Here is a 52,879-nt window from a genome sequence, read left to right as displayed (position 1 = left end):
CGGAAACCTGCCTCAAGATCCAGGGTTACATCCGCTTCCAGGTTGACTGGTCTGCTGGCGATATTGCTGACCAGACTTACGGTGGTGAAGACTGGTCCGCTCGTACCCGCGGTCAGGTAGCCTTTACGGCCAAGAGCGACACCGAATATGGTCCGCTCACCGGCGTTATCGTCTATCAGGCGAACTTCCGTCCGAACGGCCCTGCTAATCTTAGCGATAGCGTCCAGAATTCCACGGTCATCGATCAAGCTTACATTGACATCGCGGGCTTCCGCGTCGGTAAGTTCGTCAACTGGTGGGATGCCGACTTCTCCGGTGAAACTGAATCCATCAACAACAACACCAACTTCAACTCCATCCGTTACCAGTACGACTCCGGCGACTTCTATGCTGGTCTCGCTGTCGAAGAACTGACGAGCTTCATCGAACACGGTGGCAACAACATCGGTATCGACGGTGCTATCGGTGGCAAGTTCGGCGCCATCAAGGCAGAGCTTCTCGCTGCGTACGATGTCGATGCGGAAGCAGTCGCTCTCCGCGCCGTCGTGTACGCTGATATCGGTCCGGGCACTTTCGGCCTCGCAGGTCTTTATGCCGACAAGCCAAACAACTACTACAAGAACGGCGAGTGGGCCATCGCTGCTCAGTATGCTGTCAAGGCGACCGACAAGTTCACCATCACACCTGCTGTCCAGTACACGGACAGCATTGATGTCAACGCAGATGGCGACTTCGATGGTGGTAACGAATGGCGTGCTGGCGTCACGCTCGACTACAAGATCGTCGAGAACCTGTCGACGAAGCTGACCGTCAACTACATCAGCCAGGACCACGATAACGGCGATGAAGATGAAGACGGCGTAAAGGGCTTCTTCCGCCTGCAGCGTTCGTTCTAATCGCTTCTGACCTAATCGGATCGAGGCCCGTCCGGTCATGCCGGGCGGGCTTTTTGTCGCGCAGGCGCGGCCTCATGATCGCTGCCGATTGCATTTGCCGCTCGCCGGATTTAGATCGGTTCCAAACTGCGCGCCGCCCAATTCTCAAGAAAGGTCACTTCGATGGCTGACGATCTCTTCCCGCTCGGCAAGGACACCACCCCCTACCGCAAGATCAGCAGCGACCATGTCTCTGTCGACAGCTTCAAGGGTCAGGAGATATTGACCGTCGAGCCCGAAGGCATGCGCTTGCTCGCCGAAACCGCCTTTGCCGATATCAACCACCTGCTGCGGCCCGGTCATCTGAAGCAGCTCGCCGCGATCCTCGATGATCCGGAAGCAACCGACAACGACCGTTTTGTCGCCTACGACCTCCTGAAAAACGCCAATATCGCTGCCGGCGGCATCCTTCCCATGTGCCAGGACACCGGCACGGCGATCATCATGGGCAAGAAAGGCCGCCGGGTGTGGACCGAAGGCGGCGATTACGCAGCACTCGCAAAGGGCGTGATGGACGCTTACGAGAAGAAGAACCTGCGCTATTCACAGCTCGCGCCTCTCAACATGTTTGAGGAGAAGAACACCAAAAACAACCTGCCCGCCCAGATCGACATCTACGAGGAAGGCACCGATTCCTATGACTTCCTCTTCGTCGCGAAGGGCGGTGGCTCCGCCAACAAGACCTTCCTCTATCAGGGAACGCCCTCGCTTCTGACGCATGACCGGATGATCGACTTCCTCAAGGAGAAGATCCTGACGCTGGGGACGGCAGCCTGTCCCCCCTATCATCTGGCGATTGTCATCGGCGGCACCTCGGCCGAGATGAACCTCAAGACCGTCAAGCTCGCCTCGACGCGCTACCTTGACGGCCTGCCGGCCGAAGGCTCCGAAAGCGGCCACGCCTTCCGCGATATCGAGATGGAAAAAGAAATCCACAAGCTGACGCAGCAGATGGGCGTCGGCGCCCAGTTCGGCGGCAAGTATTTCTGTCATGACGTGCGCGTCATCCGCCTGCCCCGCCATGGCGCATCGCTGCCGATCGGCCTCGGCGTCTCCTGTTCCGCCGACCGTCAGGCCAGGGGCAGGATCACCCGCGACGGCATTTTCGTCGAACAGCTGGAAACCGATCCGTCCAGGTACATGCCGGAGATCGATGAGACGAAGCTGTCGGAATCGATGGTCCGCATCGACCTCAACCAGCCGATGGCAAATATCCTCGCCGAACTCGGCAAGCATCCGGTGAAGACCCGCCTGTCGCTGACGGGAACGATCGTCGTCGCCCGCGACCTCGCCCATGCCAAAATCCGCGAACGCCTGGAAAAAGGCGAAGGCATGCCGGACTACATGAAAAATCACCCGGTCTACTATGCCGGCCCGGCAAAGACGCCCGCCGGCTACGCGTCGGGCTCCTTCGGCCCGACAACCGCCGGGCGCATGGACAGTTATGTCGACCAGTTCCAGTCCTTCGGCGGCTCGATGGTGATGCTTGCCAAGGGCAATCGTTCCCGCGTCGTGCGCGAAGCCTGCAAGGCGCATGGCGGCTTCTATCTCGGCTCGATCGGCGGTCCGGCCGCCCGCTTGGCGCAGGATTGCATCAGACAAGTCGACGTCCTGGAATATCCGGAACTCGGCATGGAAGCCGTCTGGAAGATCGAGGTCGTGGATTTCCCGGCTTTCATCGTCATCGACGACAAGGGCAACGACTTCTTCCAGGAACTCAATCTCGGCTGAGCGGCTTGGCGGACTCGTGCTGGAATGCCCCTCACCCTAACCCTTTCCCAGTAAACGGGGCGAGGGATCTTGCCCTGCGGCGCTTCAGAAAGAACCTGAAACGGCGCATCGTTTACAAAAGAGACGCTTTCGACGCCGAGTGTCAACAAATCGAAGACACGAAGAGTGAACATTCGTCATAACTTCCCGCAAAATTTGTGGGTGTCTTCAGCGGCAAAATGCGTAAATTGTGAAGGAGATTCAGATTCGTGTTGATTTTCAACTCTCTAGTATTTCCTTGCCATACAATCACAATATTCACATCTAATCTTTAGTATATATCGCTTTAATCCTTTCCCAACGAATTTAAGCTAATCAATAGATGAGTGCTTCGAAATCTCATTGAGGAGTGATCCGAATGACTGCGGCTGCAGCGCCAAAGGCGCAGATTCCCGACGTGGCAGGTCAGATCACCTATGCCATGCGCTCGATGGGGGTCGCGCCAATCCCGCGCAACTACGAGCTCTTCTATGAGGCTTATATCGGCTCCAACCCCGCCCTGACGCGCGATCTCGCCGCGCTTGGCAACCAGGCGACCCAGGAAGAACTCGACGCGCTCGGCGCGCAGCACTTCACCCATTCGCCCGCCCGCGTTTTTGACGATGCCCACACGCGCCTCGCCGCCGAGCTCGAAGGGCTCCTGCGCGTGCTGCGCCAGGAGCAGACCTCGCTCGAAAGCTACAACAAGCTGCTTGGCGAAACCTGCAAGCGCATCAATTCCAAGAGCGCGGCCAGCGTCGAACTCATCGAAAACGCCATCACACTTCTGACCGAGGCGACTGGCGATACGATGGCGCATGGCGAAAGGACCGTCGAGAACGTCGCCCAGCGCTCGCAGGAGATGGACCGGGTCCGTAAGGAGCTCGATGAATACAAGCGCATCGCCAATACCGACTCGCTGACGCGCCTTTCCAACCGCCGCGCCTTCGACGATCGCCTTGCCGCCGTCTTCGACAATCCGGCACTGAAGCCCATCACCGCACTGGTGCTTGCCGACATCGACAATTTCAAGAAGATCAACGACACCTACGGTCATCCGGTCGGTGACAAGATCCTCGCGACCGTCGCCTCCGTTATCCGCGCCAATGTCCGCCGCGATATCTTCGTCGCCCGAACCGGCGGTGAGGAATTCGCGCTGATCGTCGACGGCAATACGCCGGAGGAAGTCATGAGCATGGCGGAGCGAATCCGCCGCACGCTCGAGGCGACCCCATTCAAGAATTCGCGCACCCGCGTGAACTACGGCCCCGTGACTGTCTCCATGGGTGTCTGCATGGCATCGAACGCCGACGATCCGGGCGAGCTTTACTACAAGAGCGACGTCGCCCTTTACGGCGCGAAGAATGCCGGGCGCAACTGCTGCATCCTCTATCAGGATGGTATGCAGAAAGACTTCACCAAGAGCTGGCTGATCTACAAGTCGTAAGCGTCGCCATTCGGTGACGCAGCCTCACCACATCGTCTTTGCCGCACGTCCAGCCCATTCCCGGTCGTAGGTCTCGTGATCGAAATCCTCGGTCGCCGCCTTGAGCATGAGCCCGGGCGTCGGCAGCGCCGCCGGACCGACGAAATTCTCCGGTTTCCAAAGCTGCGCGCGCATCAGGGCCCGGGCGCACTGGAAATAAACCTCGTCGATGGTGATCACCACCACGGTGCGTGGATGCTTGCCGTCCATCTCGAAGCTTTCGAGCAGCGCCTCATCGTTCGACACAACGCCGCGGCCGTTGATGCGCATCGTCGTGTTCGAACCCGGCACCAGAAACATCAGGGCAAGACGCGGATCGCGCACGATGTTCATAAGCGAATCGACGCGATTGTTGCCGCGCCAGTCGGGCAGATGCAGCGTCTTTTCGTCGATCACCCGCACCACGCCGCCAATGTCGCCGCGCGGCGAGCAGTCGAGCCCTTCCGGCCCGACAGTCGCCAGCGCCATGAAGGGCGAGGCTTCGATCATCTGGCGGTAGATAGGCGTCAGCACCTTGGTCACCTTGGCAATGGACGCCTGCGTCAGGCCTCCCGCATAGATCTCGTCGAGTTCCTCAACCGTCCCGATGATTTTCATGATCGTCCTGCCGCCTTGTCAACGACCGGCCACTAGCCGCCCAAGATGACGCTACAATGACGCCCGCTTCCCCGGAAGCTCAAAAAGCGGAATGATCTCAGCATCTTTTTTGATGGAATCGTCCGCAAGGAAACGCTGGACCTCCGAAAGCACCGGTTCAGCGCTGACAATCCGCCGGTGGCCAAAGCCATTGGCCCAGAAGAGCCGCACGCTCCCGCCCGAGGCGGCGTAGCGCCGCGCGTGGTTGGCGCTGACTTCCTTGTCGTCTTCGGCGTGGATCACCAGCATCGGCCGCGCCATTGTTGCAGCCGCCTTCCCGGCGTCGAAATCCTCCAGTTTCCGGCCTGTCAGCCGATACACCTTATCCTCGAGCGCCGCCTGTGCTGTCCTCCCGAGCCCGACCATTCTGCCGAAGCCGGTAAACAGCCATTTCATCTCGCTCGGCGAGCCGATCGTGACGATCTTTCCGGCCGAAAATGCGTCGACCTCAGGGAGCATGCCGGCTGCCGCGACCATCAGCGCCGCGCCGCCGAAGGAATGGCCGACAGCCGCGTCGAAGGCCCCAAACCGCGCCTCGGCTGCGGCAATCGTCTTGACGGCAAGCCCCATATGCAGGAAGCGTCCGCCTGCCCGTCCGTGGCCCGGAAAATCGACGCCGATCACCTCGGCGCCGCTTGCGGCGAGCGCGGCGATCAGATCAATCATGTATTCCATGCTCGATCCCCAGCCATGCGTCACAAGGTAACGCTGGCGCCTTCCGACGGCGCCGCCGTTGATCCGGTAGGCATGCGCCCGCCGCCCTCCCGCGAGGCGAAGCTCGATCCGTTCCGCCGATTGCAGGAAAGCCCGGCCAGCCGAATGTGCCGCCCTTGCCTTTGCACCTTTTGGCTTCGCGGACGGCGTCAGGCAGAACAGCCGGAATGCCGCCTTGCCCGCAAGACGCGGCGAAACCGACTGCAGCAGCGAAAATCCGAGGCGGGTGACCTTCAGTGCAAAGTTTGGCATAGTGGGAATCCAATAATGTTCAACACTGAACAATAAAGTACAACGATGAACAAAAATCAATCCCTTCCCTGGGATCATCCGCGTTTTCGAAGCTGGGTCGCCGTCGCCCGTGCCTGCCAGCTGATGCAGCAGTCCCTCGGCCGCTCGCTGGCAGAACTCGACATCAAGACCCCGCATCTCGACATCATGATCAATCTCTACCGTTTCGAAGGAATCTCGCAGCAGGAACTCGCCCGCAAGCTCCTCGTCGGTCGATCGAACATGAGCATGCTGCTGCCGCAGATGGAAAAACGCGGCCTGATCGAGCGCCGCGGCGACGACAAGGACAAGCGCGTGCTGCGTCTCTACCTGACACCCGAAGGCCGTAGCGTCACAGAACGCGCTATGGTCATCCAGACCGACCTGATCGAGCGGGTGCTTTCCCCCGAACCGATCGAACAGTGCATGGCCATGGCAAACGCGATGGAACGCATCATCGGTGTGCTGCAGCAGGATCTGCACGACGAGGATTGATCTCAGTGCAGCGTGCGCCCGGCCGTCTTCCCGGCAAGCGACCTGTATTCCCAGGTGGCAACGACGATCAGCGCCAGTGTCGCCAGGATGCCCATCACATAGACCTCGACAAGAGGCGCTAGGAACGCAAGCAGGACCAGAATCACGAGGCCGGCGATATGCGAAAGCGGCGGCGTTCCGGTCGTCGCGCCCTTGAACCACAGATTGCCCGCAAGGAAGAGTCCCGAGCCACCGAGGATCGCGGCCATAACGCCGAGATCGCCGGTCTGATGCGGATGCGAGAACATGAATTCGACAGCCACCGCATGCACGATGATGCCGGCGAGAATCGGAATATGCGCATAGGTGAAGGCCTGCCGCGCAAGGCTGCCCGGCGTATCGTCATGTTCGATCCGGTGCGCGGCCCGCTGATGCCCGAACCGGAAATAGAGCCACCACATCGCGACGGTTCCAACAAAGCCCGTGACGAAAACGACGGTCGTCAGACCGGAAAACGGCAGCTCCGAAAAGGTGCGGCCGGAAACGAGGATCGCTTCGCCGAGGCAGATGATGATGAACAGCGCGCAGCGCTCCGCCATATGGGCGCCCGAGACATCCCAGTCGGCCGCCATCGACTTGCCGAGCCCCGGCACGAAGAAGCCGGAAGCCGGGCCCGCATATTCGATGAGGAGGGCGATCGCCCATGCGACGAGCCGCGCCTCATGCTCCAGAAAGCCGCCGATCATCCAGAACACGCCGGACACCGCAAGCCATGTTGTGATGCGCATGAAATTCAGATGGTTCGAGCGGCCGGCATCCTTCATCGCGTAAAGCGTAAAGAGCGACCGCCCGACCTGCATCAGCACGTAGGCAGCGGCAAAAAGCAGTCCCTTGTCGCCGAAAGCCTCGGGAATCGAAGCCGAGAGCACCAACCCGAGCAGCATGAGAACCACGAGCATGCCGCGCACCGGCATCTTCTCCGGGTCGAGCCAGTTCGTCACCCAAGCGGTAAATATCCAGACCCACCAGACGGCAAAGGTCATCAGCGCGGCTTCGGCCGCTCCAAGCAGCGTGTAATGCGCCGCGAGCGCATGCGAGAGCTGGGAAATGGAGAAGACGAAAACCAGATCGAAGAACAGTTCGAGAAAGCTGACCTTGCTACTGCCCGCGCTCCCCTTCGCACGAAGCCAGTTTCTGCCCGTCGTCCCCGCCATCTATACCCCCTTGGCTGTTGATCGCTCAGCGCGGCTTTTCCGCGACGTCGCGGCTCATGCCCTTGTCGCCGAGTTCTTTCTCGTATTCCGCAAAAAGCTCCTCCCCCCGCTCGCCGAGTTCGCGCAGGTAGGTCCAGGTGTAGATGCCCGTATCGTGCATGTCGTCGAAGCCGATGCGCACCGCATAATTGCCAGTTGGCATCATCGAGATGATTGCGACATTACGCTTGCCGGGAACCGTCAACTTCTGCCCCGGCCCATGGCCCTGCACTTCTGCCGAAGGCGAAAGCACGCGCAGCATTTCTGCGGAAAGATCGAAGCTCCGGCCGTCGTTGAAGGTCACGGTCAGACGCTGCCGGTCCTTCGACACGCGCAGTTCAGTCGGCCAGATATCACTCATCGCTTCCTCCGTTTGTCAAAGAGCAGTAGGCAATCGGGCATTTCCAGGCAAGCTCAATTTACCGTGCGTTCCCGCCCTTTCCCTTGACGGTGCAGCCACATCTGTCCACATTACCATGACGACGGAGGTATTGGTGAACAGCAACGTTGGAACGATAGCAAGCGCATCGCCGCTGGTGGCGGACGCAGCCCCGATGATCGACCCCTTTGGGCGGGCGGTTACCTATTTGCGCGTCTCCGTCACCGACCGCTGCGATTTCCGCTGCACCTATTGCATGGCGGAAAACATGACCTTTCTGCCGAAAAAGGATCTTCTGACGTTGGAAGAGCTGAACCGGCTCTGTTCCGCCTTCATCGCCAAGGGAGTGCGCAAGATCAGGCTGACCGGCGGCGAGCCGCTGGTGCGCAAGAACATCATGTTTCTCGTCCGCGAGCTCGGGAAACGGATCGGCTCCGGCCTTGAGGAGCTGACGCTGACGACCAACGGCTCACAGCTCGCCCGCCATGCCGAGGAGTTGTACGATTGCGGCGTGCGCCGCATCAACGTCTCGCTCGATACGCTCGATCCCGACAAGTTCCGCAAGATCACCCGCTGGGGCGATTTCGCCAAGGTCATGGAAGGCATCGACGCGGCGCAGAAGGCCGGCCTGAAGATCAAGCTCAACGCCGTCGCGCTCAAGGATTTCAACGCCGCCGAGATACCGGACATGCTGCGGTTCGCGCATGGCCGTGGCATGGACCTCACCGTCATCGAAACCATGCCGATGGGCGAGATCGACGAGGATCGCACAGACCAGTATCTGCCGCTCTCCGAGCTACGTGCCGATCTCGAACGTCAGTTCACGCTGACCGATATCGACTATAAGACCGGCGGTCCGGCACGCTATGTCGCAGTCACCGAGACCGGCGGCCGCCTCGGCTTCATCACGCCGATGACGCATAATTTCTGCGAAAGCTGCAACCGCGTCCGCCTGACCTGCACCGGCACGCTCTACATGTGCCTCGGCCAGAACGATGCCGCCGACCTCCGCTCCGCACTGCGCGCCACGGAAGACGACGGCCTGGTCTACGCCGCGATCGACGAAGCCATCACCCGCAAGCCGAAGGGCCACGACTTCATCATCGACCGCACCCACAACCGCCCCGCCGTCGCAAGGCATATGAGCGTCACCGGCGGGTGACGCCCCGCGTTTATCATGTCCGATTGATCGAAACGCCGCCGTCGGCGAGCATTGTCGAACCGGTGACGAAGCTCGCCATGTCCGAACCCAGGAACAGCGCCACCTTGGCGATCTCTTCCGGCTGCGCCACGCGTTTCAGCGCGTGCAGCCCGTTGATGAAGGCAACCGTTTCGGGCGCAGCACCCGGGAAGTTGATCGGATTGGCCTGCGTATCGACGCCACCGGGAAGCAGCGCGTTCACGCGAATGTTCTTCGGTCCGAGTTCCGCTGCCAGCACCTGCACGAGCCCCATTAGCCCTGCCTTGCTCGCCGCGTAAGCGCCCAAGCCGGGCATGCCCGCCGTATGGCCGACGAACGTCGAGGTGAAGATGATCGACCCGCCCCCGCGTGCGATCATCGCCGGCGCCTGGTGCTTGGCGGCAAGGAAGCCGCTCGTCAGGTTGAGGTCGACGGTATCGCGCCAATCGCCGAGCGAGATATCCGGCAGGCAACCATATGCGCCCGTGCCGCCTGCATTATTGAAGGCGATATCGAGCCCGCCGAAGCGCCGGGTCGCCGTCTCCACCAGGGATCGATGCAGTTCCTCGTCGCGAATGTCTCCCGCAACGGCAACAACCTCTCCGCCGTCAGCTTCGATCTCCTCGACGAGCAATCTCAATTCCACCTCGCGGCGCGCTGTGACGACGAGTTTCGCGTCCTCAGCGGCAAAGAGTTTGGCCGCGGCGCGACCAATTCCGGCGCTGGCGCCGGTGACGATTGCGATCTTTCCATTCAGATTATTCATGCCGGACTCCATTCATTGCTGAAGATCAAGTTCGACATCCAGATCGCAAAACCGCGCCGCTGCAGCCACCCGTTTCCTGCGCTGCCTGAAGTAAACAAAAACGCGCGGCCGGATAGGTGCGGGTTCCAATTCTGCCGCTGGCGATCTTATCAGGCCGCCCGGTCTTGCCTCCAACGAGAGACCACTTCGCCCTCCGGCCAGCGCGTGCGGAACCGCTCGATCTTTTCGGAAAGCATGTCGACGTGCTGACGCAGGCCGTGGATTTCGGCATTGTTCTCCTCGACCATCGCGCGTTCTGCTGCGTGATGAGTTCGACGTCGTTCACCGCGCGGGTTACCTCCTCGATGCCGGTCGATTGTTCGCTGGTCGCCGCCGAAATCTCGGTGACCAGCGGGACGACGAACAGAAGGACTTTCGTGACATACGGCGGCCTTGCAAGACGGTCGATGAAATGCATTGGAATATGCCTCAACGAACGAAGACTAAAAAACCACCGCATTCATTCCGCGTGGCAAAGCCTATGTTCCGCCTGAACGGACAAAGTTTGCGGAAATGACATTGATGAAGGCTTAATGCGCCGCCGCAACAAAGAGGATTTGCCTTGGAAAACCGGGACTTGATCAACGCGCGGCCACCCAAACCCGGGATCGATTCCGCTTATTGTGCACTGCGCAATCGATTTATTTCGGGTGTGACTTTCATTCGATTCCCTTGATGAGCGATCCCCTCTAAAAGGACGGCATAAAAACCAGGAATCTCTTTTCATGCCGCGGTCTCGCAATACCCAGGGCGCAATCTTCATGAGCATGGCCATGGCCGGCTTCTCCTCAAGCGACGCCCTCTCCAAGTCGGTCATCGGCCATATGAACGCCGGCGAAATCATCTTTATCCGCGGCGTCTTCACCAGCATTCTCGTCTATCTAATCGCCCGCCATCTGGGCGCGCTCCGCTCCTGGCGCATCGTGCTGAAACCGGTCATCATCCTGCGCATCGTTTGCGAAGTGATCGCTGCAATCACCTATATCACGGCGCTCGGATTGATGCCGATCGCCAATGCCTCGGCCATCCTACAGTCCCTGCCGCTTGTCGTGACCTTCGGGGCAGCGCTCTTCTTCCGCGAGCCCGTCGGCTGGCGGCGCTGGTCGGCGATCCTTGTCGGCCTCGTCGGCGTCCTCATCATAATCCGTCCCGGTCCCGAAGGCTTCACTCCAGCCGCCCTTCTCTGCGTCGCCAGCGTTCTGGTGACGGCGGGGCGCGATCTCGCAACCCGCTCCATCGATCCCGAAATCCCCTCGCTAATGGTGACCGTCATTACTGCCATGTCGGTCGCCTTCTTCGGCGCGCTCCTGATGCCGGCGCTCGGCGGCTGGCAGCCCGTCAGCCTCACCTCGCTTCTGCACCTGCTGCTTGCTTCGGTCCTGGTGCTGATCGGCTATCAATCCGTCATCCTCGCAATGCGCACCGGCGAGATCTCCTTCGTCGCGCCCTTCCGCTATACGAGCCTGATCTTCTCAGCGCTTCTTGGCGTCTTCTTCTTCGCCGAAGTGCCGGATTTCTGGACGCTCTGTGGCGCCGCGGTTGTCATCGCGTCCGGCCTCTATACCTTCTATCGCGAGGCCAAACGCCGCGTGCCGCCAATGGCGCAGGAATCCGAACCCAGAAGCCCAGTCTGAGAACCGCCATGGCCGATTTTTCCTTGCAGAACACCAAAATCCCCGGCGTCATCCTTGCCGGCGGCCGTTCGTCGCGCATGGGCCAGGACAAGGCCTCCGTCATGCTCGGCGGCCGCTCGCTGCTCGATCATGCCATCGCGCGGTTATCTCCGCAGGTCTCTATAATTGCGGTGAATGCCGACAGCGAGCCGCAATGCGGATTGACGTTCATACCGGATATCGTCCCCGGCAAAGCGGGACCGATGGCCGGCATCCATGCAGCCATGGCGCATGCCGCCGCGCTTCCCGGCGTCAGCCACGTCGTGACAGTCTCGATCGACAGCCCGTTCTTCCCTGCAGAGCTCGTCGCGGATTTCGCAGCCGCAATCGATTCCCCGGCAAAGATCGCAATCGCCGCCTCTGAAGGCCGCCCCCATCCCGTCTTCGGCCTCTGGCCGATTTCGCTCGCGGAGGAACTCGCCGGCTGGATCGCGACGGACGAAAAGCGCCGCGTGCGCGACTTCCTCTTGCGGCATGACGTAGCGGAAGTTTCCTTCCCGCTGCATCCGACGCGCGCCAGCCTTCTCGATCCTTTCTTCAACATCAACACGCCGGACGACCTGGTGGAAGCCGAACGCTGGCTGCAGGTGCTGTCATGACCGGACCACGCATTTTCGGAATCGCCGGCTGGAAGAATTCGGGCAAGACCGGCCTTGCCGTCCGCCTCGTCGAGGAATTCACCCGCCGCGGCTATTGCATCTCGACGATAAAGCACGCCCACCACGATTTCGACATCGACAAGGTCGGCGCCGACAGCTACCGCCACCGCCAGGCGGGTGCGCATGAGGTAACGATCGTGTCCGGCACCCGCTACGCCATCATGCACGAGCTGCGCGGAGCACCTGAACCAAGCTTCGAGGAAATCCTCGCCCGCCTCGCGCCCTGCGACCTGGTGCTGATCGAAGGCTACAAGCGCGAACCGATCCCGAAGATCGAAGCGCGCCGCCAGGAAGCCGCCAGGCGCGATCCGCTGGCACCGGCCGACCCGCATATCTGCGCCATCGCCGCCGACCATCCCATCACGGACACCGACCTGCCGGTCTTCAATCTCGATGATACGACAGAGATCGCCGATTTCATCGCCGCCAGGATCGGTCTAGGAGAAGCCTCCCCTTCTCCCCAGCGGGGAGAAGATGTCCCTTAGCACTGATGAGGGCGTGAGCGACGACAGGAGAGAACGGCCGGAGCGATAAGCGACGGGCGAGTTTGCCGCACCGTCCCCGTCATATCCGGCCCTGCGGGCCACCTTCTCCCCGCTGGGGAGAAGGTGAAACGCACGCCTTACTGGTTCGACGCGACGGGGCGCACCAGCGCCGTGACACGGCGGATGGTCACGCGGCGGTTTTCCTGTTCCGGACCGTCCGTATTGACCTTCAGATAGCGCTCGCCATAACCCTGCGTGGCGAGGTTTTCCGGTGGAATGCCATAGACATCCGTCAGCACGTTGGCGACTGATTCGGCACGCTGGTCCGAAAGGACGAGATTGCTCTGGTCGGAGCCGACGGCATCCGTATGGCCTTCGATCAGGAAGGTCTCGCTCTGATCCTTTTGAAGCACCTCGTTCATCGCATCCGCAACCTTGCGCAGGCTCCGGGCCTGGCTCATCGGGATCTCGGCGCTACCCGTCGCGAAAGTGATCGTATCGAGGTCGATGCGGCGCACCTTGTCGCGGATACGGGCCGAATACTTCACCTCGTTCAGCGAATAGACGCGCTCGACGGGTTCCACAGGCGGCTCGCTCAGGAACTCGTAATAATCGCGGTCCGGATCGCTGCTGGTATCGATGATGTAGTCGCGCACCGGGATAGCCAGCCGCATCGGCGGCAGATCGGCGCCCGGATCCTCGAAGTAGCCGCGGTCCGGATCATCGTAGAGTTCCGGCGAATAGTAGAGAACATATTCGCGGCCGCCGCTATCGATGCGCGAGCGCTGAATGATGTCGCCATAGCGGTTGCGGATGGTCACGATGCGATAGCCTTCCGGGCGCTCGATCGTCTCGCGGTAGCGGTCTCGCGAAAGTTGTTCGTAGATCGGCTGTTCGCCGTCCCTGAGGAAGCGACGGTCGTCATCGCTGCGCACCACGATGCGGTTGTTGAACTGCATGATGATGCGGTTGTCGTCACCCTCGTAGCGCTCGACGCGCGCTCCTTCGGGGCTCATGAACTCCGGCCTGCGGTCGAGCCTGCGGCCCTCTTCGCTCGTCACCGCTTCAAACTTGACTGGAGGACGGCGCTGGCCTTCCGGCGCGAGTTGCGCATCGGCGTCGGATTTCGGCGCGGCGATGACCTGCTGCTCTGCCGCACGCTGACGGTCGCGTTGACGCCGTCCGCCCTGGCCGGCAGTGCGGTCCGCATCCTTGTCGCTGTCGAGCACGGCGGCACCGTTCTCGACTGGCAGGACCACCGTCTCGTTGCTCTTGCTCGGATCCTCGGCGATCTGCTTGCGGCGTTCGAGTTCTTCCGGGGTCACCTTCTCAGGCGCAGGAATGGCTTGCTCCGTCGGCTGCGCACCACCGGCCGGCTGTTCGCCAGTCGGCGCTCCTGGCTGGACAGGCACCTGTTCGCCCTGCTGTTGCAGCGGCTGTTCGCCGCCTTCAGCGGGCTTCTGCGCCTCGCCCGGCTCTGCGGGTACCGGCGGCTTTTCCGGTGATTTGGCAGGCACGGGAGGCTTCTCAGGAGCAGCCTGGTCCTCGGCCGGCTTCTGTTCCGGCTGGGCAGTCGTGGCGGGTTTCCGGCCCGGCTTCACTGCAGGCTGCTCGCCTTCAGTCGCCTGCTGCTTGTCGCGCTTACGCGGACGCTGCTGCTCAGGTTGTGCCTCTTCCGTCTGCGGTTTCGGCTCTTCAGCCTGCGGCTGCGCTTCGCCCTGCTGCGGCGCTACCGGCTCCTGCTGCTGTTCGGGAGCGGCCTGCTCCGGTGCGGCTTGACGCTTCTTGCGCCGCGGCTGTTCTTCGCTCGGTTGAGCCTGCTCTGCTTCCGGCGCCTGCTGGGTTTCCGGCGCTGCCTGCCGCTGCTTGCGGCGCGGCGCCTCCGGGGCTACCTGCTCCTGCTGCTGTTCGGGAGCGGCCTGCTCCGGTGCGGCTTGACGCTTCTTGCGCCGCGGCTGCTCTTCGCTCGGCTGAGCCTGCTGTGCTTCCGGAGCCTGCTGCGGCTCGGGTGCTGCCTCGCGCCGCTTGCGGCGCGGCGCTTCCTGTTCGGCCTGCGGTGCCTCCCGCTGCGGTGCTGCCTCCGGCTGCTGCTCCTGCGCAGGCTGCTCTGCTGGCCGCTTGCGTCTCTTCTTCAGAAGCTCTTCTTCCGAAGGCGCAGCATCCTGCGCCACCTCGTAACTGCCGCTGATCACCTGCGGTGCGGGCCGAACGGCGCTTCCACCGGCCGCAGTCGCTGCATCGGCTGGCGACATGGCCAGCGACAGCGAAAGCAGCGGGAAAGCCGCACTGGCAAACAATCTTGATTTCATACCCATTGGGTTTCCTCGTCTTCTTGTTAGAACCTTTTGGAACGCCTGCTGAGGCGTTCCGGCGATTCTTGGGCGGATTCGAAAGCGAAATCGCCCAAATCCGGATTTGTTCCTGTTGTTTTAGGAAGCCCGTCATTAACCCGGTATGAATGCTGCGGTTCGCTACCGTTCATCTTTGCCACAGTTTGCGCCGCACCATTCCGCTGCGATTCCAGTTGCAATTTGCGGAAAAAAGGTTTGATTATCGGGCCAAGGCGGTGTCTATGCCCGCCGAATTCAGGCCGCTGGCGGATAAGAAGAAGACGCAGCGGCCAACCAACAGAGAGGATCATCATGCGTATCTCCACCCGTTTTCTCGCCGCAGCCTCGCTCGCCGCGATGTCCCTCTTCGCAGGTTCGGCAATGGCCGATGGCGAGAAGTACGTGATCGGCACCGACTCGACCTACCCGCCCTTCGAATTCGTTGACGCCAGTGGCGAGATCAAGGGCTTCGACATCGACATCGCCAAGGCGCTCTGCGCGGAAATGAAGGCTGAATGCTCCTTCGTCAGCAGCGACTGGGACGGCATCATCCCTGCGCTGCAGGCCAAGAAGTTCGATATGATCGTTTCGTCCATGTCGATCACGCCGGAGCGTCTGAAGCTCGTCGACTTCAGCAACAAATACTACAACACGCCGCCGGCCGTCGCCGTGCCGAAGGACTCGACGATCGCCGACGTCGCCGGCCTGAAAGGCAAGACGATCGGCGCGCAGACCTCGACGACGCACGCCAACTACTCCGAAAAGCACCTTGCCGACACGGAGCTCAAGCTTTATCCGACCGCCGACGAGTATAAGCTCGACCTTTCGAACGGCCGTATCGACGCCGCCATCGACGACGTCGTCGTTCTTTCTGAATGGGTCAAGTCGGAAGCCGGCGCCTGCTGCAAGATCCTGACGACGCTTCCCGTCGACAAGGAAATCAACGGCGAGGGTGCCGGTATCGCCGTGCGTCAGGGCGACCCGCTCAAGGACAAACTGAACACCGCAATCGCAGCGATCCGCGCCAGCGGCAAGTACAAGGAAATCCAGGACAAGTACTTCGACTTCAACGTTTACGGCGAATAGGAAAACTTGTAACTGACCGGCAAAGACGGTGGCGGAAGGCTTGCTCTTCCGCCATTTTTGTTTGACAACCATGGAAAGATCAAAACGGCATAAGCCGTGAGGGGAAAGTTGGCATGGGCGGATTGTCTTCCGCGCTGGGCTCGTTCTGGGCCTGGATAGGATATATCTTCGATCCGCTGTGCGGACCTGCCGGCGTTTTCACCTGGTTCGGCCCATCGACCATCCTCGCCTGCGGCAATGCAGGCTGGGGCGACGAAATCGCGCTCGGCCTGAAGACCACCGTCAGCGTGGCGCTTTTGACGCTTCCCGTCGGTCTCGTCATCGGCTTCTTCGTTGCGCTCGGCCAGCAATCGGAAGAAAAGTCCGTGCGGCTCGCATCCGGCATCTACACCACGATCTTCCGCGGCCTGCCCGAGTTGCTGACGCTCTTCATCATCTATTACGGCATGCAGATCCTGATCCAGTCAGTGCTCTTCTCGTTCGGCTCTGAGCAGCGGGTCGAGATCAATGCCTTCATAGCCGGCATGATCGCGCTCTCGGTGGTCTTTTCCGCCTATTGCGCGGAAGTGCTGCTGTCGGCCTTCCGCGCTATTCCGAGGGGCCAGTACGAAGCCGGGTATGCGCTCGGCCTTCATCACGGCCGCACGCTCGGCCTGATCGTCCTGCCGCAATTGATCCGAATTGCGCTTCCCGGTCTCACGAACCTGTGGATGATCCTGCTCAAGGACACGTCCTACGTCTCGATCATCGGCCTTGCCGACATCCTGCGCCAGACAGGCGTCGCCGTCCGCGTCACCAAGCAGGCCTTCTTCTTCTACATCATCGCCTGCGCCCTCTACCTTGCGCTGGCGGTCATCTCGTCGATCGGCCTCAGCTATATCGAACGCTGGGCGAAGCGATCGGAGGTCCGCCGGTGAGCTATGCGGAAACCCTCATCCCGCCACAGCCGGCGCCGAAGGAAATCGTGAAGCCGTTAACCGGCACGCGCGTTGTCGGCTCGCTCCTCGTCCTCCTGTGGGCGCTGCTTGCCGCGGGCCTGATCTACATGGTGATCGCCGGCTGGGACGTGGACAAGTTCACGCGCTACGGGCCGCGCTACCTGCATGGGCTCGGCACCACCATTCTGCTCGTCACGATCTCGGTTATCTTCGGTGCAGCGCTTTCGCTGCCGCTCGCCTTCGCGCGCATGTCGAGGAACAGGATCATCAGCACGCTTGCCTATTGCTACGTCTACGTGTTCCGCGGCACGCCGCTCCTGGCGCAGCTCTTCCTGATCTACTACGGCCTCGGTGGCTTCCGCGTGCAGCTCGAATCCGCCGGCCTCTGGTGGTTCTTCCGTGACGCCTGGTATTGCGGCCTCTTTTCGATGACTATCAATACCGCCGCCTATCAGGCCGAAATCCTGCGCGGCGCCATCGAAAGCGTGCCGCATGGCCAGCACGAGGCGGCGTCGGCACTCGGCATTCACAAGGCGGTTGCCTTCCGCAAGATCGTCCTGCCGCAGGCGCTCATCGTGGCGCTGCGCCCTTACGGCAATGAAATCATCCTGCTGATCAAGGGTTCAGCCGTCGTCGCCATCATCACCGTGCTCGATCTGATGGGCGAGACCCGCTATGCCTTCTCGCGCACCTTCGACTACCAGACCTATCTCTGGGCTGCGATCTTCTATCTATCGATGGTCGAGGCGCTCCGGCATTTCTGGAACTGGATTGAGCGTCGCCTGACACGGCACTTGAAGCGCTGATCGCTGGCAGCACTCATGCGAGAGTGCTGCCAAGTATTTGAAACTAAAACTAAATATCCTTTTCTTCCGCATCCGTCAAGCTTGCGTTAACCGAGCGATGTTTCCATAATGTTCAAGCGTTGAATGGAAACGAAAGCGAGGCTGAAATGAACAAGGACTTCGAAAAGCAGCTTCAGGGATACGGGCTGACCACCGCCCACATCCTCTACCGTCTGCCAGATCACCCGACGATCCTGCAGACCTACATCTGGCAAGAATACGATCTTGCTCCGGATTTTCCCGAAATGCGCGGCTTCCTGAAATTCTGGCAGGAAAAACTGGACGGCCCGCTGCATTCGGTGCGTTACGTCCACCGCAAGCTGATCTCGGCAACGGAATGGCGCGCCTTGAAGGGCGGTTTCATCCTGCATTAAGGCCGCCCGCTAGACATGTGCCTCGCCGCGGATGAACTCGCCTTGGTCGGGTTCCCGGCGCAACACGCCGTAAAGGATGGCGAGATAAAAGGCCGCCACAAGGGCAATCACCAAGAGCCCGGGAAGCGGCCCGAGCACGGCATTGTCGATCACATAGGTCCAGGACTGCGCATGCGTCAGCGTGCTGCCCTCGGCCTGCAGCTTCGGAGTCGTGATTTTCAGCGCCCATGCAAGCAGCATGATAAGATACATCCAGCTATAGTTCCGCTGTAACCGCCGCTGCACGGCCGCATGATAGGTGAGCAGGAATTTCGGCTTGCGCAGGCTGCTTGCGACCACTGGACCCCAATCACGCACGGAATTCGCGTCTGGTGACAGGATCTGCGCGAAATAGTTTTTTTCGACCTGCCGGACGCGGGCCCGGTAGATGTCGAAGAAACGGTAGCGCCTCGCCTCGATCAGCAAGAGCAGCGAGATCAGCATTATTCCGAAGAGAAGCACACCATGGTGCGCGGTCGGCGTCGACAGCGAGACAGAGAGCAAGGCCGCGACCACCGTGATCGCCCAGTTCGATGTCCGGTCGATGCGATCCCGCCAGCTCGTCATGCGCCCGAGTTCGCCGCGGTAGTAGTGACTGAGCGTATTGGTGATCTCCGGCTGACTCGCGGGAAGCGAAGGCCGCATGATCTCGGGGGGCGTATCGCCGTCCACCGTCTTTCCGAGCTCCGTATCCATGGTAATTCCTCCTTCTCTTATCGACGGACTGCTTGGCCCATATTCTGCTCCCGCACGGTCGCCATTGCAAAAGGCGGCAAGCCGCCTTAGAGGCTTGCCTGAACTCAAAAAGATGGTGACCGGCGATGGCAAAGAAGATCGACGAAGAAGCGCTTGCGGAAGCCTATAACCGTGCCCTTGCCCTCGAAAAGGCCGGCGACATCGACGCTGCCGTGACAGCCTACGAGGAAGTGCTGGCAATCGACCCTGAAGACCACGGCGGCGCGGCCGTCCGCATCGCCTCGATGGGCCGCGGCGACACGCCGGCCAAAGCGCCGGATGCCTATGTCGAGACCCTCTTCGACCAGCATGCCGAAGTCTTCGAAGATGTGCTTGTCGAGCAGCTCAGCTACCACGTCCCCCTGCTGGTGCGCCAGCGCCTGCAGGAGCTGAAGCTCGGCCCCTTCAAGCGCATGCTCGACCTCGGCTGCGGCACGGGGCTCACGGGCGGCACGCTGCGCGATCTCTGCGACGACATGACCGGTATCGACATTTCCGAAAACATGGTCGAGATCGCCCATGAGAAGGACCTCTACGAAACCCTCTTCGTCGCCGAGGTCGAGGATTTCCTCGACGACAACGACGAGGACGCCTTCGACCTCATTACCGCGACCGACGTCCTGCCCTATCTCGGTGCCCTGGAACCGCTCTTCTTCGGCGCCGCCGAAAACCTGACGCCCGGCGGCCTTTTCGTCTTCTCCTCCGAAACGTTGCCCGAAACCGCCGCTAAAAGCCATCCCTATATGGTCGGCCCACACCAGCGCTTCCTGCACGCCGAATCCTACATCCGCGACCGCCTGACCGCCACCGGCTTCAGCCTGGTAGAAATGACGGAAATCAATGTCCGCATGCAGGAAGGCCAGCCTAGCCCAGGGCATCTCGTGATCGCGCGGCTCGCCTAGCAGACCATTTTAGGCGGAAACCGCTCAGTGATTGCACAACCAATGGCTTCATCCGATTCATAGACGAACGAAGCAGTTCGTCGAATTCAAAGCTTGCCGCCGCTCATGTTCGATCCTGCTGCTTTCGGGTGGACAACCGTCGGATCACCGAGCCCGGTCAGCGCCAGGAACCGCCACGCTCGCCGCCTCACCTTCTCAATAGTTAGCCAACCGGCAAACCATTCCTTGCGCTCCGCCCCATCACCTGATACTTAGCCATTCAGTAAACTTTCCGATCACTGAAGGCTCGTTCCATGTCGCTCGTTCTTTACGGACACCCCCTCGCCTCCTTCTGCCACAAGGTGTTGATCGCGCTTTACGAGAACGGCACGCCTTTCGAAAATCGCATCGTCGATCTGATGGATGAAGCGTCGAGCGCCGATCTTTTCCGCTTCTGGCCTGTCGGCAAGATGCCGGTCCTGCGCGATGAGGCGCTGGACAGCACGATCCCCGAGACGAGCATCATCATCGAATATCTCGACCGGCATTACCCCGGCCCCGTCCGCCTGCTGCCGGACGATATCGACCGGGCGCTTCGCGTCCGCCTCTGGGATCGCTTCTTCGATCTCTACGTGCAGGCGCCGCTGCAGAAGATCGTCACCGATACTCTTCGCCCGGAGGGCCGCAAGGATCCGCATGGAGTAGAAGAGGCGCGCGGCACGCTCGCGACGGCCTACGGTATGATCGAGCAGCAGCTCGGCGGCAACCAGTGGATCACGGGCGACAGCTTCACGATGGCCGATTGCGCCGCCGCACCCGCCCTCTTTTATGCCGAAACGCTCGTCCCCTTCGGCGACGACCAGCCGAAGCTTCGCGCCTATTACGAACGCCTGCTCGGTCAGCCGTCCTTTGCGCGGGTTCTGAAGGAGGCATTGCCCTACTTCAAGTTCTACCCCTATAGTCGCCAGCTCCCCGAGCGCATCCGCAACGAGATGCCTTCCGCATGATCATGGAACCTGCCGCCCTCGACCGGATGTTTCACGCTTTGTCGGACCGCAGCCGCCGCGGCATGGTCGATCGCCTCGGCCGCGGCCCTGCTTCCGTCATGGAATTGGCAAGGCCTTTCTCCATGACGCTGCCGACGGTGATGAAGCATCTGACCGTACTGGAAGCGAGCGGCCTCGTGCATTCGGAGAAGAATGGCCGCGTCCGCACCTATCGCCTGCAGCAGGAGGCGCTTGGCCATCTCGATCGCTGGATTTCCGAGCGGAAGGCAAGCTGGAACATGAGCTTCGACCGCCTCGACCACTTTCTCGCAGAGGAGGAACAGACGCCATGAGCAGCCACTCCGCCGTCCACTCGACGATTGTCATCGAGCGCCATCTGCGCGCCTCGCCCGCCCGTGCCTTCCGCGCCTGGGCCGATCCGGCGTCCAAGCAGAAATGGTTTGCCTGCCATGACGATTGGGTTTCGTTGGCATACAGCCTTGATTTCCGCCCCGGCGGCAAGGAACGAAACCACGTCGCAGATAGCGAAGGTCTGCTTCACGCCTATGACGCGCATTATCTCGACGTCATTGAAAACGCCCGCATCATCTATGCCTACGAGATGAAGCTCGGCGAAAAACGCATCTCCGCCTCACTGGCGACCGTCACGTTCGAAGAAGGACCCGCCGGCACGAAGATGGTCTTCACCGAGCAGGTCGTCTTCCTCGACGGCTACGCCGATGAAGGCCTGCGCCTGCAGGGCACCGAGATAGCGCTCGATCATTTCCAGGCCTTTGTCGAACGTGAGACAAGCCAGGTCCACTAACGCGCCGATTCCTTGCCGAGGATCGCCGCGAGCAGCTTGCCCTCTAGCTCGGCGAGTGTGGAATTGCCGTGCCGGCGCGGATGCGGATAAGGGATCGCCAGGTCGAGCGCGGTCCGCCCCTCATCGAGCACGATTACCCGGTCGGCCAGATGCACCGCCTCGCTGACGTCATGCGTCACCAGGACGGCGGTAAAGCCGAGTTCGCGCCAAACGCGGTTGATAAGTTCCTGCATGCTGATGCGCGTCAGCGCATCCAGTGCCCCGAGCGGTTCGTCAAGCGCCAGTACGCCGGGCTTGCTCACCAGCGCCCGGGCAAGCGCCACACGCTGCCGCTGGCCGCCGGAAAGCCGTGACGGCCATTCGGATGCCTTTTCCGCAAGCTGGACTTCGGAGAGCACCGCCGCCGCTTCCGCCAGTCCCAACCGCCTCTCCACCTTGTCGCCGAGCCCGACGGCAACATTCTCCGCGACGCTGAGCCATGGCAGCAGCCGCGGCTCCTGGAAGACGATGCGCGCGTTCGGCTCGCCTGCACCGCCATCTGCGCTGTCGAAACGAATATCGCCCGCTGTCGGCTGATCGAGCCCCATCAGGATGCGCAGCAGCGTGCTCTTGCCGCAGCCGCTCTTGCCGATTACCGCGACGAACTGCCCCGCCGGGATATGTAGGTTGATGCCGCGCAGAACCCGGTTGCCGCCGAAGCTTTTCTCAAGGCCCGTCAGCGTGATCGAAGCGGCACCGGCTTGCGCGTCGGCTGCTTCCGTCTCGTATTCCGGCTCCCGGGCTCCCTGGAAGCGCTCATGCGTGATGACGGTCATCGCGTCTCTCCTATTTCTGATAGACCGGGTTCCAGGTCAGCGCCTGCCGCTCCAGCGCCCGCGCCACGACGTCAGCGAGCTTGCCGAGCACGGCATAGATCACAAGCGCCAGCACGACGACATCCGTCATCATGAACTCGCGGGCATTGTTCGCCATATGGCCGATCCCAGAAGACGCGGCGATTGATTCCGAAACGATCAGCGTCAGCCACATAATGCCGAGCGCATAGCGCAGCCCAACGAAGATCGAGGGCAGCGCGCCGGGAAAGATCACCTTGCGGAACAGCGTCCAGCCGCCCATGCCGTAGACCCTGCCCATCTCGATCAGGTCGCGGTCGACATTGCGCACGCCGTGATAGGTGTTGAGATAAACCGGGAAAAGCACGCCCAGCGAAGTGAGGAACAGCTTCGATTCCTCGCCGATCCCGAACCAGAGAATGACGAGCGGGATCATCGCCAGATGCGGGATGGTGCGCAGCATCTGAAGCGTCGTGTCCGTCAGTTGCTCGGAAATCTTCGAGACGCCGTTGGCGATCCCGAGCAGGAAGCCGATCGAACCGCCGACGATGAGGCCCGCGAAGGCCCGGCCGGCACTGACGAGAACGTCATGCGGCAGCTGCCCGGATAGCGTAGTCGACCAGAAGGCGACGGCCACATCCGCCGGCGACGGCATGACGCGCGAGGAGATCAGGCCCGCCGAAGACGCCGCCTGCCAGGCGAGAATGATCGCGAGCGGCACCAGGTAGGGCAGCAGCGCTGCACGGCCTGGAAGCGGAAGGCCGAGTCGGGCCTTACGGCGCTCCCGCCCCGCGATCGTCTCCGTGAACGGCGTTTCGAAAACCGACATGCTTATCTCCTCGCTCGGTTTGACATCAGGAACCGGAAACGATCTTCAGGTTGCCGCCATGGCTGCCGCCGCCGAAGACCCGGTGGCGGCCAAAATCGCTCTTGAAACCGTGGCGCTGCTCCTCGAGCCCGAGCCCGAGTTCGGGAAACAGAAGTTCGGCGACGCGATAGGCTTCTTCCAGATGCGGGTAGCCGGAGCCGATCACCGTCTCGATGCCGAGGTCCTGATATTCGCGAAGCCGCGCGGCCACCGTCTTCGGTGAACCCACTAGCGCCGTGCCTGCGCCGGCGCGCACCAGGCCGACACCCGCCCAGAGGTTGGGCGAGACTTCCAGCTTGTCCCGGTGACCGCCGTGAAGGGCGGCCATGCGCGCCTGGCCGACGGAATCGGACTCCTTGGCGAAGCGCTGCTGCGCTTCCGCGATCGTCGCATCATCGAGCTTGGAGATCAGCCGGTCGGCCGCCGCCCATGCTTCCTCGTCGGTTTCGCGGACGATGAAATGCAGGCGGATCCCGAAGCTCACTTCGCGGCCCTTCTTGGCCGCAGCCGCGCGCACCTTCTCGATCTTTTCAGCCACCTGCGCCGGAGGCTCGCCCCAGGTCAGATACTTGTCGACGCGGCCGACCGAAAAATCGATCCCGGCATCCGACGACCCGCCGAAATAGAGCGGCGGTCGCGGGTTCTGGACGGACGGAAAGCCGAGCCTAGCCTCGGTCGCCTTGACGTACCTGCCATCGAAGCTCGCAACACCTTTCTCCAACAGCTCTTCCCAGATCGTGAAGAACTCGTCGGCATGCGCATAGCGCTCGTCATGGTCCAGATGGATGCCGTCGCCGGCAAGCTCGCCCGGGCTGCCGCCGACGACGATGTTGAGCAGCACGCGGCCGTTCGAGATGCGGTCGAGCGTCGTCGTCAACCGGGCATAATAGGCCGGCGACGCCGTGCCGGGGCGGATCGCGACGAGGAACTTCAGCCTCTCGGTCTTGGCCGAAAGGGCTGCCGCCGTCACGAAGGATTCCTCGCAGGCAACGCCCGTTGGCAGCAGCACGCCGGAATAGCCGAGCCGGTCGGCGGCCTGCGCGATCTGGGTCATGTAGCCAATGTCCGGCGCGCGGGTCAGTTCGCTGGAGCCGAGATAGGCCCCGTCGCCGGAAGTCGGAATGAACCACAGGAAATCGATGGGCTTGGATGAGGCGCTCATTGTGAAATCTCCATTGAGAATGAGAAACTGAATCAGCTCGCCTTCGGCCGCCAGACGATATCGCCCGTCGTCAGCTGCTTCGGCACGATACCGAGCTTGTAGAATTCGTCCGCAAGCGCCTGCTGGTAGGCCGCCGCATCATCTGTGATGGTCGTCACCGCGCCGAGATCGGCACCAGGCCGCGAAAGAGTCACCCGCGTCACCTCGGCCGGCACGCCGGTGATTTCGGAGAGCTCCTTGACCGTATCGTCGAGCTTGCCCTGCGCCGACTTGCCGACCTTGCCGAGTTCGTCGATCACGTCGACGATCACCTGGCCGTTGGCATCGGTAAATTCCTGGTTGGCGAGGAAATAGCTATAGGAAGTAACGATGCCCTCGGCTGTCGTCAGGATGCGGGTGTCCGGATCGACCTCGGCGATCGCAAGATAGGGATCCCAGATCGACCAGGCATCGATACTGCCGTTCTTGAAGGCAGGGGCCGCGTCCGGCGGCGCAAGATCCAGCGGCTGGACATCATCGATCGTCAGCCCTGCCTTGCGTAAGGCCTTTACCGTTACGTTATGTGCGCTTGATCCGCGCTTGAAGGCAACCTTCTTGCCCTTCAGGTCTTCGAGCGTCTTGATCGGAGAGTCCTTGTGTACAAGGATCGCCGAGCCCGCCGGGCTTCCGCGATAGGTTCCGACGTAATAGAGCTGGCCACCTGCCGCCTGCGCAAAGAGTGGCGGCACGTCCCCCGTCGCACCGAAGTCGAGCGCACCGGCACCGAGCGCCTCGAGCAACGGCGGACCGGAGGTGAATTCCGACCAGCTGACCGTCATGCCGCGATCGGCAAGCCGGCTCTCCAGCGCCCCGCGCCGCTTGGCAAGTGCGAGCACGCCGTTCTTCTGCCAGCCGATCCGGAACTCGGTGGTGGCGGCGCGTGCTGGTTTGATGGCAGGCAGAACGGCTGCCGCTGCAGCAGCACCGAAAAGTCCGAGCGTCTGGCGTCGAGAAATCATGGCAATCCCCTTCCTTCGCGGCAGCTTCCCTGAATCTGCCGGTCGTTGCGATGACTTGATAATGATAATGTCTATAAATTTTCTCGACAATTATATTTGTGAGTTTTTGCCGCTACCGAAATTTTCCTGACCGGAATATTCCCCTTCGGCGAAATTTTATTCCAAAGCGCGCTGCGGAGGATTTTCGCAGCCGAACCGGGCCGGCTTCAGTTCGGCTTTCCTGCCGCGGCACTTTCGGCTAATCATGCCGAAATTCAGGAGAAGGATCTGGCATATGGCAAAAGTCGCGTTCATCGGTCTCGGCGTCATGGGCTTCCCCATGGCAGGTCACTTGAAGACGAAGGGCGGCCACGACGTCACGGTCTATAACCGCACGGCATCCAAGGCTGCGGCCTGGGTGTCGAAATTTGGCGGCAAATCCGCACCGACGCCCGCGGAAGCGGCGGCGAATGCCGATTTCGTCTTCACCTGCGTCGGCAATGACGACGACCTGCGTTCGGTCACCATCGGCAAAGGCGGCGTTCTGGAAGGCATGAAGAAAGGCGCCGTGCTGATCGACAACACCACGGCGAGTGCCGAAGTCGCCCGCGAGCTTAATGAAGCCGCCAAGGCAAAGGGCTGCGACTTCATCGACGCCCCGGTTTCCGGCGGCCAGGCGGGTGCGGAAAACGGCGTGCTTACCGTCATGTGCGGCGGCGACGAAGCCGTCTTCCAAAAGACAAGGGCCGTCATCGACGCCTATGCCCGCATGGTCGGCCTCATGGGTCCGGCAGGTTCGGGGCAGCTCACCAAGATGATCAACCAGATCTGCATCGCCGGCATCGTCCAGGGCCTCGCGGAAGGCATCCATTTCGGCAAACGCGCCGGCCTCGACATCGAAAAGGTCATCGACGTCATCTCGAAGGGGGCCGCCGGTTCCTGGCAGATGGAAAACCGCCACAAGACAATGAACCAGGGCAAATACGACTTCGGTTTCGCCGTCGACTGGATGCGCAAGGATCTCGACATCGTGCTCACCGAAGCGCGCGCCAACGGCGCAAAACTGCCGCTGACCGCCCTTGTCGACCAGTTCTACGGCGACGTCCAAGCGATCGGCGGGAGCCGCTGGGATACGTCCTCGCTTCTGGCGCGATTGGAAAAATGATCGGTCCCTCCGCAAGCGCAGCCGAACTCATCGCGCACCTTGAGACGCTGCGCTCGGAGGAGAACGTCGCCGGCATGGCCCGTTTCGGCATCGTCACCGAAACGGCGCTCGGCATCTCCAATCCCGATCTCCAGAAAATCGCCCGCAGCGTAAAGAAGAACCACGCACGGGCACTCGAACTCTGGGCCGGCGATATCCGCGAGGCGCGCATGCTGGCCCTCTACACCGCCGAGCCGACGAAGCTCACGCCTGCGGAAGCCCGCCGCTGGGCGGAGGATTTCAACTCCTGGGAAATCGTCGATTGCGCCGCAGACCTCTTCGTCGAGGCGAGGCTCGATGACCTGATTCCGCAATTTGCCGCCGACAACCGCGAGTTCGTCCGCCGCACCGCCTTCGCCATGATCGCCGGCGCCGCCGTACACCGCAAGCAGGACTCGGACGAAATCCTCCTCGCCTGGCTCCCCCTGATCGAGGCGCATTCCGCCGACCCGCGCAACTTCGTCCGCAAGGCCGTGAACTGGGCACTCCGCAACATCGGCAAGCGCAGCCGCGCCTGCCACACCCCGGCACTGGCGCTGGCCGAACGCCTTGCCGCAAGCCCCGGCAAGACCGCCCGCTGGATCGGCAAGGACGCCATCAGGGAATTGACGAACGGGAAAGTCATTGGGCGGCTGAAGTAGGAGTTCGGGCCTCGTCCGGGCATGAGCAGCAGGCAGGGTTCCTGTCTCGCGTTACCGATCCTCCAACGTTGCTGTTTTGAGCCGTCATCGCCCCCATCTCCTCATTCCTGTGACGGGGGCAGGAATAAGGGCGATGGGGATTCGGCAGCGCAAACAGCGAACGTCGCTTGTGCTGCTACCTCGACTCAATCATCGCTGGACTTCGCATTGTCGAGCATCATGTAGTCGAGCGGCAGTTGCGTCGAATACTTGATCTGCTCCATCGCGAAAGCAGAGGAGACGTCGCGGATTTCGATCTTGGCGATCAGCCGCTTGTAGAAGGCGTCATAGGCGGCGATATCCGGCACGACCACGCGCAGCAGGTAATCGACGTCGCCGCTCATGCGGTAGAATTCGACCACTTCCGGAAAGTCGGAGACGACTTCTGAAAAGCGCCTCAACCACTCGATCGAATGCGTCGCCGTGCGGATCGAGACGAAAACCGTGACCTTGGTGTTGACCTTCTCGGGGTCGAGAATGGCGACGCGGCGCTTGATCACGCCGTCCTCTTCCATCTTCTGGATACGGCGCCAGCAGGGCGTTGTCGAAAGCCCCACCTTCTTGGCGAGATCGGCCACAGCCAAAGTCGAATCTTCTTGCAAAAGGCGCAGTATCTTGCGGTCGAGACGGTCCATATGCGAAAGCCCTGTTCGAATTATTTTCTCTATATAACGCGATTCCGGCGCGCGAAAAGAATTTTGTTTCAGGATATGAGCAATTTTACCCTATTGCGCAGTACAGGAAGCAGTTCCTCTTCGAACCAGGGATTGCGCTTCAGCCAGCCGCTGTTGCGCCAGCTCGGATGTGGCAGCGGCAACACCGCCGGGCTTAGGTTTGAAAACAGCGTCTCGCGCCACGCCTTCACCGTTTCGGTCATGTTCGGCTGGCGCAAGCCGCCCATGTGCCATGCCTGCGCATATTGCCCGACGGTCAGCACCAGCTCGATCTGCGGCATCCGGTCGATCACCTTCTGGCGCCACAGCGGCGCGCATTCCCGCCGCGGCGGCAAATCGCTGCCCTTGGCGCCGTAGCCCGGAAAGCAGAAGCCCATCGGTACGATCGCGAACCGGTCCGGGTCGTAGAATGTCTCGCGGTCCACTTGCAGCCAACCGCGCAAACGGTCGCCGGAGGCATCGTTGAAGGGAATGCCGCTTTCATGCACCCTGAGCCCCGGCGCCTGGCCCGCAATCAATATGCGCGCAACAGACGACATCACGACGATCGGGCGCGGCTCGTGCGGCAGCGGATCGTCGGCCCGCAGCGGCGTGTCACGGCAGACGCGACAGCGCGCGATTTCGCCATGCAGATCCGCAAGGATCATGTTGCCCGTCACTCCCATCCCGTCACCTGCCCGATGAGGCGCCTCACATCCTCGAAGCCAGAGCGCTCGCGCTCATGGTCGCGCACGTCGCGCGGCCGCTCGAATGTCCCCGCCCAGAGACCTGCCTTTTCCACGCGCGCCCGCTCCTCTTCCCGCTCGTAGTTCCCATAGGAGACTGCCATGCCTCTGGCGACCATCTCTGCATTGAGATCGATGCCGCCGCTCCGGCAGACGACAAGCAGCCGGTCATACTGGTCCCGTTCGCCGCCGCCGCATCGAGTATCGCTTCCGGCCACCAGCCGCTGCAACGTCTCTCTTGCCTCCCAGCCGCAGGCCCAGCGTGTTCCGCCGCGCTCACAGCTCTGGTTGAGTTCCGGCGCATCGATGCCCCTCAGCCGCATGCGCTCGGCTCCGAGCGTCAGGCTATCGCCGTCTGCCGCATGAAACTGCCCGGCGTGCACGGTATCGGGTGCGTCGTTGAGCTTTGCGGCGATCAGCCAGATCAGGGCGAGCATTGCGAAAGCGGTGACACCGTCGCGTATCGTTCTGAAACCACGCGCCACGCTTTCGCCTCCTTGAAAAACAAACCCTTGGCAAAAATGGCAAACAACTTCTTAAGAATTGCGGGTTACGGTGGAACCATCCGCGGATCAAGCATCATTGTGCACATGAGTACCGGCGTTAGCACATCGACCGATAAGATTATCGTCGACAAATCCCGCAGTCACCGCAACAAGCCTGTCTCCCGGGCTGTGCGGCGGACGCGCGAGCGTCTGCAATCCGGCCATTCCTCCGCCGCCGCCTTCGATCGGGACGCGCTCAGGATGTATATGAGCGCCTTCCTTCAGGGCGCGTCGATCATGCCGCTCTTCGTCATCACCACTGCCGCGCTCGGCATCTATTTCACCGGCAATACGCAGACCTTCCTCTGGGCCGTGCTGACGCTGACGGCCTATGCGGCAAACATCTATCTCGTGCGCCGCGCCCGCAAGAAAGAGATATCTCCGGAAGCGGCGCGCAAATGGCGCCGTGTCCTGCTTTTCGGCCAGTTGATGATCGGCAGTTGCTGGGCCGTCTTCGCGCTCCAGGAGTGCAACGCCTGCGATCCTTCCGGCTTCATCCTGTATAAGGGCGCAACGCTGCTGATCGCCCTTTCCGTCACCGCCATGTCGAATTTCATGCTGACGCCCGCCGTGCTCGTTGCCTTCGCACCCTCCGTCGTGGCGCTCGCCGCAAAGGCCGGCATCTCGCGCGACCTGCTCGAGCTGAGCCTCGCAGCCATTTTCACGACGACCGTCATCTTCTTCAACTACATCAGCGACCGGCTCTTCCAGCAAAACCTCAAGATCCTCTCCTTCCAGTCGGAAAAGGATGACCTGATCGCCGAGCTCGAAGTCGCCAAGTCCATGTCAGACGAAGCGCGCCGGCGGGCGGAAGAGGCAAACCTTGCCAAGTCGCGCTTCCTGGCCTCCATGTCGCATGAATTGCGCACGCCGCTGAACGCCATCCTCGGCTTTTCCGAGGTAATGTCGGCCGAGGTCATGGGCCCGCTGAACAACCCGACCTACAAGGAATACACGAACGACATCCACCGCTCCGGCCAGCACCTGTTGAACCTCATCAACGAGATCCTGGACCTTTCGCGCATCGAGGCTGGGAAATACGAACTCATCGAAGAAGCGATCTCGCTCCTCGATATCGCGGAAGATTGCATTGGCATGGTGCAGCTGCGCGCCAGGGGCAAGAACATTTCCATCACCCAGCAGTTCGAACCGGAGCTGCCGTCGGTCTGGGCCGACGAGAAGTCATTGCGGCAGGTGGTGCTGAACCTGCTGTCGAACGCCGTGAAGTTCACGCCGCAAAGCGGCGAAATCCACGTCAAGGTCGGCTGGACGGCAGGCGGCGGCCAGTACATCTCGATCAAGGACAACGGCCCTGGCATCCCCGAGGATGAAATCCCCGTCGTACTCTCCGCCTTCGGCCAGGGCTCTATCGCCATCAAGAGCGCCGAACAGGGCACCGGCCTCGGCCTGCCGATCGTCCAGGCAATCCTTGCCAAGCACGACGGCCAGTTCGTCCTGAAATCCAAGCTGCGCGAAGGCACCGAAGTGATTGCCATCCTGCCCGCCAAACGCGTGCTGCAGAGCCTGCCCGCCGTCGAGGAAGCGCAGGCAGTGTCCCGCAAGCGGAAGAGCTTTGCTTGAATCGGCTGGTCGAGGGTTTGCTTGCGCCGTGCTGGCATGCGACCGGATCTGTCGCTTGAGGGAATAAGAAACGCAATGATTCGCATGCTGTAGGACGATGAGCACGCGCAATGGCGTTCGCTGTGGGCACAATATCTCGACTTCGACGGTAGCACACTGGATGCCAGGGTCCATGCTCGCACCTGGACCCGCCTCCTGGATGAAGCCGAACCGGTGCACGGCGCGCTGGCCTTTGCTGGCGGTGAGGCTGTGGGTTTCGTGCACTATATCTTCCACCGCTCGACCTGGAGCCTCAGCGATTCCTGCTATTTGCAGGATCTCTTCGTCGCGCCGGTGGTGCGCGGCAAAGAACCGGAGGATTTCGCGATCGGCGGCGTGACACCCGCCCCCTCTGTTTACTTCAGCGACGTTGCCCGGCAGTCGACTGCGAATGGCTGCAGCCGTGATTCCTCGACAAGATCTATCCTTGAATTCGACCGGTAGAGCGGTTGAGCATCGTCTCTAGGATCGGACGAACATTCGCCTGGGAAAACCGCTATTAGGCATACTGGTTCTGGTCACGGTCTGGGATCGTTAAACGGGCTTCGAACCCGGAGCTAGCTTCGAGCGGAGGGGAAAATAGCTCCAGTTCCCCTCCCATCTGCACGGCAATGCTCTCGACAATAGCCAGGCCGACACCGGAGCCGGCGGTATTGGTCTTTCCACGGCGGAAGCGCTTCTTGATGCCCTGCAGTTCCGTCTCCGACAAGGGAGCCCCGCCGTTCACGATCCGGACAATGCCGTTTCGCTCCAGGCTGATCGTCACCGGAACGGCTGAATCCCCGTGAATAAGCGCATTTTCGATGAGATTGCGCATTACGATGCCAAATCCATCGACGTCGGCGTTGCGAACGAGTGTGGCGCCGGGCGCCACCTGATAGCGCAAGCGATCGGCGCTTTGGCTGTCCCGCCGAAAATCGTCGACGATCAGGTCGAGCACCTTGCGAAGATCGGCCGACTTGTCGCTCCCGCCGATCCCGGCCTCGGCGCGCGAAAGCTGCAGTAATTTCTCGGCCAGCCGGCCGAGCCCGACGAGTGAGGCCTCGATCTGGCGAGCGCGCCGGCGCGCGGGTCCATCCTCGAGCTCGATGATCAACCGCTGGGTCTGGGCGAGTGCCCCGGCTATCGGCGTCCTCAGTTCATGCGCACTGTTAGCGGTGAATTCCCGTTCGGCGTCGAGCGCGGATCCGAGCCTTTCGAGCAGCAGATTTATCGAGCGCGCGATCGGCAGCAGCTCCCTTGGCAAATGGCCCGCATCGACGGGCGCTATGTTGCCACCGTCCTTGGTCGCAATCTCCTGCCTCAGCGTATCGATCGGTCGCATCGCCCGCCGGACGATCAGCCAGACGGCCAGCACGCAGGCCGGAGCCAGGACCAGGAGCGGAACGAGCAGGATAAGGGCACTTTCGCGCACGGCCTCGCGGCGCTCGTCCAATCGGTCGGCAACTTGCAGAAAGGAAAGGCCATCGCCGGCTCTCGCGGTATAGATCCGGTATCTGTCCGTGTCGTGGAAACCGTTCGCGAGCGGGGCATCGAACGGTTCGGCGGATGCATCCGCCGAGCGCAGCACCAAGCCACCTTCGGCATCGCGCAGCTGATAGGTCAGATATTCCCGCGAACGGCGAGGGACCGGCCTTTCGGTGTCTTCGGGATCGGCACCGTCAACATGGCGGACATCGTCGACGATGAGTGCGGAAAGCCTTTGCGCCGTTTCCTGCAGCGCGCTGTCGAAGATCTCGTCGAACTCATGGCGCATGACCTGGATGCTGAGCACGACGGCGATGAGCCAGAAGATGATGACAACGCCGGTGATACCAAGGATCAGCGGGCGGATGAGGCTCGGTTCGCGCTTCATCTGTCTTCCAAACTATAGCCGAGGCCGCGCTGCGTCCTGATCCGGTCCTTGCCGAGCTTCTTGCGCAGGCGGCTGACGTAGACCTCGACTGTATTGCTTTCGATTTCCTGCCCAAAGGCGTAGAGAGCGTCTTCGATCCGGTCTTTTGCGACAACCGCTCCGGGCCGGGCCGCCAGAATGTCGAGGATCGCCCACTCCCGGCTCGTCAGCATGACCTTCTCGCCGGAAACGGCAAGCTCACGGTTCGGCCGGTCGATCTCGATGTTGGCGAAACGAAGCAACAGATGCGGCGTGTCGCGATAGCGGCGCGACACCGCCATGATGCGGGCTTCCAGTTCATCAAGGTTGAAGGGCTTTACCAGATAGTCGTCGGCGCCGCCGTTGAGCCCCTCGATCCGGTCGGAGATCTGGTCCCGGGCCGTGAGAATGATCACCGGCGTCGTATCCTCGAGCCGGCGCATATATTTCAGAAAGTCGATGCCGCTGCCGTCCGGCAATTGTAGGTCGAGAAGGATCAGGCCGTATTCGACGGCCTCCCTGACCGCAGCGGCATCGGCGATCGTCCGCACCCAGTCGACCGCGTGCGAAGACGCGGCGACGTGGTCGCGCACCGCCTCGCCGATCGTGCCGTCATCCTCGACTAGAAGAATACGCAAACCATGCTCCCTTCGCCCTGAACGCGCCACCATAGACTAATGCCGCGATTCCGGAATTCGGAAATTTCGCTGCTTTTCAGGTTGCTGTCAGCTTCGGATGCATTGTCACGCGAGCGGGGTGAAGCGTGTTAGCGGCACAGGCGTCTGTCGCGTCCTGACTGGAAACCACCTCCCACCCTCGCGAAACCACGATGCCAGCCAGGGAGCCGTTGAATGGCCAAGCGTGCCGTGAGCCTGTTTCAGACCCACCAAATCCTGCAGTCCGAGAAAAGGGACGAGGTCTTCAGTGAGCACGACCAGCCCGTCGGAGATTTTGCCTTCAATGCCAAGGTCGCCGACGTGTTCGACGACATGGTCAGCCGCTCCGTGCCGCATTATGAAGAAATGCAGCGCATGGTGTGCGAGCTGGCCCAGGATTTTGCCAGGCCCAACACCAATCTCTACGACATCGGCTGCTCGACCGCGACCACATTGCTGACGCTCGATCCCATCCTGGATCCGAGGGTGAAGTTCATCGGCATCGACAACGCGCCGGACATGCTGGAAAAAGCCCGCCAGAAGGTCGCGTGCAAGAGCGCGCAGCGGCCGATCGATCTCGTTACCGCCGATCTTCACGAGGGGCTTTACATGGAGAACGCCAGCGTCGTCACAATGCTGCTGACCCTGCAATTCATCCGTCCGCTTTACCGGGAACGGGTGATGAAGATGATCTATTCAGGTTTGAACGAGCAAGGCTGCCTGCTGCTGATCGAGAAACTGACCAGCGAGGATACGACCTTCAATCGTCTGTTCATCCAGCATTACTACGATTTCAAGCGGCGGAATGGTTATTCGGATATTGAAATCGCCAAAAAACGTGAGGCGCTGGAAAACGTACTAATCCCCTATCGCCTCGAAGAGAACGTCTTGCTTCTGAAGGAAACAGGCTTCCGGCATGTCGAGGTTTTCTTCCGTTGGTACAATTTCTGCGGGATCGTTGCGGTCAAGTAAGAGCGGAAGAGCAAGGCACCTACATGAAATCGTCGATGATCCGCATCGGGAACTTTCTGTTCCGACACCGAAACCAGGCTTTTCCGATCATAATTCTCTTGCTGTTCCTCGTTGCGCCGCCGCCGAGTGAGACACTGGGCAGCACGACGCTGGCGCGCGTCAAGGACGTCGTCGCCGTGCTCGTTGCGCTTTCCGGTTTGGCCCTCCGTGCCACCGTCATTGGCTATGCTTATATTCAACGCGGCGGCCTGAACAAGAAAGTCTACGCCAAAAACCTCGTGACCGAGGGTATGTTCGGAATCTGCCGAAACCCCTTGTACGTTGGCAATCTGCTCATCTACGCGGCCGTTTTCCTGATGCACGGCGATCCGCAGGTGGTCACAACCGGCATCGCGTCATTCCTGTTCATGTACCAGTGCATCATCTATGCGGAGGAAGATTACCTCGAGGGCAAGTTCGGCGAAGGATACCGGGTCTATTGCGCCGATGTGCCGCGCTGGATACCGCGCTTCCGCAAATTCGCCGAAGCCACCGAAGGGATGGCATTCAACCTGAAGCGGGTGATCGGCAAGGATTATTCGACGATTTCGGCCACCGTGATCGCGTTGCTGTCGGTGGATATCTATGAACACCTCGCCGTCCCGGAACCGACCGCGAACCGGTCATACCTGTTGCTGCTCGCCGCTTTGATCGCGCTTATCGGGCTGATGGCCGGCGTAATCAGAATCCTCAAGAAACGCGGCAACTTCCGCGAAAGTAAAGCGGTTTGAAGATAGACAACGAAGCAGGCATCCGGCTTTGCGAATGATTCGCAGACATCTTTAACCGACGAGGTGCGGCATCGTGAGCGCGTTAAGGCGCCGCGGTAGGCGCAATGAGCTCTTCATCCGACATGACAGGTTCTAAACTGCAGCCTTGTGTTCTTCGTGTGCGGCTCTCCAAACCGCACGCCCGGCATCGACATTCATAACGGCTATGGCAAGGCCGACGATCACGTCAGGCCAGACAGATTGCCAAACGTAGGCGGTGACGAGGCCGGTCAGAAAGATCGCCACATTGGCGACGGCATCGGCGCGGGCGAAAAGAAGGGCGGCCCGGGCGAGGCTGACGCTGTGGAACCGTCCCAGCAGGAAAGCGCAACTCCAGTTAACGATCAGACCGACCGCCCCCGTCAGCCAGAGCGTAGATGGCTCCGGCGGAATCGGATTATTGAATTTGCTCCAAAGTGCCCAGAGCAGCGCCAGAGCGGGCAGGACCAGTATTCCGGCAAGCCCCATGCCCACTCGCGTCCGCGCCTTCATCGACCATCCGAGCGCGAACGCAATCAGGACACTGACAGAAGCGCCCTTTAGGAAATCAATGCTGTCGGCAAAAAGTGAAATTGAACCAATGGAGAGGGCGACGGCGAACTCTACCCCGAAAAAGACGAAGTTGAGCAGCGCCACGATCAAAACGTTACTGCGAAGGCGTGGATCAGAAAGACCGCTTTCCATCCGACACTAGCTATTGGGCGAAGCTGACAGCAACCTGAATGGGCCAGAGCATTAGTAACAACCGAAGAACACTTCGGGAGGCGCGGGCGAGCGCGACAATCGTCGTCTTCTTGATACGGCCGCCGTTCTAAGCGAAAACGATCACAATCAGGTGCGTGCCGATCGCGAAGAGGAGATAGAGCCCGCATGCGGCAATCGCGCAGAGGACGGCAAACGAGCCGAGATCCTTCGCATGCTTGCCGACCATCGAGATTTCCGGCGAGATGCGGTCGATCACCTCTTCGATTGCCGTGTTCAGCGCCTCGACAGCGAAGAGCACCAGAAAAAGCACGACGGCGATCATCACTTCCCACAGCGACGCCCCGACGGCGGCAAGCAGGATCAGCGAAACGGCGGCGAACAGCAGCTCCTGCCGGAAGGCCGATTCCCTGATCAGGCGCTGGAAGCCCGCCCAGGAATAGGCGGCGGCAGCGAAGAAATGGCTCATACCCGTCAGTTTGCCTATGGCAGGTTTGGTCAAGGTGCGCCCTCGTCTTGCAGTCGGCGGCGGCCGCAGCCACCGCCCATCGGTCAAAATGCGAATACCGGTTCCAGGCTTCCGCCGCAAGCATCCGTCACCCGCCTGATAAAAGCTGTAGCACTCAGTGCTTGTTGGTGACGCCCGCCTGCGAGAAGGTCGCCATTCCGGAATGGCAGGCTGCCGCGGCCTTCACGATGCCAGCGGCAAGGGCTGCACCCGTACCCTCGCCGAGCCGCATGCCGAGCGCCAGAAGCGGCGTCTTGCCGAGCATCTCGATCGCCCTGAGATGCCCCGGTTCGCTGGAGACATGGCCGATCAGGCAGTGATCGAGCGCCGACGGATTGGCCGCATGCAGGATGGCGCCCGCCGCCGTCGCCACATAGCCGTCGATTAGCACCGGTATCTTCTCGACGCGCGCCGCAAGGATGGCGCCGGCCATCGCCGCGATCTCGCGGCCGCCGAGGCGGCGCATGATTTCCAGCGGATCGTTCAGATGGTCGCGGTGCAGCTCGACGGCGCGCTCGACGGCCGCAACCTTGCGCTCCAGCATCTCGCCCTCGGAGCCGGTTCCCGGCCCCACCCAGTCGCGTGCCGAACCGCCGTAAAGCGCGTAGTTGATCGCAGCCGCGATCGTCGTGTTGCCGATTCCCATCTCGCCGATGCAGAGCAGATCCGTGCCGCCCGCAATCGCCTCCATGCCGAAGGCCATTGTCGCCGCGCAATCGCGCTCGGAAAGTGCTGCCTCTTCGGTGATATCGCCGGTCGGATAGTCGAGCGCCAGATCGAAGATCTTGAGACCGAGATCGTATGCGACGCAGATCTGGTTGATCGCAGCACCCCCGGCGGCGAAATTCTCCACCATCTGCTGCGTTACCGCCGGCGGAAAGGGCGTGATGCCCTGTCTCGCCACGCCGTGGTTGCCGGCGAAGATCGCAACCAGCGGCCGGTTGACGGAGGGCGCCCTGCCCGTCCAGGCCGCCAGCCAGAAGGCGATCTCCTCGAGCCTGCCTAGCGCGCCCGGCGGCTTCGTCAGCTGCGCGTCGCGCTCGCGCGCGGCCACCAGCGCCCGGGTATCCGGTCCCGGCAGATCGCGCAGCAGCGCACGGAAATCGTCGAACGGCAGGCCTGAAACGCTCATGAATGCGGCTTCCTTGTATTCTGTGTTTTGTCCCAAAGGTCCGGCCTGCTTGTCTTTTGCGGGCAAATCGGCTTCTTTCGTCGCGACTCTATTAAAGGCAGCGGCCAGGCGTCACAACTCCAAAAGCGCCGCACCTTTCCGGCATGACATGGGGGACATGATCATCAAGGCCTATGCGCTCGACACTGCCCGCGCCGTCGCTTTCCTGAGCCGGCTTCCCGTGCCGCAATGGGTCTTTTCAGGAGACGACGGTAAGCTCAGCCGCACCGTGCGCGCCTTCCCGCTCGCCGGGATTGTCATCGGGGTCATCCCGGCCCTCACCTTCCTCATCTTGCTTGCGCTGCGCGCCGACCGGCTGATGGCAGCCCTCGTCGGCCTTGCCGTCCAGTCTCTCATTGCCGGCGCACTGCACGAAGACGGGCTCTCCGATACCGCCGACGGCATCGGCGGCGGACGCGACCGCGATCATGCGCTGGCGATCATGAAGGACAGCCGCATCGGCAGCTATGGCGCAATCGCCCTGATCTTCTCGATAGCACTTCGCGCCGCGGCCCTTGCCGCCATCGCCCGCGAGGTCGCCCCGCTTGCCGCCGCCCTCGCGATCCCCGCAGCCGCCTGCCTCAGCCGCGCCGCCCTCGTCTGGCACTGGCACCGTCTGCCGCCCGCAAAGACGGACGGCATCGCCGCCGCCTCGGGCCAGCCGGGCGAAAGCGCCATGCATGTCGCGCTCGTGTCCGCCTGCCTTTTTTCGGCCCTTCTCGTCTGGCCAGCGCTCGGCCTGCTGGCGCTCGTCTGCAGCCTGCTTGCAACCGGCATCACGGTCATCGCCTTCACCCTCTATATCCGCCGCAAGCTTGCCGGCCATACCGGCGACACGCTCGGCGCCGCCCAGCAGATTTCCGAAATCGCTGCCTTCTGCGCCCTTGCCACCGCCTTGTGAAATCACGATATTCTGCTCATGCAAACGCCCTGCATCCACCTATGCTCGATCGATACAGCCACCGGCTTTTGCATGGGCTGCGGCCGCACGCTTGCCGAGATCGGCGACTGGATGTCCTATTCGGATGAGGAAAGGCAGCGCATCATGACTGTCCTTGCCGCGCGCCTCTTTGCCGAACCGGCGACCCGGCTTCGCGAGACGTCCGCAATGCCGGAGCAACGTTCATGAACCGGCTCGGGCTCTTCCTTCTGATCCTCGGAATCGGCCTTGCCGTCCTCGTCTACAACCACGACAGCGACCGCGTTCTCGGCATGAACATCGACGATTTCGGCCGCATGGTCTATCTCCTGCCGATCGTGCTGATGCTGTCGGCCGGCATCTGGGCAAGCCGACGCAGCGCCGGCGAAACGATGCGCAACCTGATGATCTGGCTGGTCATCATCCTGGCGCTCGCAACCGTCTATCTCTACCGTCAGGACCTCCTCGGCGTCGGCAACCGCCTGCTTGCCGGCCTCGTGCCCGGCCGTGCCGTTGTCGTCACCACCAGCGAAGGCGGCAGCGAGATCATCCTGCACAAGCTGCTGAACGGCCATTTCGAGGCCGACGTCTCCGTCAACGGCCAGACGATCCCGATGCTCGTTGATACCGGCGCCAGCATGGTGGCCTTGTCGCAGGCCGACGCCGAGCGCATCGGCATCATCCCCGAAAATCTCACTTACTCGATGACCGTCATGACCGCGAATGGCCGCGCCCGCGCCGCGCCGGTGACGCTCGACCGCGTCGCGATCGGCCCCATCGTGCGCACCGGCGTCGCCGCCAGCGTCGCCGAAGACGGCGCGCTCGACCAGAGCCTGCTTGGCATGAGCTTCCTCCAAACGCTGGGTTCCCTGCAGATGCAGACGGACGAGCTCAGGATGCGCGACTAGCAGCAGGCGCGTCACCACAGCGCTACAGCTCTGCATAAGCGATGACGTTAATGCACGACACATAGCCGATGGGATATGCTCGTTTGGAGCCCACTGCGCGGCAATCTCTATGCATGTCCACGCACCTGGTTGACTAACTCATATCTCACGGGATATACGTTTATTCATAGCCAACGGGGTATAGGTCCCATATGTCGAACGCGGCAGATATGCTCTTCCGAACACTCGCCGATCCGACGCGGCGGGCTCTCTTCGAACGGCTGTGCCGCGAAGGAGAAAAGACGGTCGGGGCTCTGACGGCTCAGGCCGGGGTCTCGCAGCCGGTCGTTTCAAAGCATCTTGGGGTCCTGAAGCAGGCCGGGCTGGTGCGCGACCGCCACGAAGGCCGCCACACGCACTATAGCGCGCAGCTCGGCGCCTTGGCCCCGCTGATCGACTGGACAAGCCAGATGGCCGGCTTCTGGCAGAGCCGGTTCGACGACCTCGAAGACTTGCTCAAAAGGATGGACCAATGAACAAACCCGCGACCGAAACGCTTTCCGTCGTTGTCGAACGGGAGATCCCTTATCCACCAGACAGGATCTGGCGCGCGCTCACACAACCACACCTGATCGAGGAGTGGCTCATGAAGAACGACTTCAAGCCTGACATAGGCCACCGTTTCAATCTTCGCGGAGACTGGGGCGGCGTGCTGGACTGCGAGGTCCTCGCCGTCGAGCCGAACAAAACTCTGTCCTACACCTGGAACTTCGCACATGACGATGCTGCCTACAATCTGCAAAGCGTGGTGACCTTCACGCTGACGCCAACAAGCGCAGGCACCCACCTGCGTATGGAGCAGTCGGGCTTCCGGCCGGATCAGAAGCAGGCCTACGGCGGCGCAAAGGCAGGCTGGAAGCAGTTCTTTGCGAAACTGGAAGAGGTCCTAGAGCGGACGGAGTGAGGTGATGCCATGACCGAGACCAAAAGCATCGTCGTTGAGCGCAGAATGCAGCATCCTCCGGAGAGGATCTGGCGCGCGCTCACGCAAACCGAACTCATCGCCGAATGGCTGATGCAAAACGACTTCGAGCCGACCGTCGGTCATCGCTTCCAGTTTCGTGCAAAGCCCATGCCCGGCTGGTCGGGCATCACCAACTGCGAAGTGCTGGAAGTGGATGTGCCCAAGCGGCTCGTTTATCGCTGGGGCGACGGAACGGAATCGGACAGTGGCCTGAGCACTGTGGTGACCTGGACTTTGACGCCGGCGGACAACGACACGCTGGTGCGAATGGAGCAGTCGGGATTCCGTCCGCAGGACGAAGCAGGCTACAAGGGCATGGGCAGCGGCTGGCCGCACATTCTCGAACGGCTGGAGCAGATCATGGAACGTGAAATTCCGCCAAGGAGGTCCCATTGAATTGGAATAATTGCATTCGGCAGTTCCACCGCTGGCTGTCCATCGTCTTCACAGTGACGGTGATCGCAAATTTCGTCGCGATGGGATTGGGGGAACCTCCCGGTTGGATCGTCTATTCGCCGTTGCCGCCGCTGTTTTTGCTTTTGTTCACCGGTCTCTACATGTTCGTTCTGCCCTATATCACCCAGTGGCGCGGCGAACGGCGCATCGGCGGAGAGGCGTGAACGCAATGAACGGCAAGACACCCAGGCAACCAGCAAAGGCGGCGAAGGAGGCCGCGGCCAAACCGGCCCTCACAGAGCCGGTACTTCTTTCAGGCGGCAACCCCCAAATCCCGAAGGGCTACGGCGACGCCCCCGTGCAGGCCTACATCGCGGCCATGCCGGGCTGGAAAAGCGACCTCGGACGCCGCCTTGACGCGCTCATCGAGCGCACCGTCCCCGGCGTGCGCAAGGCGGTCAAATGGAACTCGCCCTTCTATGGAGTGGAAGACGATGTCTGGTTCCTCAGCTTTCATTGCTTCACGAAATACGTGAAAGTAACCTTCTTCCGCGGCGTGTCGCTGCAACCCGCACCGAAGGGAAAGTCAAAGTACGAGGCTGTGCGCTATCTCGACATCCATGAGGGCGAACTCGACGAAGCGCAGTTCGCCGATTGGGTGAAGCAGGCCAGCCAATTGCCCGGCGAACGGATGTGAGCGGGTAGTCGCGAGGTGCCCCGAAGATGAGAGTCGACCTATGAACGACGACGTTGGCGAACACCGAGTTCCAACGGCGCATTCGTGCCGCTATTCGTTAATCGGCAGACACAGGTGTTCGATAGCTCAATAGACATTGGGTTTTGAAGCAGGTTCAAGCGCATGCCGAACTGGCTTGCGGCGTCACAGACACCGTAACGCACATGGGATGGCAGTTTCCGGGTGCGGGCCGGGTAAGCCGATCACGGAGCGACGCTAGACGAGTCTGCTACCAATTTACTAGCTTCGGTGGCACCTCACGTAGCAATTTGACAAGGAAGAAAGCGACAAACACCATGAAGAACAGCGCCTCGAAGGAAGCCGAAGCCTCTCCCTCGCAGTTGATCGATGCAAAGATCGCGGCGCTGGGCGACTGGCGGGGCGAAACGCTTGCACGGATCCGAACCCTCATCAAGGAGGCCGACCCGGACGTGGTCGAGGAGGTGAAATGGAAAAAGCCCTCGAACATATTGGGGGTTCCCGTGTGGGAACACACCGGCATGATCTGCACCGGCGAGACCTACAAGGACAAAGTGAAGCTGACCTTCGCCAAGGGCGCCTCGCTGGAGGACCCTTCAGGCCTCTTCAACTCCAGCCTCGAAGGCAACATGAGGCGCGCGATCGATTTCCACGAGGGCGGCGAGATCGATGACACGGCGTTGAAGGCGCTCATTCGCGCCGCCGTGGCGCTGAACACGTCTCAGAAGAGACCAAAGAGCGCTTGAAGAGCGGCGCATAGCGTCAAGGTCCGGCTCTATATTCTTCAACCCATGGAACCTTGCGTCCCGCATTTGGGTTGAATGGATTGAAAGGAGGCGCTGGTCATGGACAATCCCTCAAAGCAACTTGCGGAAGAATATATCCGCCTGGGCGGCCATCGCCGCGCTGTCATCGACGATAACATCGTATCCACCCGCTGCTGGGAAAAGGATACGCCCGAGGCCGCGCAATTCTGGACAGACCGCATCGATACGCTGGATGCTGCCCGCCGCAGACAGGTCGTGTCCTTTCTGCCGACAATCAACCGGATCTGATTGCAGGGCGGCACATTCTCGGAAAGGAGGCCGATCATGTCGAACAGCGCCAGGACCGGCGGCACGGAGGCATTTAACGGCATCAGCCGCACCCGCTTCGGCAAATCGGTCGAAAGCCGGGCCCAGATTGACGATGCCGCCAGGCAAGCCTCTTTCACACCGGATGACGGCGAAGCCCTCAATGTCTACCGCGTCGTCCCGGTCGCGGCCGCCGACGACCTGAACTGGCAGAATTCGCCCTCGCAAGGCGAAGTCGTGGTCGCGGCGCGCACAGCCGGTGATGCCCGCATCGTTGCCGCAAGCCGCGAACTCGATTTCATGGAGATCGATTCCGCACCTGCCGATGACGTCACCACGATCAACGCCAGCGCCTTCCGCAACGACAAGCTCTATACCGTTATCGAGATCGAGCATGGCAGGCGCGACCTGCGGCGCGGCGTCCTCGAAGGCGACATCGCCGTCAACAACATCCGCCCGACGCAAGGCTGAGCTTCAGGGAATGGCATTGCCATCAGTCAATCATGTCCGGAATCGGCCGTATCAGCCGGGCTTCTTCCTGAAGTGCACATCGGCAACGGACGCCACGATAACGGCCTCGTCACCCAATGACCATTCCACCGCCCGCGCTGCCATTCTCGCCGGGACGCCTTCCGAGCCGCCCCAATGAAGAAAGAGCCGTCTCCAGCGCGCGATGATCCGGGACTGCATCCGCTCCAGTCATGAACGCCTTTTGGGCGTCGATAACCAGCAAAAGTTCCGCGAAACCCGGCTCCGCCACTGCCTGCATCATATCAGTTCCGTAGCCGGTATCCCGTCTTGAAAATCCAGCCGAGCGTCGCGAGGCACATTGCCAGGAACATGGTGATCATCCCGAGGCTGAGCAGAGGGTTAACGTCGGCAATACCGTAGAAGCTCCAGCGGAACCCGCTCACCAGATAGAGCACTGGATTGAAATGGCTGACAGCCTGCCAGAAGGGCGGCAGCATGTTGATCGAGTAGAAGCTACCGCCGAGGAAGGTGAGCGGCGGCACCACGAGCATTGGGATCAGGTTCAGCTGCTCGAAGTTGCCCGCCCATATGCCGATCATGAAGCCGAACAGGCTGAAGGTGACCGCCGTCAGCAGGAAGAACAGGATCATCATGAAGGGATGCTCGATCCTGATGTCCACGAAGGCATTGGCCGTCAAAAGGATGATGAGCCCGATCAGCAGTCCCTTGGTCGCCGCAGCCCCGACATAGCCGAGCAAAATTTCCGTCATCGCGACCGGCGCCGACAGTACCTCGTAGATCGTGCCGGTGAATTTCGGAAAGTAGATGCCGAAGGAGCCGTTGCCGATGCACTGGCCGAGCAGCGTCAGCATGATGAGCCCCGGCGTGATGAAGGCGCCGTAGGAAACGCCTTCGACCTCCTGGATGCGCGAGCCGATCGCAGCACCAAAAACGATGAAATAGAGCGAGGTAGAGATCACTGGCGAAAAGACGCTCTGCAGCAGTGTGCGGCGCGTGCGCGCCATTTCGAAGAAATAGATCGACTTGATGGCCTCGAAGTTCATCTTGCGCCTCCCACGAGCGCCACGAAGATATCCTCGAGCGAGCTCTGCCGCGTCGAAAGATCCTTGAAGTGGATGTTCTGCGCCGCAAGCCGGGTGAGTAGCGCGGCGATGCTCTCTTGCTCCTTCTGCGCATCGAAATCGTATATCAGCCGGTTGCCGTCCGGCTCCAGCGACAGGCCGTTGCCGGAGAAACAGTCGGGCAGCCTGTCCAGCGGCTCGGCAAGCTCGAGGATCAACTGCTTGCGGCCGAGCTTCGTCATCAGCGCCGTCTTGTCTTCGACCAGCAGCAGCTCGCCGCCGTTGATGACGCCGACGCGGTCGGCGATCTCTTCGGCCTCTTCGATGTAATGCGTCGTCAGGATGATGGTGGTGCCGGACTCCCGCAGCCTCTCGACGACGCGCCACATATCCTTTCGCAGCGTCACGTCGACGCCCGCCGTCGGCTCGTCGAGGAAGAGGATCTCCGGCTCGTGGCTCAGCGCCTTGGCGATCAGCACGCGCCGCTTCATGCCACCGGAAAGCTCGCGCAGCATATTGTCCTTCCTGTTCCACAGCGAAAGGTCGCGCAGCACTTTTTCGATATGCGCCGGGTTCGGCTTCTTGCCATGCAGCCCGCGCGAGAAGCTCACCGTGTTCCAGACAGTCTCGAACTGGTCGGTCGTCAGTTCCTGCGGCACCAGCCCGATCATCGTCCGCGTCGCCCGGAAGTCCTTGACGACGTCGTGCCCGGCGACGAGCACCTCGCCGCCCGTCGGATTGACGATGCCGCAAACGATCGAGATCATCGTGGTCTTGCCCGCGCCGTTGGGCCCGAGCAGCGCCAGGATCTCGCCCTTCTCGACATCGAGATCGATGCCCTTCAGCGCCACGAATCCATTGGCGTAGCTTTTTGTGAGATTTCGGATGGAAATGATGGGTGCCATTGCGGATTTCTTGAGTATTTCCTCGTTTTTCGTCCGCTATATAACCCCTTTGTTACACTTTGACATCCTGTCAGCGCTGAACAGACTATTCAGCGAAAGCATCTTTATGCGTAGATGCTGATGAGAAACCGCGCGCCTGTGACGATCAGGACGATGCCGAAGCCGATCTCCAATTGACGCTTGCTCATCCGGTGGGTGCGCGCCGATCGGCGCGATATACATCGTCAGCGGAATGATGAGCACCACCGCGATGATCGCAAGCGAAGTGCCAACCGACAGGTGCATGCGCACCACTTCCGGCACATCGAGCCAGCCGAACACCTGATAGAAGACCGGAACGAGGATCGCGCCGCCGCCGATGCCGATGAGACCGGCAAGCAGATCCGCGACCGCACCTGCAGCCGCCAGCATCAGTGCAAAAAGGAAAAGCTCCGAAACAGCCGGCATTGCGACCTACCCACTCCCAAGCAGGCCGGATCATGGGAAAGAAAATCAGCGGCAGGTTTTAATTGTCATCAAGCGGTGATCTTCTTCGGAGATAAGCAGTATCGAGGCAACCAACGGTCTCCGCGCCGCCGCCCATCCCTTTGCGGAACCGCTTCAAGGGCGCTCGTTACGCCCATTTTTCCGCTGCCTCGGCGTATAGTAAGCAGTTATTGCCAGTCACGAAAATCCTTGAATTCCGGCCTCGCGCTTCCCCTGCCCGGCCGGCCCAGATTCAGCCGGCTCCTGAGCCGGCTTTCTTTTTTCCGGCCGGAAAGCATCGGATTCCTGCAGGACCGCGGCGAAATTACGCGTGTCGCAGGATATTCACCAACCGGCCGAAGGGATCACGCACATAGAACCGGCGCACACCCCACGGCTCGTTCGCCGGACCATATTCCACCGCGATACCCTCGCGGATGACCCGCTGATAGACCTCGTCGAAATCATCGACTTCGATGGAGAGGTCGGGCACCGGCGTTCCGGAGCCGCCTTCGGTCGCAAAGCTGACCTGCGGCCTCGCGCTCGCATCCGCCGCATAAGTTGCGATCCACCCATGATCCATGACAACGCCCATGCCAAGGATGCCCCGGTAGAAAGCCTTGGCGGCTGCGATATCGGAAACGGCGATGTTCGCGACGATGCGTTTGACGGTCATGGTCGTCTTCCTCGGCAGGGGGGCAGCATAGCCTGTGCATGATGTCCAGTCGGCAACATCTGGGCAGCTTCTGGCTCGAAGCTGCCGGGCCGGCGCGTTTCGCTCCACGTTCACGGATTCCAGCCGCCACTGCCATAGGGACGCGTGATGATTTCGAGCAGGTGACCGTTCGGGTCTTCGAAATAGAGACCACGTCCACCGTCGTGGTCATTGATCTCGCCTGGCTTCCTCTGGCCGGGATCAGCCCAGTAGCCCATGTTCCGCTCGCGAATTCGGTTGAAAATCGCGTCGAACTCGGCGTCGCCCACGAGGAAGGCGTAGTGTTGGCGTCCGATCTCCCCTTCGGCATGCATATAGTCGAGATTGGCGCCGTTGTCGGTCGTGACCATGTAGAACGGTCCCCAGCGCCGCGGCGCTGGCAATCCCAGCATCTCAGCCAGGAAATCTGCCGAAGCCTTACTGTCTCTGGCCGACAGGATAGTGTGATTGAAGTTGATGGCCATCTTAGTCTCACGGGAACGAGGCGGAGCTCAAACGCAGCGTTTCGCCCGACTAATACGCTCGGCGGGTTCTTTGTTCCGTACCTCGGGCACACTTTCATCCAAGGCGGAACTTGCACGATCAGGATGCAGGGGTTCGAACCAGGGCGGAGAACGGAAGTTTTCAGATGGCCGCTGAACCGGAGAACGTGCACCTAAATCAAAATCCGCTTCGCTTTGCATAGGAGAAGGGTCGGCCGACTTCGATCCTTCGGTGTCCGCGCCGCTCGACCTTCAAATCTCTTTCAAAGCGACGTAAACTGCCACCCGTGGCGTGCTCTGGCAGTCACAAAAAACGCGCCTCCGTGCATTAGAATTCCGGTGCGGAAAGCAGATCGGACGGGCGGTATGAACGAGGCGACCGGGAATTTTCGCGACAGTTCAGGCGCGGCGGTGCGGCCGCCGATCGCGTGGGCGCTCGCTGTAATTGCCGGGCTCGTGCTCAACTGGCTCTATCCGCTGCCGTTCCTGCCGGCAGCCATGCCGGCCGGCGCGCTCGGCGGCATCGTGTTCCTCGCCGGCCTGGCGCTACTGATCTGGGCGGCGACGACCTTCCGTCGCGCGGGAACGCAGATCCAGACCACCCAGCCGACGGCGACGATTGTCGACGAGGGACCCTACCGCTTCACGCGCAACCCGATCTATATCGGCATGTTCCTCGGCCTCATCGGCGTCGCCATCGCCATCGACAGTCTGTGGCTCATCGTCTTGTTGGTGCCATTCTATCTCGTCATCCGCTACGGCGTGGTCGCCCGCGAGGAGGTCTATCTCGAACGGAAATTCGGCGACGTCTATTTGGCCTACAAGGCCCGCGTCAGGCGGTGGCTATAGCGAGACGACGAGGGCGCAAGGTTGCGAGGTCTGAGTAATTTTACCTCAGTAACGGATCGATCCGGTGTCGGATTGGCAAAGCCTCGTTCGTCCTTAGGATCGTCAATTCCGTCAATTCAAAAAGGATCACGACCATGCCGAACACCATACGCCTGCATCGCGTCCTGGCAACCAGCCCTGAGAAGGTCTATCGCGCGTTCATCGAGGCGGACGCGCTCGCCAAGTGGCTTCCCCCTAACGGCTATACCTGCACGGTGCATCACTTTGAGCCGACAGCCGGCGGCAAATTCAAAATGTCCTTCCGCAACTTCACAACGGGCAAAAGCGAAGCGTTCGGCGGCGAATATGTCGAGCTCGTCCCCGGCGAACTCGTGCGCTACACGGACAAGTTCGACAACCCCAACCTGCCCGGCGAAATGGACGTCACTGTGACCTTGAAGAAAGTGCTGGTCGGAACCGAGGTCGACATAACGCAGGCAGGCGTTCCGGACGTCATTCCGCCCGAGGCTTGCTATCTCGGTTGGCAGGAGTCGCTGCGAAACCTGGCAAGGCTTATCGAGCCCGAGATCAACGAGTAGCGCCAGACTGTCGGAGCCGGATCGCGTTGACGATTTTCGCGATCCGGTCTGAGGACGCCGCCCGAGTCCGCATTGCCAATGCGAACGGTCCCGTTGGCTCTTGACATCAATGCCATCCGCTGCCCGCTGGCCAAACGGCTTGGTCCAATTTCCCCGACGTGCATCGGTTGCAGAATCACCACGCGGCACGCTAACGTCAGTTCACAACCATCGGGATAAAAATGGCCGATAACGAAAATCGCAAAGATCCGGCAACCTGGCGCATCGTGTCGGCTGCGCTGCTCGACTTCTTTACCGCATTTTTCGTGGTTGGATATATCGTAGGCTGGCTAACCGGTTCCAACACCCCAGAGGGCGGCGGGTTTCAACTCAGCGGTTGGGCAGCGCTTGTGGCTTTTGCATTGATCGTTGCATATTTTATCGTCTTCGACAGATTTCTGAATGGTACAATTTGGAAGCGTATTCTTAGCGCCAAACGGTAAGTGAGCCGCCGTGATTCCCCTTCGCGTCGGGGATGAGGCATTGGGACTACCCTTAGCGAGAACGCGGCACTGTCACCGTGGCTCGATTTGGCCTGAAGCAACCATCTACTCCCGCCGCTAATTACAATAAACCCTGCCGCCCTTGCGCGGTCTCAGGTCGAAATGGAAGTGGTTCCAGTGCTCCGGGTTGCTGCCCGGTCCGAGGACGGTGTTGAAATACTGGCAGCTGTCGGTGCGCACGGCCTTGAGCAACCTTCCTTCGCGGAGGGAGAAGAGCCCTTTCCGGCGCACGTCGATCTGGTGGCCGTTCTTCAGCACGAACTTGCCGACGTCGATCGCGTTGCCGCGCGCATGTTCGGACATCGGATTGTAGCGCTGGCGGCTGTTGTTCATGCGCCGGCAGGAATAGCCGCCGAGCGGCTGGATCGTCTTGACGCCCGACCAGTAGCGGAAGCGTGCGGACGGCGCGAGTTCGTTCTTCACCCATTTCGCAAAGGCAAGCGTCACCTGGCAGTTCAGCGTCACCGCCGGCTTCACGCCGATATTGCCGGAAAGCCCCTGCAACGAGACCGGATAGGGCACCTGGCAGGCCGGGCCGTCGTTGATCGCCGGCTTGTTGGTGAAGGTCACGCCCATGCGCTTCAGCTCGCGGCGGCAGGAAAGCTCGGAGGCCGGCATCACGTTCGGGTCCGGGGCAACCGGCCGGCTCATCATCGGGTCGTTCGGCCTGAGCATCGCCACCTCCTGGCTCTCGTCCTCTTCCGGAACGCGCGAGGGCTCGATCACCGAACTGCCGTCGTTCCAGACCGGAGCGCGGCTCACTTCCGCCTGCGCGGTGGGCTGCGGTACCGCCGCCCGATTCAGCTGCGTCGGGTTGTCGGTACCGATCCCGTCGATAACCGGCTCGGTGGAATTCCCTTCGGCGATCTGCATCTGCTGCTCCTGCGCCAGCCCGACGACCGGTTGCGCGCCAAGCTCCGCATCCATATTGACGCCGCCGGACGGCACTGCAAGCTGTTGGGTACCGCCCCAGTTCTGCGGCTGCCCCTGCTCCTGCCCCAGCGCCTCGTCGCTGTCGATCATCGGCAGCTTCTTCGGCATCGGCTGGTTTGCCGCGCGCACCGGCTGCCCGGTGCCCGCCAGGTTCGGCTTGTCGAGATAGTCGGCCGATCCTCCGGCGTTCGAGACCGGCGTGCCGGATGGATAGGACGCCTGCACGTCGGCGGTCGCCATGCGCATCGCGCCCTGCCCCGGCATCGGCGAGATCGAACTAACCTTCGTTCCCCGATCGACGCTTGCCGGCGGTATCATGCCGTCGCTGATGGAACAGGTCGCAAGGCTGGCGGATATCAGAACCGGCAGCGCGACGCGCCGGAAAAGGGAGGTAGACACAATACTCTCCATCGCTCCCGCAGCCCTGCTTGCATTGAAGAATTTGAATCGAATTTAGCTAAAAACGGTGAATGAAAGCTTACGCCTGAAGAGGAGCCGGAATGATCCGGCTCCATCGCTGATCAAGCTGCACGCCGTACGTAGTGCTGCGGTGCGCGCGAGCCGAGGCGGAATTTAGACAGCAGCGTGCGAAGCTGGCTGCTCTCTTCGGCAAGCGTCTGGCTCGCCGCCGTCGTCTCCTCCACCATGGCGGCGTTCTGTTGGGTCATCTGGTCCATATGGTTGACCGAGGTATTGATCTCGTGGAGACCCGTTGCCTGCTCGCGCGCCGCCGTCGCGATCGAATTGACGTGGTCGTTGACTTTATTCACCAGCGTCTCGATCTCGACCAGAGCATCGCCCGTCGAGCGCACCAGCGCCACGCCGGATTCGACTTCCGCCGCCGAGTTGCTGATCAGCGTCTTGATCTCCTTCGCGGCATTGGCCGAGCGCTGGGCAAGTTCGCGGACCTCCTGGGCTACGACCGCGAAGCCCCGGCCGGCATCGCCTGCGCGTGCGGCTTCGACGCCCGCATTCAGTGCCAAGAGGTTCGTCTGGAAGGCGATCTCGTCGATCACGCCGATAATCTGGCTGATCCGGCTGGACGAGTCCTCGATCCGGCTCATCGCGGTGACGGCGTTCCGCACGATCTCGCCGGACTTTCCAGCGCTCGCCTTGGTCTCGGCGACCATCTCGCGGGCCTCCGTCGCCCGCTCGGATGCGGTCCTCACCGTCGCGGTAATCTCATCGAGCGCAGCAGCCGTCTCTTCGAGCGCGGCGGCCTGCTGCTCGGTGCGCTTCGAAAGGTTGTTGGTGGCTTCGCTGATACCCGAGGCGTTGTCGTGCACGACATTGCTCGATTCGGCGATCGCTTCGATCACGTCGTTGAGCGCGCCCACGGCGGCATTGAAGTCGGAGCGCAGCTTCGAATAATCCTCGCCGAGATCGCCGATCGAAACCGTGAGGTCGCCGGCTGCAAGCTTCTCCAGCCCTGCCCCCAGCGTCTGCATCGCATGATTCTGACGCTCGGCTGCGGCGCGCAGGCTCTCCTCGTTGCCGCGGCGTTCGCTGTCGATCTCGTGCTGGCGCTCGTCTTCGCGGGTACGCATCTTGCTGCGGTCGAGCATCGAGTCGCGGAGCACCAGCAGGGCCTTCGCCATGTGGCCGACCTCGTCGCGCCGGTCGCTGTCGGAAATTTCGACCGATACATTCTCGGCTGCGATCTCAGTCATCGCCGCGCCGATCCGCGCGACAGGTGCGGTAACGCTCTTGACGATCGCATAGGCAACGGAAACGATGATCGCGGCTCCGATGGCGCAAAGGATCGCCGCCCAGATTGCGTTCTGCCAGTAGAGCGCTGCAAGGTCGTCCGAATAGACGCCGGTGCCGACGATCCAGCCCCAGGGCTCGAAGCCTGCGACGTGCGAAAATTTCAGAACCGGCTGCTCAGCACCCGGCTTCGGCCAGTAATAGTCGACAAAACCGTCGCCGTGGGCCTTCACGACATTGACGAATTCCATGAAGAGGAATTTGCCATTCGGGTCCTTGTTCTGCGAAAGGTCGGTACCGTTGAGCTCCGGCTTTATCGGGTGCATCACCATGACCGGGCGCATGTCGTTGATCCAGAAGTAGCCGCTGCCGCCGTAGCGCATGGCGGCAATCACGTCCTTCGCCGCCGCCTGCGCCGCATCGCGCGTCAGCGTACCGGCCTGCTCCATCTTGTAGTATTTCTGCAGGATGTTGACCGCCGTCGCATCCATCTGCGCAAGACCGGATTTTCTTTCCATTTCCAGTTCGGAATAAGAATAGTTCAGAAAGAAACCCATCGTCGCTACAAAAATCGCCAGCGTCAGGCCGACGAGCGAGTAGAGACGCGTTGATATCTTGATATTGCGCATGAATTCCCCCGGCATTCTCATACAGAATCGATGTTCGAATGATGAGGGGCATCCATTACTGGACGGTGAACTAATATTAGAGCGAGATGACATAACGCGGCGGAAGAGTGGTTGCCGGTGGTCCGGCTCCCGTTACAACAAATTGAATTATCTCAGAATTTTATATTCAAGAGATTTAATTCAGCTCCTACGGCGCCTGGCGCGAAAACCGCTGGCCGTTTGCATGTTCATTTCGCCTACGCTTTGCATTACCGTGCAGCGGAATCGAAACCGCAAACATCGCGAAGTGGGACCATGACCGACACCCCGAAGCCGAAAGGCGAATTGACGCTCCGCACGCTTGCCATGCCGGGCGACGCCAATCCCGCAGGCGATATCTTCGGCGGATGGGTCATGGCGCAGATGGACTTGGCAAGCGGCATCCGCGCCGCCGAACGCGCCAGGGGCCGGGTGGTGACCGCCGCGGTCAAGGAAATGGCCTTCCAGCTGCCGGTGAAGATCGGCGATACGCTCTCGGTCTTTACCGACATCGACCGCGTCGGCCGCACCTCGATCACGCTCTGCGTCGAGGCCTGGGCGCACCGCTCGCGCTACAACAAGATGGAAAAGGTCACGGCGGGCACCTTCATCATGGTGGCGCTCGACGAAAACGGCGCGCCGAAGCCGGTCCCCGAGGAGTGACACCATGCAGGCGGCGACGACACCGGAGGTCTTCGTCTATATCCGCGCCGTGATGGCGATGATCATCGGCCTCAGCCTCACCCGCCTGCTCACGGGCCTCGCCGGCATC

The 52,879-nt window shown here is 61.2% G+C and carries 65 protein-coding genes and 2 pseudogenes (2 of these 67 only partly in view); 38 read left to right on the top strand and 29 right to left on the bottom strand.

All coding sequences use genetic code 11. The annotated features are described in order from the left end of the window. The 3 genes from N2599_RS07400 to N2599_RS07390 all read left to right on the top strand — a co-directional run. Window positions 1–896, top strand: partial view of a porin gene (locus tag N2599_RS07400; RefSeq protein WP_027511846.1) — the 3' portion only. Its footprint begins 157 nt before the window's first position; 896 of the gene's 1,053 nt are visible here — the last part of the coding sequence; the start codon falls outside the window, past its left edge; its stop codon occupies window positions 894–896. 162 nt (window positions 897–1,058) lie between these two features. Next, on the top strand, window positions 1,059–2,666 hold the full coding sequence (locus N2599_RS07395) for a fumarate hydratase (protein WP_027511847.1): 1,608 nt from the start codon (window positions 1,059–1,061) through the stop codon (window positions 2,664–2,666). Window positions 2,667–3,063: 397 nt separating this feature from the next. Further along, window positions 3,064–4,131, top strand: coding sequence for a GGDEF domain-containing protein (locus N2599_RS07390; RefSeq protein WP_027511848.1), 1,068 nt, complete (start codon window positions 3,064–3,066; stop codon window positions 4,129–4,131). Between the two features lie 24 nt (window positions 4,132–4,155). Here the strand turns inward: N2599_RS07390 and N2599_RS07385 are convergent, their stop codons facing one another. Both N2599_RS07385 and N2599_RS07380 read right to left on the bottom strand, forming a co-directional pair. Further along, window positions 4,156–4,767: a pyridoxamine 5'-phosphate oxidase family protein gene (locus N2599_RS07385; RefSeq protein WP_027511849.1), complete on the bottom strand. Its 612-nt coding sequence runs from the start codon at window positions 4,765–4,767 to the stop codon at window positions 4,156–4,158. 51 nt (window positions 4,768–4,818) lie between these two features. After that, entirely contained in the window at window positions 4,819–5,772 is a 954-nt protein-coding gene (locus tag N2599_RS07380; RefSeq protein WP_027511850.1) for an alpha/beta hydrolase, read from the bottom strand. Between the two features lie 45 nt (window positions 5,773–5,817). Here N2599_RS07380 and N2599_RS07375 point away from each other — a divergent pair, with 45 nt between their 5' ends. Then, window positions 5,818–6,285 carry a MarR family winged helix-turn-helix transcriptional regulator gene (locus tag N2599_RS07375; RefSeq protein ID WP_027511851.1) on the top strand — a complete coding sequence of 156 codons (468 nt, stop codon included), beginning with the start codon at window positions 5,818–5,820 and terminating at the stop codon, window positions 6,283–6,285. 2 nt (window positions 6,286–6,287) lie between these two features. On the opposite strand, the gene N2599_RS07370 is transcribed toward N2599_RS07375, so the two are convergent. Together N2599_RS07370 and N2599_RS07365 are read right to left on the bottom strand one after the other, a co-directional pair. Continuing rightward, window positions 6,288–7,478, bottom strand: a complete 1,191-nt coding sequence (locus N2599_RS07370) for a low temperature requirement protein A (protein ID WP_027511852.1) — start codon at window positions 7,476–7,478, stop codon at window positions 6,288–6,290. Between the two features lie 25 nt (window positions 7,479–7,503). Continuing rightward, entirely contained in the window at window positions 7,504–7,878 is a 375-nt protein-coding gene (locus N2599_RS07365; protein WP_027511853.1) for a gamma-butyrobetaine hydroxylase family protein, read from the bottom strand. A gap of 115 nt (window positions 7,879–7,993) precedes the next feature. Between N2599_RS07365 and moaA the strand changes: the two genes are divergently transcribed. Further along, complete coding sequence (gene moaA, locus N2599_RS07360; RefSeq protein WP_375714120.1) at window positions 7,994–9,058, top strand: GTP 3',8-cyclase MoaA; 1,065 nt, start codon at window positions 7,994–7,996, stop codon at window positions 9,056–9,058. Window positions 9,059–9,071: 13 nt separating this feature from the next. Here the strand turns inward: moaA and N2599_RS07355 are convergent, their stop codons facing one another. Further along, window positions 9,072–9,842 carry an SDR family oxidoreductase gene (locus N2599_RS07355; protein ID WP_027511855.1) on the bottom strand — a complete coding sequence of 257 codons (771 nt, stop codon included), beginning with the start codon at window positions 9,840–9,842 and terminating at the stop codon, window positions 9,072–9,074. A gap of 149 nt (window positions 9,843–9,991) precedes the next feature. Continuing rightward, window positions 9,992–10,233: pseudogene (locus N2599_RS07350) on the bottom strand (hypothetical protein); the annotation flags it as partial. Window positions 10,234–10,606: 373 nt separating this feature from the next. On the opposite strand from N2599_RS07350, the gene N2599_RS07345 reads away from it, so the two are divergent. Genes N2599_RS07345 through mobB form a run of 3 tightly spaced genes read left to right on the top strand, consistent with a single transcriptional unit; the run spans window position 10,607 to window position 12,698 of the window. Continuing rightward, window positions 10,607–11,515, top strand: a complete 909-nt coding sequence (locus N2599_RS07345) for a DMT family transporter (RefSeq protein ID WP_027511856.1) — start codon at window positions 10,607–10,609, stop codon at window positions 11,513–11,515. An 8-nt stretch (window positions 11,516–11,523) separates the two neighbouring features. Beyond that, a complete protein-coding gene (mobA, locus tag N2599_RS07340) occupies window positions 11,524–12,153 on the top strand; it encodes a molybdenum cofactor guanylyltransferase MobA (protein ID WP_027511857.1) in 630 nt (209 codons plus the stop codon). Then, window positions 12,150–12,698 carry a molybdopterin-guanine dinucleotide biosynthesis protein B gene (gene mobB / locus N2599_RS07335; RefSeq protein ID WP_027511858.1) on the top strand — a complete coding sequence of 183 codons (549 nt, stop codon included), beginning with the start codon at window positions 12,150–12,152 and terminating at the stop codon, window positions 12,696–12,698. Before mobA ends, mobB begins: the two co-directional genes overlap by 4 nt. 137 nt (window positions 12,699–12,835) lie before the next feature. Here the strand turns inward: mobB and N2599_RS07330 are convergent, their stop codons facing one another. After that, a complete protein-coding gene (locus tag N2599_RS07330) occupies window positions 12,836–15,013 on the bottom strand; it encodes an OmpA family protein (protein ID WP_027511859.1) in 2,178 nt (725 codons plus the stop codon). 20 nt (window positions 15,014–15,033) lie between these two features. After that, window positions 15,034–15,342 carry a hypothetical protein gene (locus N2599_RS07325; RefSeq protein WP_027511860.1) on the bottom strand — a complete coding sequence of 103 codons (309 nt, stop codon included), beginning with the start codon at window positions 15,340–15,342 and terminating at the stop codon, window positions 15,034–15,036. Here N2599_RS07325 and N2599_RS07320 point away from each other — a divergent pair. From N2599_RS07320 to N2599_RS07305, 4 genes are all read left to right on the top strand, one after another. Continuing rightward, window positions 15,341–16,114: an ABC transporter substrate-binding protein gene (locus N2599_RS07320; RefSeq protein WP_027511861.1), complete on the top strand. Its 774-nt coding sequence runs from the start codon at window positions 15,341–15,343 to the stop codon at window positions 16,112–16,114. The two genes, N2599_RS07325 and N2599_RS07320, sit on opposite strands and share 2 nt — an antisense overlap. 113 nt (window positions 16,115–16,227) lie before the next feature. Further along, complete coding sequence (locus tag N2599_RS07315; protein ID WP_027511862.1) at window positions 16,228–17,031, top strand: ABC transporter permease; 804 nt, start codon at window positions 16,228–16,230, stop codon at window positions 17,029–17,031. Then, window positions 17,028–17,858 carry an ABC transporter permease gene (locus N2599_RS07310; RefSeq protein WP_027511863.1) on the top strand — a complete coding sequence of 277 codons (831 nt, stop codon included), beginning with the start codon at window positions 17,028–17,030 and terminating at the stop codon, window positions 17,856–17,858. Before N2599_RS07315 ends, N2599_RS07310 begins: the two co-directional genes overlap by 4 nt. Window positions 17,859–18,004: 146 nt before the next feature. Next, window positions 18,005–18,271 (top strand): usg protein, encoded by a 267-nt coding sequence (locus N2599_RS07305; protein WP_027511864.1) that lies wholly within the window; start codon window positions 18,005–18,007, stop codon window positions 18,269–18,271. 9 nt (window positions 18,272–18,280) lie between these two features. Here the strand turns inward: N2599_RS07305 and N2599_RS07300 are convergent, their stop codons facing one another. Continuing rightward, a complete protein-coding gene (locus N2599_RS07300; RefSeq protein WP_027511865.1) occupies window positions 18,281–19,006 on the bottom strand; it encodes a DUF2270 domain-containing protein in 726 nt (241 codons plus the stop codon). A gap of 125 nt (window positions 19,007–19,131) precedes the next feature. Here N2599_RS07300 and N2599_RS07295 point away from each other — a divergent pair, with 125 nt between their 5' ends. The 4 genes from N2599_RS07295 (at window position 19,132) to N2599_RS07280 (ending at window position 21,738) form a co-directional block, all read left to right on the top strand. Then, window positions 19,132–19,947 carry a class I SAM-dependent methyltransferase gene (locus N2599_RS07295; protein ID WP_027511866.1) on the top strand — a complete coding sequence of 272 codons (816 nt, stop codon included), beginning with the start codon at window positions 19,132–19,134 and terminating at the stop codon, window positions 19,945–19,947. Between the two features lie 293 nt (window positions 19,948–20,240). Beyond that, window positions 20,241–20,933, top strand: coding sequence for a glutathione S-transferase family protein (locus N2599_RS07290; RefSeq protein ID WP_027511867.1), 693 nt, complete (start codon window positions 20,241–20,243; stop codon window positions 20,931–20,933). Next, on the top strand, window positions 20,930–21,265 hold the full coding sequence (locus N2599_RS07285; protein ID WP_027511868.1) for an ArsR/SmtB family transcription factor: 336 nt from the start codon (window positions 20,930–20,932) through the stop codon (window positions 21,263–21,265). The genes N2599_RS07290 and N2599_RS07285 overlap by 4 nt, the downstream gene beginning before the upstream one ends. After that, on the top strand, window positions 21,262–21,738 hold the full coding sequence (locus N2599_RS07280) for an SRPBCC family protein (RefSeq protein ID WP_027511869.1): 477 nt from the start codon (window positions 21,262–21,264) through the stop codon (window positions 21,736–21,738). Before N2599_RS07285 ends, N2599_RS07280 begins: the two co-directional genes overlap by 4 nt. On the opposite strand, the gene N2599_RS07275 is transcribed toward N2599_RS07280, so the two are convergent. From N2599_RS07275 to N2599_RS07260, 4 genes are read right to left on the bottom strand one after another with little or no spacing between them, the layout of a single operon-like run. Next, on the bottom strand, window positions 21,735–22,553 hold the full coding sequence (locus N2599_RS07275; RefSeq protein ID WP_027511870.1) for an ATP-binding cassette domain-containing protein: 819 nt from the start codon (window positions 22,551–22,553) through the stop codon (window positions 21,735–21,737). The genes N2599_RS07280 and N2599_RS07275 overlap by 4 nt on opposite strands. A 10-nt stretch (window positions 22,554–22,563) precedes the next feature. Further along, window positions 22,564–23,400 carry an ABC transporter permease subunit gene (locus N2599_RS07270; RefSeq protein WP_027511871.1) on the bottom strand — a complete coding sequence of 279 codons (837 nt, stop codon included), beginning with the start codon at window positions 23,398–23,400 and terminating at the stop codon, window positions 22,564–22,566. Between the two features lie 25 nt (window positions 23,401–23,425). Next, window positions 23,426–24,601 (bottom strand): FMNH2-dependent alkanesulfonate monooxygenase, encoded by a 1,176-nt coding sequence (gene ssuD / locus N2599_RS07265; protein ID WP_027511872.1) that lies wholly within the window; start codon window positions 24,599–24,601, stop codon window positions 23,426–23,428. Window positions 24,602–24,633: 32 nt separating this feature from the next. Beyond that, complete coding sequence (locus tag N2599_RS07260) at window positions 24,634–25,599, bottom strand: aliphatic sulfonate ABC transporter substrate-binding protein (RefSeq protein ID WP_027511873.1); 966 nt, start codon at window positions 25,597–25,599, stop codon at window positions 24,634–24,636. Window positions 25,600–25,873: 274 nt separating this feature from the next. Between N2599_RS07260 and N2599_RS07255 the strand changes: the two genes are divergently transcribed. Both N2599_RS07255 and N2599_RS07250 read left to right on the top strand, forming a co-directional pair. Further along, window positions 25,874–26,743: an NAD(P)-dependent oxidoreductase gene (locus N2599_RS07255; RefSeq protein WP_027511874.1), complete on the top strand. Its 870-nt coding sequence runs from the start codon at window positions 25,874–25,876 to the stop codon at window positions 26,741–26,743. Next, the gene (locus N2599_RS07250; RefSeq protein WP_027511875.1) at window positions 26,740–27,423 is read left to right on the top strand and encodes a DNA alkylation repair protein; all 684 of its coding nucleotides are present in this window, start codon (window positions 26,740–26,742) and stop codon (window positions 27,421–27,423) included. The genes N2599_RS07255 and N2599_RS07250 overlap by 4 nt, the downstream gene beginning before the upstream one ends. Before the next feature lie 185 nt (window positions 27,424–27,608). Here N2599_RS07250 and N2599_RS07245 read toward each other — a convergent pair whose 3' ends face one another. The 3 genes from N2599_RS07245 to N2599_RS07235 all read right to left on the bottom strand — a co-directional run bounded on the left by N2599_RS07245 (window position 27,609) and on the right by N2599_RS07235 (window position 29,346). Further along, on the bottom strand, window positions 27,609–28,097 hold the full coding sequence (locus tag N2599_RS07245; protein WP_027511876.1) for an Lrp/AsnC family transcriptional regulator: 489 nt from the start codon (window positions 28,095–28,097) through the stop codon (window positions 27,609–27,611). Window positions 28,098–28,165: 68 nt separating this feature from the next. After that, window positions 28,166–28,783 (bottom strand): uracil-DNA glycosylase family protein, encoded by a 618-nt coding sequence (locus N2599_RS07240; protein ID WP_027511877.1) that lies wholly within the window; start codon window positions 28,781–28,783, stop codon window positions 28,166–28,168. An 8-nt stretch (window positions 28,784–28,791) separates the two neighbouring features. After that, on the bottom strand, window positions 28,792–29,346 hold the full coding sequence (locus N2599_RS07235; RefSeq protein ID WP_027511878.1) for a thermonuclease family protein: 555 nt from the start codon (window positions 29,344–29,346) through the stop codon (window positions 28,792–28,794). Between the two features lie 105 nt (window positions 29,347–29,451). Here N2599_RS07235 and N2599_RS07230 point away from each other — a divergent pair, with 105 nt between their 5' ends. Both N2599_RS07230 and N2599_RS07225 read left to right on the top strand, forming a co-directional pair. Then, a complete protein-coding gene (locus N2599_RS07230) occupies window positions 29,452–30,987 on the top strand; it encodes a sensor histidine kinase (protein WP_027511879.1) in 1,536 nt (511 codons plus the stop codon). A 213-nt stretch (window positions 30,988–31,200) separates the two neighbouring features. Continuing rightward, entirely contained in the window at window positions 31,201–31,470 is a 270-nt protein-coding gene (locus N2599_RS07225; protein ID WP_084606569.1) for a GNAT family N-acetyltransferase, read from the top strand. Window positions 31,471–31,525: 55 nt separating this feature from the next. Here N2599_RS07225 and N2599_RS07220 read toward each other — a convergent pair whose 3' ends face one another. Both N2599_RS07220 and N2599_RS07215 read right to left on the bottom strand, forming a co-directional pair. Then, the gene (locus tag N2599_RS07220; RefSeq protein WP_027511880.1) at window positions 31,526–32,881 is read right to left on the bottom strand and encodes an ATP-binding protein; all 1,356 of its coding nucleotides are present in this window, start codon (window positions 32,879–32,881) and stop codon (window positions 31,526–31,528) included. Further along, the gene (locus tag N2599_RS07215; RefSeq protein ID WP_027511881.1) at window positions 32,878–33,537 is read right to left on the bottom strand and encodes a response regulator; all 660 of its coding nucleotides are present in this window, start codon (window positions 33,535–33,537) and stop codon (window positions 32,878–32,880) included. Before N2599_RS07215 ends, N2599_RS07220 begins: the two co-directional genes overlap by 4 nt. A 213-nt stretch (window positions 33,538–33,750) precedes the next feature. Here N2599_RS07215 and cmoA point away from each other — a divergent pair, with 213 nt between their 5' ends. Both cmoA and N2599_RS07205 read left to right on the top strand, forming a co-directional pair. After that, the gene (gene cmoA / locus N2599_RS07210) at window positions 33,751–34,527 is read left to right on the top strand and encodes a carboxy-S-adenosyl-L-methionine synthase CmoA (protein WP_051336706.1); all 777 of its coding nucleotides are present in this window, start codon (window positions 33,751–33,753) and stop codon (window positions 34,525–34,527) included. 176 nt (window positions 34,528–34,703) lie between these two features. Next, on the top strand, window positions 34,704–35,297 hold the full coding sequence (locus N2599_RS07205; protein ID WP_245209275.1) for a methyltransferase family protein: 594 nt from the start codon (window positions 34,704–34,706) through the stop codon (window positions 35,295–35,297). Window positions 35,298–35,429: 132 nt separating this feature from the next. Here the strand turns inward: N2599_RS07205 and N2599_RS07200 are convergent, their stop codons facing one another. The 3 genes from N2599_RS07200 to cobT form a co-directional block, all read right to left on the bottom strand. Continuing rightward, window positions 35,430–36,020, bottom strand: a complete 591-nt coding sequence (locus N2599_RS07200; protein WP_027511884.1) for a cation efflux transmembrane domain-containing protein — start codon at window positions 36,018–36,020, stop codon at window positions 35,430–35,432. 127 nt (window positions 36,021–36,147) lie between these two features. Further along, the gene (locus N2599_RS07195) at window positions 36,148–36,540 is read right to left on the bottom strand and encodes a diacylglycerol kinase (RefSeq protein ID WP_027511885.1); all 393 of its coding nucleotides are present in this window, start codon (window positions 36,538–36,540) and stop codon (window positions 36,148–36,150) included. Between the two features lie 121 nt (window positions 36,541–36,661). Beyond that, window positions 36,662–37,678 carry a nicotinate-nucleotide--dimethylbenzimidazole phosphoribosyltransferase gene (gene cobT, locus N2599_RS07190; RefSeq protein ID WP_027511886.1) on the bottom strand — a complete coding sequence of 339 codons (1,017 nt, stop codon included), beginning with the start codon at window positions 37,676–37,678 and terminating at the stop codon, window positions 36,662–36,664. Between the two features lie 157 nt (window positions 37,679–37,835). Between cobT and N2599_RS07185 the strand changes: the two genes are divergently transcribed. From N2599_RS07185 to N2599_RS07135, 11 genes are all read left to right on the top strand, one after another. Continuing rightward, window positions 37,836–38,618 (top strand): adenosylcobinamide-GDP ribazoletransferase, encoded by a 783-nt coding sequence (locus N2599_RS07185; RefSeq protein ID WP_027511887.1) that lies wholly within the window; start codon window positions 37,836–37,838, stop codon window positions 38,616–38,618. 18 nt (window positions 38,619–38,636) lie between these two features. After that, window positions 38,637–38,846 (top strand): DUF1289 domain-containing protein, encoded by a 210-nt coding sequence (locus N2599_RS07180; protein WP_027511888.1) that lies wholly within the window; start codon window positions 38,637–38,639, stop codon window positions 38,844–38,846. Next, entirely contained in the window at window positions 38,843–39,544 is a 702-nt protein-coding gene (locus N2599_RS07175; RefSeq protein ID WP_027511889.1) for a TIGR02281 family clan AA aspartic protease, read from the top strand. The genes N2599_RS07180 and N2599_RS07175 overlap by 4 nt, the downstream gene beginning before the upstream one ends. Before the next feature lie 191 nt (window positions 39,545–39,735). Then, window positions 39,736–40,059, top strand: coding sequence for an ArsR/SmtB family transcription factor (locus N2599_RS07170; protein ID WP_027511890.1), 324 nt, complete (start codon window positions 39,736–39,738; stop codon window positions 40,057–40,059). Then, complete coding sequence (locus tag N2599_RS07165; protein WP_027511891.1) at window positions 40,056–40,487, top strand: SRPBCC family protein; 432 nt, start codon at window positions 40,056–40,058, stop codon at window positions 40,485–40,487. The genes N2599_RS07170 and N2599_RS07165 overlap by 4 nt, the downstream gene beginning before the upstream one ends. Before the next feature lie 9 nt (window positions 40,488–40,496). Beyond that, window positions 40,497–40,943 (top strand): SRPBCC family protein, encoded by a 447-nt coding sequence (locus N2599_RS07160; RefSeq protein WP_027511892.1) that lies wholly within the window; start codon window positions 40,497–40,499, stop codon window positions 40,941–40,943. After that, complete coding sequence (locus N2599_RS07155; RefSeq protein ID WP_027511893.1) at window positions 40,940–41,167, top strand: hypothetical protein; 228 nt, start codon at window positions 40,940–40,942, stop codon at window positions 41,165–41,167. Before N2599_RS07160 ends, N2599_RS07155 begins: the two co-directional genes overlap by 4 nt. Window positions 41,168–41,172: 5 nt before the next feature. Next, entirely contained in the window at window positions 41,173–41,640 is a 468-nt protein-coding gene (locus N2599_RS07150; RefSeq protein ID WP_027511894.1) for a DUF1801 domain-containing protein, read from the top strand. A 335-nt stretch (window positions 41,641–41,975) separates the two neighbouring features. Continuing rightward, window positions 41,976–42,404, top strand: coding sequence for a DUF1801 domain-containing protein (locus N2599_RS07145; protein WP_027511895.1), 429 nt, complete (start codon window positions 41,976–41,978; stop codon window positions 42,402–42,404). Between the two features lie 99 nt (window positions 42,405–42,503). Then, window positions 42,504–42,713: a hypothetical protein gene (locus N2599_RS07140; RefSeq protein WP_037142889.1), complete on the top strand. Its 210-nt coding sequence runs from the start codon at window positions 42,504–42,506 to the stop codon at window positions 42,711–42,713. 36 nt (window positions 42,714–42,749) lie between these two features. Then, window positions 42,750–43,202 carry a hypothetical protein gene (locus N2599_RS07135; RefSeq protein ID WP_027511897.1) on the top strand — a complete coding sequence of 151 codons (453 nt, stop codon included), beginning with the start codon at window positions 42,750–42,752 and terminating at the stop codon, window positions 43,200–43,202. 51 nt (window positions 43,203–43,253) lie between these two features. Here the strand turns inward: N2599_RS07135 and N2599_RS07130 are convergent, their stop codons facing one another. From N2599_RS07130 to N2599_RS07105, 6 genes and pseudogenes are all read right to left on the bottom strand, one after another. Next, window positions 43,254–43,421, bottom strand: coding sequence for a hypothetical protein (locus N2599_RS07130; protein ID WP_209444078.1), 168 nt, complete (start codon window positions 43,419–43,421; stop codon window positions 43,254–43,256). Window positions 43,422–43,504: 83 nt separating this feature from the next. Next, window positions 43,505–44,266, bottom strand: coding sequence for an ABC transporter permease (locus tag N2599_RS07125; protein WP_027511899.1), 762 nt, complete (start codon window positions 44,264–44,266; stop codon window positions 43,505–43,507). Continuing rightward, window positions 44,263–45,189 carry an ABC transporter ATP-binding protein gene (locus N2599_RS07120; RefSeq protein WP_027511900.1) on the bottom strand — a complete coding sequence of 309 codons (927 nt, stop codon included), beginning with the start codon at window positions 45,187–45,189 and terminating at the stop codon, window positions 44,263–44,265. The genes N2599_RS07125 and N2599_RS07120 overlap by 4 nt, the downstream gene beginning before the upstream one ends. A 249-nt stretch (window positions 45,190–45,438) precedes the next feature. Beyond that, window positions 45,439–45,636, bottom strand: a pseudogene (locus N2599_RS07115) (sulfite exporter TauE/SafE family protein); the annotation flags it as partial. 343 nt (window positions 45,637–45,979) lie between these two features. Next, window positions 45,980–46,330 carry a VOC family protein gene (locus N2599_RS07110; protein ID WP_027511902.1) on the bottom strand — a complete coding sequence of 117 codons (351 nt, stop codon included), beginning with the start codon at window positions 46,328–46,330 and terminating at the stop codon, window positions 45,980–45,982. A 110-nt stretch (window positions 46,331–46,440) separates the two neighbouring features. Next, a complete protein-coding gene (locus tag N2599_RS07105) occupies window positions 46,441–46,833 on the bottom strand; it encodes a VOC family protein (RefSeq protein WP_027511903.1) in 393 nt (130 codons plus the stop codon). Between the two features lie 384 nt (window positions 46,834–47,217). Between N2599_RS07105 and N2599_RS07100 the strand changes: the two genes are divergently transcribed. From N2599_RS07100 to N2599_RS07090, 3 genes are all read left to right on the top strand, one after another. Continuing rightward, window positions 47,218–47,700: a methyltransferase family protein gene (locus N2599_RS07100; RefSeq protein WP_027511904.1), complete on the top strand. Its 483-nt coding sequence runs from the start codon at window positions 47,218–47,220 to the stop codon at window positions 47,698–47,700. 134 nt (window positions 47,701–47,834) lie between these two features. Continuing rightward, entirely contained in the window at window positions 47,835–48,278 is a 444-nt protein-coding gene (locus N2599_RS07095; RefSeq protein WP_027511905.1) for an SRPBCC family protein, read from the top strand. A gap of 221 nt (window positions 48,279–48,499) precedes the next feature. Further along, window positions 48,500–48,760, top strand: coding sequence for a hypothetical protein (locus N2599_RS07090; protein ID WP_027511906.1), 261 nt, complete (start codon window positions 48,500–48,502; stop codon window positions 48,758–48,760). A 117-nt stretch (window positions 48,761–48,877) separates the two neighbouring features. Here N2599_RS07090 and N2599_RS07085 read toward each other — a convergent pair whose 3' ends face one another. After that, window positions 48,878–50,152: an extensin-like domain-containing protein gene (locus tag N2599_RS07085; protein ID WP_375714119.1), complete on the bottom strand. Its 1,275-nt coding sequence runs from the start codon at window positions 50,150–50,152 to the stop codon at window positions 48,878–48,880. A gap of 122 nt (window positions 50,153–50,274) precedes the next feature. Continuing rightward, window positions 50,275–52,089 carry a methyl-accepting chemotaxis protein gene (locus N2599_RS07080; protein WP_027511908.1) on the bottom strand — a complete coding sequence of 605 codons (1,815 nt, stop codon included), beginning with the start codon at window positions 52,087–52,089 and terminating at the stop codon, window positions 50,275–50,277. A gap of 294 nt (window positions 52,090–52,383) precedes the next feature. Between N2599_RS07080 and N2599_RS07075 the strand changes: the two genes are divergently transcribed. Together N2599_RS07075 and N2599_RS07070 are read left to right on the top strand one after the other, a co-directional pair. Then, window positions 52,384–52,770, top strand: coding sequence for an acyl-CoA thioesterase (locus N2599_RS07075; protein WP_027511909.1), 387 nt, complete (start codon window positions 52,384–52,386; stop codon window positions 52,768–52,770). A 4-nt stretch (window positions 52,771–52,774) separates the two neighbouring features. Beyond that, a protein-coding gene (locus tag N2599_RS07070; protein ID WP_027511910.1) for a hypothetical protein crosses the window boundary here: on the top strand, window positions 52,775–52,879 show its start. Its footprint extends 483 nt past the window's final position; only the first 105 of its 588 coding nucleotides appear in the window; it begins with the start codon at window positions 52,775–52,777; its stop codon lies off the right edge, out of view.

The organism is Rhizobium sullae, from assembly GCF_025200715.1.
GTDB lineage: Bacteria > Pseudomonadota > Alphaproteobacteria > Rhizobiales > Rhizobiaceae > Rhizobium > Rhizobium sullae.
Note: the sequence above shows the minus strand (reverse complement) of the source record. Positions and strands in the feature narration are given on the sequence as shown.

What these genes read in the sequence shown, in the direction of transcription:
- N2599_RS07390 (WP_027511848.1), top strand. Translation starts at nt 3,064, where the DNA reads ATGACTGCGGCTGCAGCGCCAAAGGCGCAGATTCCCGACGTGGCAGGT.
- N2599_RS07255 (WP_027511874.1), top strand. Translation starts at nt 25,874, where the DNA reads ATGGCAAAAGTCGCGTTCATCGGTCTCGGCGTCATGGGCTTCCCCATG.
- N2599_RS07285 (WP_027511868.1), top strand. Translation starts at nt 20,930, where the DNA reads ATGATCATGGAACCTGCCGCCCTCGACCGGATGTTTCACGCTTTGTCG.
- N2599_RS07260 (WP_027511873.1), bottom strand. Translation starts at nt 25,599, where the DNA reads ATGATTTCTCGACGCCAGACGCTCGGACTTTTCGGTGCTGCTGCAGCG.
- N2599_RS07365 (WP_027511853.1), bottom strand. Translation starts at nt 7,878, where the DNA reads ATGAGTGATATCTGGCCGACTGAACTGCGCGTGTCGAAGGACCGGCAG.
- N2599_RS07380 (WP_027511850.1), bottom strand. Translation starts at nt 5,772, where the DNA reads ATGCCAAACTTTGCACTGAAGGTCACCCGCCTCGGATTTTCGCTGCTG.
- N2599_RS07270 (WP_027511871.1), bottom strand. Translation starts at nt 23,400, where the DNA reads ATGTCGGTTTTCGAAACGCCGTTCACGGAGACGATCGCGGGGCGGGAG.
- N2599_RS07325 (WP_027511860.1), bottom strand. Translation starts at nt 15,342, where the DNA reads ATGATGATCCTCTCTGTTGGTTGGCCGCTGCGTCTTCTTCTTATCCGC.
- N2599_RS07140 (WP_037142889.1), top strand. Translation starts at nt 42,504, where the DNA reads ATGGACAATCCCTCAAAGCAACTTGCGGAAGAATATATCCGCCTGGGC.
- N2599_RS07105 (WP_027511903.1), bottom strand. Translation starts at nt 46,833, where the DNA reads ATGGCCATCAACTTCAATCACACTATCCTGTCGGCCAGAGACAGTAAG.
- N2599_RS07165 (WP_027511891.1), top strand. Translation starts at nt 40,056, where the DNA reads ATGAACAAACCCGCGACCGAAACGCTTTCCGTCGTTGTCGAACGGGAG.
- N2599_RS07110 (WP_027511902.1), bottom strand. Translation starts at nt 46,330, where the DNA reads ATGACCGTCAAACGCATCGTCGCGAACATCGCCGTTTCCGATATCGCA.
- N2599_RS07075 (WP_027511909.1), top strand. Translation starts at nt 52,384, where the DNA reads ATGACCGACACCCCGAAGCCGAAAGGCGAATTGACGCTCCGCACGCTT.
- N2599_RS07245 (WP_027511876.1), bottom strand. Translation starts at nt 28,097, where the DNA reads ATGGACCGTCTCGACCGCAAGATACTGCGCCTTTTGCAAGAAGATTCG.
- N2599_RS07135 (WP_027511897.1), top strand. Translation starts at nt 42,750, where the DNA reads ATGTCGAACAGCGCCAGGACCGGCGGCACGGAGGCATTTAACGGCATC.
- N2599_RS07090 (WP_027511906.1), top strand. Translation starts at nt 48,500, where the DNA reads ATGGCCGATAACGAAAATCGCAAAGATCCGGCAACCTGGCGCATCGTG.
- N2599_RS07330 (WP_027511859.1), bottom strand. Translation starts at nt 15,013, where the DNA reads ATGGGTATGAAATCAAGATTGTTTGCCAGTGCGGCTTTCCCGCTGCTT.
- N2599_RS07095 (WP_027511905.1), top strand. Translation starts at nt 47,835, where the DNA reads ATGCCGAACACCATACGCCTGCATCGCGTCCTGGCAACCAGCCCTGAG.
- N2599_RS07145 (WP_027511895.1), top strand. Translation starts at nt 41,976, where the DNA reads ATGAAGAACAGCGCCTCGAAGGAAGCCGAAGCCTCTCCCTCGCAGTTG.
- N2599_RS07275 (WP_027511870.1), bottom strand. Translation starts at nt 22,553, where the DNA reads ATGACCGTCATCACGCATGAGCGCTTCCAGGGAGCCCGGGAGCCGGAA.
- N2599_RS07185 (WP_027511887.1), top strand. Translation starts at nt 37,836, where the DNA reads ATGATCATCAAGGCCTATGCGCTCGACACTGCCCGCGCCGTCGCTTTC.
- N2599_RS07250 (WP_027511875.1), top strand. Translation starts at nt 26,740, where the DNA reads ATGATCGGTCCCTCCGCAAGCGCAGCCGAACTCATCGCGCACCTTGAG.
- N2599_RS07345 (WP_027511856.1), top strand. Translation starts at nt 10,607, where the DNA reads ATGCCGCGGTCTCGCAATACCCAGGGCGCAATCTTCATGAGCATGGCC.
- N2599_RS07240 (WP_027511877.1), bottom strand. Translation starts at nt 28,783, where the DNA reads ATGATCCTTGCGGATCTGCATGGCGAAATCGCGCGCTGTCGCGTCTGC.
- mobB (WP_027511858.1), top strand. Translation starts at nt 12,150, where the DNA reads ATGACCGGACCACGCATTTTCGGAATCGCCGGCTGGAAGAATTCGGGC.
- N2599_RS07305 (WP_027511864.1), top strand. Translation starts at nt 18,005, where the DNA reads ATGAACAAGGACTTCGAAAAGCAGCTTCAGGGATACGGGCTGACCACC.
- N2599_RS07125 (WP_027511899.1), bottom strand. Translation starts at nt 44,266, where the DNA reads ATGAACTTCGAGGCCATCAAGTCGATCTATTTCTTCGAAATGGCGCGC.
- N2599_RS07200 (WP_027511884.1), bottom strand. Translation starts at nt 36,020, where the DNA reads ATGGAAAGCGGTCTTTCTGATCCACGCCTTCGCAGTAACGTTTTGATC.
- N2599_RS07130 (WP_209444078.1), bottom strand. Translation starts at nt 43,421, where the DNA reads ATGCAGTCCCGGATCATCGCGCGCTGGAGACGGCTCTTTCTTCATTGG.
- N2599_RS07230 (WP_027511879.1), top strand. Translation starts at nt 29,452, where the DNA reads ATGAGTACCGGCGTTAGCACATCGACCGATAAGATTATCGTCGACAAA.
- N2599_RS07375 (WP_027511851.1), top strand. Translation starts at nt 5,818, where the DNA reads ATGAACAAAAATCAATCCCTTCCCTGGGATCATCCGCGTTTTCGAAGC.
- N2599_RS07080 (WP_027511908.1), bottom strand. Translation starts at nt 52,089, where the DNA reads ATGCGCAATATCAAGATATCAACGCGTCTCTACTCGCTCGTCGGCCTG.
- N2599_RS07395 (WP_027511847.1), top strand. Translation starts at nt 1,059, where the DNA reads ATGGCTGACGATCTCTTCCCGCTCGGCAAGGACACCACCCCCTACCGC.
- N2599_RS07290 (WP_027511867.1), top strand. Translation starts at nt 20,241, where the DNA reads ATGTCGCTCGTTCTTTACGGACACCCCCTCGCCTCCTTCTGCCACAAG.
- N2599_RS07300 (WP_027511865.1), bottom strand. Translation starts at nt 19,006, where the DNA reads ATGGATACGGAGCTCGGAAAGACGGTGGACGGCGATACGCCCCCCGAG.
- N2599_RS07220 (WP_027511880.1), bottom strand. Translation starts at nt 32,881, where the DNA reads ATGAAGCGCGAACCGAGCCTCATCCGCCCGCTGATCCTTGGTATCACC.
- N2599_RS07160 (WP_027511892.1), top strand. Translation starts at nt 40,497, where the DNA reads ATGACCGAGACCAAAAGCATCGTCGTTGAGCGCAGAATGCAGCATCCT.
- N2599_RS07170 (WP_027511890.1), top strand. Translation starts at nt 39,736, where the DNA reads ATGTCGAACGCGGCAGATATGCTCTTCCGAACACTCGCCGATCCGACG.
- cmoA (WP_051336706.1), top strand. Translation starts at nt 33,751, where the DNA reads ATGGCCAAGCGTGCCGTGAGCCTGTTTCAGACCCACCAAATCCTGCAG.
- mobA (WP_027511857.1), top strand. Translation starts at nt 11,524, where the DNA reads ATGGCCGATTTTTCCTTGCAGAACACCAAAATCCCCGGCGTCATCCTT.
- N2599_RS07175 (WP_027511889.1), top strand. Translation starts at nt 38,843, where the DNA reads ATGAACCGGCTCGGGCTCTTCCTTCTGATCCTCGGAATCGGCCTTGCC.
- N2599_RS07100 (WP_027511904.1), top strand. Translation starts at nt 47,218, where the DNA reads ATGAACGAGGCGACCGGGAATTTTCGCGACAGTTCAGGCGCGGCGGTG.
- N2599_RS07315 (WP_027511862.1), top strand. Translation starts at nt 16,228, where the DNA reads ATGGGCGGATTGTCTTCCGCGCTGGGCTCGTTCTGGGCCTGGATAGGA.
- cobT (WP_027511886.1), bottom strand. Translation starts at nt 37,678, where the DNA reads ATGAGCGTTTCAGGCCTGCCGTTCGACGATTTCCGTGCGCTGCTGCGC.
- ssuD (WP_027511872.1), bottom strand. Translation starts at nt 24,601, where the DNA reads ATGAGCGCCTCATCCAAGCCCATCGATTTCCTGTGGTTCATTCCGACT.
- N2599_RS07295 (WP_027511866.1), top strand. Translation starts at nt 19,132, where the DNA reads ATGGCAAAGAAGATCGACGAAGAAGCGCTTGCGGAAGCCTATAACCGT.
- N2599_RS07320 (WP_027511861.1), top strand. Translation starts at nt 15,341, where the DNA reads ATGCGTATCTCCACCCGTTTTCTCGCCGCAGCCTCGCTCGCCGCGATG.
- N2599_RS07280 (WP_027511869.1), top strand. Translation starts at nt 21,262, where the DNA reads ATGAGCAGCCACTCCGCCGTCCACTCGACGATTGTCATCGAGCGCCAT.
- N2599_RS07120 (WP_027511900.1), bottom strand. Translation starts at nt 45,189, where the DNA reads ATGGCACCCATCATTTCCATCCGAAATCTCACAAAAAGCTACGCCAAT.
- N2599_RS07385 (WP_027511849.1), bottom strand. Translation starts at nt 4,767, where the DNA reads ATGAAAATCATCGGGACGGTTGAGGAACTCGACGAGATCTATGCGGGA.
- N2599_RS07370 (WP_027511852.1), bottom strand. Translation starts at nt 7,478, where the DNA reads ATGGCGGGGACGACGGGCAGAAACTGGCTTCGTGCGAAGGGGAGCGCG.
- N2599_RS07150 (WP_027511894.1), top strand. Translation starts at nt 41,173, where the DNA reads ATGAACGGCAAGACACCCAGGCAACCAGCAAAGGCGGCGAAGGAGGCC.
- moaA (WP_375714120.1), top strand. Translation starts at nt 7,994, where the DNA reads ATGACGACGGAGGTATTGGTGAACAGCAACGTTGGAACGATAGCAAGC.
- N2599_RS07355 (WP_027511855.1), bottom strand. Translation starts at nt 9,842, where the DNA reads ATGAATAATCTGAATGGAAAGATCGCAATCGTCACCGGCGCCAGCGCC.
- N2599_RS07180 (WP_027511888.1), top strand. Translation starts at nt 38,637, where the DNA reads ATGCAAACGCCCTGCATCCACCTATGCTCGATCGATACAGCCACCGGC.